This window comes from Marinomonas communis (assembly GCF_004363305.1).
Classification (GTDB): Bacteria; Pseudomonadota; Gammaproteobacteria; order Pseudomonadales; family Marinomonadaceae; genus Marinomonas; species Marinomonas communis.
This window is the reverse complement of the sequence record NZ_SNZA01000007.1, coordinates 57,672-108,738: the sequence shown is the minus strand read 5'-3', so window position 1 is coordinate 108,738 and position 51,067 is coordinate 57,672. Positions and strand designations below refer to the sequence as shown.

49 protein-coding genes and 6 tRNA genes (1 of these 55 running past the window's edge) are annotated in these 51,067 nt (G+C 43.7%); 41 read left to right on the top strand and 14 right to left on the bottom strand.

Features of this window, described 5'->3' with window-relative positions:
* Nucleotides 1-18: 18 nt before the first annotated feature.
* The 5 genes from C8D85_RS17150 (at nt 19) to C8D85_RS17130 (ending at nt 494) form a co-directional block, all read left to right on the top strand.
* Nucleotides 19-95 (top strand) — tRNA-Pro (locus C8D85_RS17150).
* Between the two features lie 27 nt (nt 96-122).
* Nucleotides 123-198 (top strand) — tRNA-Lys (locus C8D85_RS17145).
* Between the two features lie 12 nt (nt 199-210).
* A tRNA-Ser gene (locus C8D85_RS17140) sits at nt 211-301 on the top strand.
* A 29-nt stretch (nt 302-330) separates the two neighbouring features.
* A tRNA-Asn gene (locus C8D85_RS17135) sits at nt 331-406 on the top strand.
* Between the two features lie 12 nt (nt 407-418).
* Nucleotides 419-494 (top strand) — tRNA-His (locus tag C8D85_RS17130).
* A 409-nt stretch (nt 495-903) separates the two neighbouring features.
* Here the strand turns inward: C8D85_RS17130 and C8D85_RS17120 are convergent.
* The 7 genes from C8D85_RS17120 to C8D85_RS17095 all read right to left on the bottom strand — a co-directional run bounded on the left by C8D85_RS17120 (nt 904) and on the right by C8D85_RS17095 (nt 4,751).
* Nucleotides 904-987, bottom strand: a tRNA-Tyr gene (locus C8D85_RS17120).
* Nucleotides 988-1,040: 53 nt separating this feature from the next.
* Nucleotides 1,041-1,985 (bottom strand): ProQ/FINO family protein, encoded by a 945-nt coding sequence (locus C8D85_RS17115; protein WP_133565067.1) that lies wholly within the window; start codon nt 1,983-1,985, stop codon nt 1,041-1,043.
* A gap of 3 nt (nt 1,986-1,988) precedes the next feature.
* Entirely contained in the window at nt 1,989-2,162 is a 174-nt protein-coding gene (locus C8D85_RS18110) for a hypothetical protein (RefSeq protein WP_162847619.1), read from the bottom strand.
* A gap of 4 nt (nt 2,163-2,166) precedes the next feature.
* Entirely contained in the window at nt 2,167-2,634 is a 468-nt protein-coding gene (locus tag C8D85_RS17110) for a hypothetical protein (RefSeq protein WP_133565066.1), read from the bottom strand.
* 10 nt (nt 2,635-2,644) lie between these two features.
* On the bottom strand, nt 2,645-2,866 hold the full coding sequence (locus C8D85_RS17105) for a cell division protein ZapB (protein WP_133565064.1): 222 nt from the start codon (nt 2,864-2,866) through the stop codon (nt 2,645-2,647).
* A gap of 47 nt (nt 2,867-2,913) precedes the next feature.
* Complete coding sequence (locus C8D85_RS17100; protein ID WP_244937048.1) at nt 2,914-4,071, bottom strand: flagellar assembly protein FlgT; 1,158 nt, start codon at nt 4,069-4,071, stop codon at nt 2,914-2,916.
* Between the two features lie 35 nt (nt 4,072-4,106).
* Nucleotides 4,107-4,751, bottom strand: a complete 645-nt coding sequence (locus tag C8D85_RS17095; RefSeq protein WP_133565061.1) for an LPP20 family lipoprotein — start codon at nt 4,749-4,751, stop codon at nt 4,107-4,109.
* Between the two features lie 420 nt (nt 4,752-5,171).
* Between C8D85_RS17095 and C8D85_RS17090 the strand changes: the two genes are divergently transcribed.
* The 9 genes from C8D85_RS17090 (at nt 5,172) to C8D85_RS17050 (ending at nt 11,304) form a co-directional block, all read left to right on the top strand.
* Nucleotides 5,172-6,158, top strand: a complete 987-nt coding sequence (locus C8D85_RS17090; RefSeq protein ID WP_133565059.1) for a hypothetical protein — start codon at nt 5,172-5,174, stop codon at nt 6,156-6,158.
* Between the two features lie 72 nt (nt 6,159-6,230).
* Nucleotides 6,231-6,896 (top strand): alpha/beta hydrolase, encoded by a 666-nt coding sequence (locus tag C8D85_RS17085; RefSeq protein WP_133565058.1) that lies wholly within the window; start codon nt 6,231-6,233, stop codon nt 6,894-6,896.
* Nucleotides 6,897-6,907: 11 nt separating this feature from the next.
* On the top strand, nt 6,908-7,723 hold the full coding sequence (locus tag C8D85_RS17080) for an inositol monophosphatase family protein (RefSeq protein WP_133565056.1): 816 nt from the start codon (nt 6,908-6,910) through the stop codon (nt 7,721-7,723).
* A 76-nt stretch (nt 7,724-7,799) separates the two neighbouring features.
* On the top strand, nt 7,800-7,913 hold the full coding sequence (locus C8D85_RS17075; RefSeq protein WP_133565054.1) for a DUF3149 domain-containing protein: 114 nt from the start codon (nt 7,800-7,802) through the stop codon (nt 7,911-7,913).
* A gap of 124 nt (nt 7,914-8,037) precedes the next feature.
* Nucleotides 8,038-8,499 (top strand): DUF2489 domain-containing protein, encoded by a 462-nt coding sequence (locus C8D85_RS17070; protein WP_133565052.1) that lies wholly within the window; start codon nt 8,038-8,040, stop codon nt 8,497-8,499.
* Nucleotides 8,500-8,501: 2 nt separating this feature from the next.
* Nucleotides 8,502-8,870 (top strand): hypothetical protein, encoded by a 369-nt coding sequence (locus C8D85_RS17065; protein WP_133565050.1) that lies wholly within the window; start codon nt 8,502-8,504, stop codon nt 8,868-8,870.
* Nucleotides 8,871-8,893: 23 nt separating this feature from the next.
* Nucleotides 8,894-9,721: a mechanosensitive ion channel family protein gene (locus C8D85_RS17060; RefSeq protein ID WP_133565048.1), complete on the top strand. Its 828-nt coding sequence runs from the start codon at nt 8,894-8,896 to the stop codon at nt 9,719-9,721.
* Nucleotides 9,722-9,823: 102 nt separating this feature from the next.
* Entirely contained in the window at nt 9,824-10,039 is a 216-nt protein-coding gene (locus tag C8D85_RS17055; RefSeq protein ID WP_133565046.1) for a transcription elongation factor GreB, read from the top strand.
* A 68-nt stretch (nt 10,040-10,107) separates the two neighbouring features.
* A complete protein-coding gene (locus tag C8D85_RS17050; RefSeq protein WP_133565044.1) occupies nt 10,108-11,304 on the top strand; it encodes a hypothetical protein in 1,197 nt (398 codons plus the stop codon).
* Here the strand turns inward: C8D85_RS17050 and gmtX are convergent.
* Genes gmtX through C8D85_RS17035 form a run of 3 tightly spaced genes read right to left on the bottom strand, consistent with a single transcriptional unit; the run spans nt 11,301 to nt 14,956 of the window.
* Nucleotides 11,301-11,903: a gamma-mobile-trio protein GmtX gene (gmtX, locus tag C8D85_RS17045; protein ID WP_133565042.1), complete on the bottom strand. Its 603-nt coding sequence runs from the start codon at nt 11,901-11,903 to the stop codon at nt 11,301-11,303. The genes C8D85_RS17050 and gmtX overlap by 4 nt on opposite strands.
* A gap of 9 nt (nt 11,904-11,912) precedes the next feature.
* Nucleotides 11,913-14,630: a gamma-mobile-trio integrase GmtZ gene (gene gmtZ / locus C8D85_RS17040; RefSeq protein WP_133565040.1), complete on the bottom strand. Its 2,718-nt coding sequence runs from the start codon at nt 14,628-14,630 to the stop codon at nt 11,913-11,915.
* A 14-nt stretch (nt 14,631-14,644) separates the two neighbouring features.
* Entirely contained in the window at nt 14,645-14,956 is a 312-nt protein-coding gene (locus C8D85_RS17035) for a helix-turn-helix domain-containing protein (RefSeq protein WP_133565038.1), read from the bottom strand.
* 178 nt (nt 14,957-15,134) lie between these two features.
* On the opposite strand from C8D85_RS17035, the gene C8D85_RS17030 reads away from it, so the two are divergent.
* From C8D85_RS17030 to C8D85_RS16975, 12 genes are all read left to right on the top strand, one after another.
* On the top strand, nt 15,135-15,569 hold the full coding sequence (locus C8D85_RS17030; protein WP_133565036.1) for a hypothetical protein: 435 nt from the start codon (nt 15,135-15,137) through the stop codon (nt 15,567-15,569).
* Nucleotides 15,570-15,589: 20 nt separating this feature from the next.
* Complete coding sequence (locus C8D85_RS17025) at nt 15,590-16,960, top strand: DEAD/DEAH box helicase (protein WP_162847618.1); 1,371 nt, start codon at nt 15,590-15,592, stop codon at nt 16,958-16,960.
* A gap of 35 nt (nt 16,961-16,995) precedes the next feature.
* Nucleotides 16,996-17,469 carry a transcription elongation factor GreB gene (greB, locus tag C8D85_RS17020; RefSeq protein WP_133565032.1) on the top strand — a complete coding sequence of 158 codons (474 nt, stop codon included), beginning with the start codon at nt 16,996-16,998 and terminating at the stop codon, nt 17,467-17,469.
* Between the two features lie 186 nt (nt 17,470-17,655).
* Nucleotides 17,656-19,179, top strand: a complete 1,524-nt coding sequence (locus C8D85_RS17015) for a type I restriction-modification system subunit M (RefSeq protein ID WP_133565030.1) — start codon at nt 17,656-17,658, stop codon at nt 19,177-19,179.
* Nucleotides 19,169-20,398, top strand: a complete 1,230-nt coding sequence (locus tag C8D85_RS17010) for a restriction endonuclease subunit S (RefSeq protein WP_133565028.1) — start codon at nt 19,169-19,171, stop codon at nt 20,396-20,398. The genes C8D85_RS17015 and C8D85_RS17010 overlap by 11 nt, the downstream gene beginning before the upstream one ends.
* A complete protein-coding gene (locus tag C8D85_RS17005) occupies nt 20,391-20,909 on the top strand; it encodes a hypothetical protein (RefSeq protein WP_133565026.1) in 519 nt (172 codons plus the stop codon). Before C8D85_RS17010 ends, C8D85_RS17005 begins: the two co-directional genes overlap by 8 nt.
* A 1-nt stretch (nt 20,910) precedes the next feature.
* Nucleotides 20,911-21,795, top strand: a complete 885-nt coding sequence (locus tag C8D85_RS17000; RefSeq protein ID WP_133565024.1) for a Kiwa anti-phage protein KwaB-like domain-containing protein — start codon at nt 20,911-20,913, stop codon at nt 21,793-21,795.
* Nucleotides 21,796-21,903: 108 nt separating this feature from the next.
* Entirely contained in the window at nt 21,904-23,676 is a 1,773-nt protein-coding gene (locus tag C8D85_RS16995) for an AAA family ATPase (RefSeq protein ID WP_211342228.1), read from the top strand.
* Nucleotides 23,667-25,133, top strand: a complete 1,467-nt coding sequence (locus C8D85_RS16990; protein WP_133565022.1) for a VWA domain-containing protein — start codon at nt 23,667-23,669, stop codon at nt 25,131-25,133. Before C8D85_RS16995 ends, C8D85_RS16990 begins: the two co-directional genes overlap by 10 nt.
* Before the next feature lie 14 nt (nt 25,134-25,147).
* Nucleotides 25,148-28,447, top strand: coding sequence for a type I restriction endonuclease subunit R (locus C8D85_RS16985; RefSeq protein ID WP_133565020.1), 3,300 nt, complete (start codon nt 25,148-25,150; stop codon nt 28,445-28,447).
* 3 nt (nt 28,448-28,450) lie between these two features.
* Nucleotides 28,451-29,200, top strand: a complete 750-nt coding sequence (locus tag C8D85_RS16980; RefSeq protein WP_133565018.1) for a M48 family metallopeptidase — start codon at nt 28,451-28,453, stop codon at nt 29,198-29,200.
* A 7-nt stretch (nt 29,201-29,207) separates the two neighbouring features.
* A complete protein-coding gene (locus tag C8D85_RS16975) occupies nt 29,208-29,930 on the top strand; it encodes a hypothetical protein (protein WP_133565016.1) in 723 nt (240 codons plus the stop codon).
* Nucleotides 29,931-30,286: 356 nt separating this feature from the next.
* On the opposite strand, the gene C8D85_RS16970 is transcribed toward C8D85_RS16975, so the two are convergent.
* Nucleotides 30,287-32,350 (bottom strand): FAD-dependent oxidoreductase, encoded by a 2,064-nt coding sequence (locus tag C8D85_RS16970; protein WP_133565014.1) that lies wholly within the window; start codon nt 32,348-32,350, stop codon nt 30,287-30,289.
* Between the two features lie 178 nt (nt 32,351-32,528).
* Between C8D85_RS16970 and C8D85_RS16965 the strand changes: the two genes are divergently transcribed.
* The 12 genes from C8D85_RS16965 to C8D85_RS16910 all read left to right on the top strand — a co-directional run bounded on the left by C8D85_RS16965 (nt 32,529) and on the right by C8D85_RS16910 (nt 46,547).
* Nucleotides 32,529-33,494: a sugar kinase gene (locus C8D85_RS16965; protein ID WP_162847617.1), complete on the top strand. Its 966-nt coding sequence runs from the start codon at nt 32,529-32,531 to the stop codon at nt 33,492-33,494.
* Between the two features lie 21 nt (nt 33,495-33,515).
* Nucleotides 33,516-34,544 carry a LacI family DNA-binding transcriptional regulator gene (locus C8D85_RS16960; protein ID WP_133565010.1) on the top strand — a complete coding sequence of 343 codons (1,029 nt, stop codon included), beginning with the start codon at nt 33,516-33,518 and terminating at the stop codon, nt 34,542-34,544.
* Between the two features lie 594 nt (nt 34,545-35,138).
* Nucleotides 35,139-36,728 carry an acyl CoA:acetate/3-ketoacid CoA transferase gene (locus C8D85_RS16955; protein WP_133565008.1) on the top strand — a complete coding sequence of 530 codons (1,590 nt, stop codon included), beginning with the start codon at nt 35,139-35,141 and terminating at the stop codon, nt 36,726-36,728.
* 14 nt (nt 36,729-36,742) lie between these two features.
* Nucleotides 36,743-37,537 carry an enoyl-CoA hydratase/isomerase family protein gene (locus C8D85_RS16950; protein ID WP_133565006.1) on the top strand — a complete coding sequence of 265 codons (795 nt, stop codon included), beginning with the start codon at nt 36,743-36,745 and terminating at the stop codon, nt 37,535-37,537.
* 1 nt (nt 37,538) lies between these two features.
* Entirely contained in the window at nt 37,539-39,080 is a 1,542-nt protein-coding gene (locus tag C8D85_RS16945; protein WP_211342227.1) for an aldehyde dehydrogenase family protein, read from the top strand.
* Between the two features lie 75 nt (nt 39,081-39,155).
* Nucleotides 39,156-40,424 carry an ABC transporter substrate-binding protein gene (locus tag C8D85_RS16940; RefSeq protein WP_133565004.1) on the top strand — a complete coding sequence of 423 codons (1,269 nt, stop codon included), beginning with the start codon at nt 39,156-39,158 and terminating at the stop codon, nt 40,422-40,424.
* A gap of 65 nt (nt 40,425-40,489) precedes the next feature.
* On the top strand, nt 40,490-41,446 hold the full coding sequence (locus C8D85_RS16935; RefSeq protein WP_133565001.1) for a carbohydrate ABC transporter permease: 957 nt from the start codon (nt 40,490-40,492) through the stop codon (nt 41,444-41,446).
* Nucleotides 41,447-41,459: 13 nt separating this feature from the next.
* Nucleotides 41,460-42,329, top strand: a complete 870-nt coding sequence (locus tag C8D85_RS16930) for a carbohydrate ABC transporter permease (RefSeq protein ID WP_133565150.1) — start codon at nt 41,460-41,462, stop codon at nt 42,327-42,329.
* 16 nt (nt 42,330-42,345) lie between these two features.
* A complete protein-coding gene (locus C8D85_RS16925) occupies nt 42,346-43,458 on the top strand; it encodes an ABC transporter ATP-binding protein (RefSeq protein WP_133564999.1) in 1,113 nt (370 codons plus the stop codon).
* Between the two features lie 50 nt (nt 43,459-43,508).
* Entirely contained in the window at nt 43,509-45,143 is a 1,635-nt protein-coding gene (locus C8D85_RS16920; RefSeq protein WP_133564997.1) for a GMC family oxidoreductase, read from the top strand.
* Nucleotides 45,144-45,190: 47 nt separating this feature from the next.
* Nucleotides 45,191-46,207, top strand: coding sequence for a Gfo/Idh/MocA family protein (locus tag C8D85_RS16915; protein ID WP_133564995.1), 1,017 nt, complete (start codon nt 45,191-45,193; stop codon nt 46,205-46,207).
* A gap of 31 nt (nt 46,208-46,238) precedes the next feature.
* Complete coding sequence (locus tag C8D85_RS16910) at nt 46,239-46,547, top strand: Dabb family protein (protein WP_133564993.1); 309 nt, start codon at nt 46,239-46,241, stop codon at nt 46,545-46,547.
* 616 nt (nt 46,548-47,163) lie between these two features.
* Here C8D85_RS16910 and gmtY read toward each other — a convergent pair.
* The gene (gene gmtY, locus C8D85_RS16905) at nt 47,164-48,486 is read right to left on the bottom strand and encodes a gamma-mobile-trio recombinase GmtY (protein WP_133564991.1); all 1,323 of its coding nucleotides are present in this window, start codon (nt 48,484-48,486) and stop codon (nt 47,164-47,166) included.
* A gap of 93 nt (nt 48,487-48,579) precedes the next feature.
* Between gmtY and C8D85_RS16900 the strand changes: the two genes are divergently transcribed.
* The 3 genes from C8D85_RS16900 to C8D85_RS16890 are packed head-to-tail and all read left to right on the top strand — an operon-like array spanning nt 48,580 to nt 50,138.
* Entirely contained in the window at nt 48,580-48,930 is a 351-nt protein-coding gene (locus C8D85_RS16900; RefSeq protein WP_342353334.1) for a GreA/GreB family elongation factor, read from the top strand.
* 1 nt (nt 48,931) lies between these two features.
* Nucleotides 48,932-49,792 carry a DUF72 domain-containing protein gene (locus C8D85_RS16895; protein WP_244937047.1) on the top strand — a complete coding sequence of 287 codons (861 nt, stop codon included), beginning with the start codon at nt 48,932-48,934 and terminating at the stop codon, nt 49,790-49,792.
* A 37-nt stretch (nt 49,793-49,829) separates the two neighbouring features.
* Nucleotides 49,830-50,138 (top strand): YqfO family protein, encoded by a 309-nt coding sequence (locus C8D85_RS16890; protein WP_133564987.1) that lies wholly within the window; start codon nt 49,830-49,832, stop codon nt 50,136-50,138.
* On the opposite strand, the gene C8D85_RS16885 is transcribed toward C8D85_RS16890, so the two are convergent.
* Complete coding sequence (locus C8D85_RS16885) at nt 50,125-50,664, bottom strand: NUDIX hydrolase (RefSeq protein ID WP_133564985.1); 540 nt, start codon at nt 50,662-50,664, stop codon at nt 50,125-50,127. The two genes, C8D85_RS16890 and C8D85_RS16885, sit on opposite strands and share 14 nt — an antisense overlap.
* A gap of 11 nt (nt 50,665-50,675) precedes the next feature.
* Nucleotides 50,676-51,067: the 3' portion of an HlyC/CorC family transporter gene (locus tag C8D85_RS16880; RefSeq protein WP_133564983.1), read on the bottom strand. Its footprint extends 865 nt past the window's final position; 392 of the gene's 1,257 nt are visible here — the last part of the coding sequence; its start codon lies beyond the right edge, outside the window — the gene reads right to left on this strand; it ends in the stop codon at nt 50,676-50,678.

Here is a 51,067-nt window from a genome sequence, read left to right as displayed (position 1 = left end):
CCAGTTCAGGGAGCCATTCGGAGTATAGCGCAGTCTGGTAGCGCGCCTGCTTTGGGAGCAGGATGTCGGGGGTTCGAATCCCTCTACTCCGACCAAGTCAGAGTGAGACAATTCAAATGTGCGGGTCGTTAGCTCAGTTGGTAGAGCAGTTGACTTTTAATCAATTGGTCACTGGTTCGAATCCAGTACGACCCACCACTTTTGATATACGGAGGGGTGGCAGAGCGGTTGAATGCACCGGTCTTGAAAACCGGCGAAGGTTAATAGCCTTCCGAGAGTTCGAATCTCTCCTCCTCCGCCATTTTACCTGCTTCGAGCGGGTTTTGTAGTTCCCTGATAGCTCAGTTGGTAGAGCAAACGACTGTTAATCGTTAGGTCACTGGTTCGAGTCCAGTTCAGGGAGCCAATAATCTTTATGGTGGGCGTAGCTCAGTTGGTAGAGCTATGGATTGTGATTCCATCGGTCGTGGGTTCGAGCCCCATCGTCCACCCCATTAGATTTGTCCCTTCTCTTTTTATTTTCCGTGTTTTAAAATTCTGCTTTCTGCTTTCTGCTTTCTGCTTTCTGCTTTCTGCTTTCTGCTTTCTGCTTTCTGCTTTCTGCTTTCTGCTTTCTGCTTTCTGCTTTCTGCTTTCTGCTTTCTGCTTTCTGCTTTCTGCTTTCTGCTTTCCTTGTGTTTTGGGTGTGTATCCTTAAGCTAATCCTGGATTACGGATTACGGATTACGGATTACGGATTACGGATTACGGATTACGGATTACGGATTACGGATTACGGATTACGGATTACGGATTACGGATTACGGATTACGGATTACGGATTACGGATTAACTGGGTGTAAGTAGAAGTAAAGACAGGGATTTGATTTTTGAATAGATGTGAAATCTAGAAGAAAAGAGAAATGGTGGAGGGAGGTGGATTCGAACCACCGAAACTTTCGTGGCAGATTTACAATCTGCTCCCTTTGGCCACTCGGGAACCCCTCCACAGCAGCGGGGCATATATTATCTATGCCCCAGTGCGTTGTAAAGCCTTTTTTCTATTTTTTATTAAGAAGTTGCGTAAGTTTGGCCTGCATACGCTCTTCTGCTGAAAGGTTATCGAATTGAGGGTCTTGCTTAGGCTGAGTTTTGGCTTTGTTGTTGGTGCGCCCCTTGCCTTTATTTTGAGGTGTCGGGCTACCTTGTGGGCGTTTGCCTTTATTGCTTTTAGGCATAGGCTTTTTGTTTTCAACAGGCTTTTTCGCATTAGGAAGTGCAGGCTCATTGCTAACAGCATTACCTTCTAAGTCGATGCGGGGTTGGCCTGATAGAAGACACTTCTTGTAGCGGTCTGAACGAGTATAGGCTGCCATAGCGCGCTTTTGCTTGCTGGCATTAAATTGTTCATCTAATACCATATCTTTGTCGATGCCGACTTTAAGAGGGCGTGGGTTGTTCCAATCAAAGGCTTTTGGGTAGCGCTCTTCCAATAACTTGATTAGTCGACGGTTATTTTTTTGGTTCTTCTGTCGACGTTTCTCCTCGGCGCTGAGAGTCGCAGTTTCTGGAGAGTTGTCTTGCACAGGAGCTTGCTCAACGTCTGTCGCAGCAGTGTCTTCGATGTCAGCGGTAATCATGGATTGTTGTTCAGTAGTCATAGGAGAGTCTTTAGTTTCTATATGGTCTTCGGTTGGTTGGTCTTCAAAAGCATTATGAAGAAGGTCAAAGTTAAAGTGTGCCTGAGAGTTAGCTACCGTAGAAGTGCTTTCAGTTTCGGGTGAAAGTAAGTCTAAACTGTCTTCTATATACAGTTGTAATTGCTCTTCAGTTGAACGTTTTTGGCTCATGGAAGACAGCAGGTCCAGAGAGGCGTCGCTGGGAGTGTGGCTGACTTGTTCATGAGGGACAGCAGATTTGAGTTGCTCGATTTCCTGCTTTGCATTGTCTAATTGCTCGACAAGGAGTGCTATGCGATCTTCGAGTGCTTTTATTAAGCGGTCCATAAATTAATTTCCTGCATTGGCTACTCGTAAGGGGACTTTTGGTACCCCTTCTCGGCCAACCATTTCATTCAATTGTTGCTGGGTTGGGAGTATGACATCCATATCGATACTGTCTTCAATCCAACGATATACATTCATCAAAACGATTGTGGTGATGATTACGGTAAACCATTTCATGATGCTAGAACGAGAGTCCGATGCCTAATGTTGCATGTTTGTCATAGTCTAAATCATTGCTGTTGTAGGTTTTCACGAAGGCATCTAAGCGAATATTAGGGCTGATGCCGAAGCGAATACCAATTTCAGGATAATAGGCAGCGTGACTTAATAGGTTTGCCCCTAGGCCAATATATGGCCAAACAGGCATCTGGCCATTTATATAAAATAGTGGGGACGGTGTGTAAAAGCGAGCCCCAACTTGAGCTGAAGTCTCTGTGCCATCGGCCTGTAGGAATTGCACACCGCCGTAGACAGAAAGACTTCTTGGAAAAGTGTATTCAATGGCGGCATTGAGCATGCCAGATGTCTCACTAGTTACGGTGCTAGGTTCGCTGTATACCCGTTCGTAGCTGATTAGTGGAGAAAATTGTCCAGCGGCAAAGGCGCTGGTAGCACTTGTTAGGAGTGCCGCTGTAACAAATTTTTTCATAAAGAATATATTAATCCAGTTGGTTCAGTTTGCTTAGCATTTGATTTAGGCTGTTTTCCCAGTTTGTTTGCTGCTCTGTTTGTTGAGAAAGCTGAGATTTCACTTCATCACGCTCTTCAGAAAGCTCATAATTCTGCATCTCAAGCTCGGAAATGCGCTGGCGAAGCGTAGAAATCTCTTCTACTGCTGCGTTGATGCGTTGCTCTAGGTGATGTAGTAGTTCGTTGTTCATGTTACTTCTATCCTAATCATGAATGTTGTATGCCCGATTCTAGGTTTTTACCAAGCAATCACAACATCTTGTTGTTGTACATTTAAAATTCTTGCTTCAACTGCAAGTTCACCAATGGCAAAGTTTGGTTGTACCTGCGTAATTGTAACATTGATGTTTGCATTGTTGAGTTGTGTTTGAGCATTCTGTAGTTGATCAAATATCTCATAACGACGAAAGACTTGAAATTGATCACCTTTCTTGATGCCAGCGAGTGCTCCAGCATTAATATGAATGCGATTGCTTTCAGTTCGGAATATGTTGGCAACAAAGGGTTGGCAGGTGAGGTCATCGCTTGCATCGATAGACATATCTTTGAGTGTTTGGGCGACCACTTTGCCGTAATGCAGTTGCCAGAACTTGGCGCTACCAAAACCAACTTTATTGGTCTCTTTAGTGTTCCATTCGCCTATTTCATCGTAGCGATGTTGAAAAATCAGGGCGCCGCTGAAACCATCATAAAGGTATAGATCGAGCACGAACTTTCTCTGGCCATCTTCTCTATTTGCCCAGCTCAGTAATGAGTTAAGAGGCGTTTTCTGGTTCGGATGTTTTGGATAGAGCTCACCAATGTCCCGGATGACGCCACTGATAACATATTGAACGCCAAGATCTTCACCAATCCTTGCCACGTCAGTGAGAGAGCCATCATTGTTCGCTGAAGTGGGGGCGTTGATTAGATCAGGGTAAACACTGAGATTGGTTGCAGACAGTGCGCGCAAGTAACCTTGCTGATTGATGGCGTCCACTAAGCTCTTTGGTAGCTCCCGGCCGATGTTATGTAGTGCGCCTAAATTGGCCTGCTGTGGCACCTGTAATGCAAATCCTGTGATGCCGACCGATTTTCGGTAAGGGTTAACAGACCCGTTTTTACACATATTTTCGGGTTGAATGCGTGTCGCGATGGTTACGCTAAGAATGTCATCAAAAATTTGCTCAGAAATGATATCTACGTTATTCACCTGGGCGGCGGATTGTATCGACGTACTAGAGCTGACAACGCCATTTTGCATCACCTCATTGCTACGAATGCTCGCACTTGCTTGTAGTGATGCTTGTTTGATCGCCTGCTGCGTTGCTCTGTAGCGTGCATCGTTTATATCTTTGTTATAAATAATTGCTTGGCCTTGCGCTTCGATCTTTTGGCTGAAGAGGTTCGAGCTCAAAAAGAGCGCAAGGCACGAGATGACAACTTTAATCATTATTGAACGTTGTAAAATGACGTAGGAATTTGGTTGCTGCCAGATGCGGACACCTTGTAGCTATTATTACTTAAACAGTTAGGGTTAGATTTAAGTGCTTCGACTGAGCTTACACACTGTCTAAAGTTCTGTTGTAGTGCTAGTTCAACAACCGTTTCAAAGGTGCCGTCTTCTAGCTCTCTTTGTGAAACAACCTTAGCTCCAACTAGATATGCATCAACATAAGCTCGAATTTCATCGGACTGCGCCACCATGTTGCTGACAGAGTTATTGGCATTAATTTCTACACCGTAAACGCGTTCTGCAAGGTTACGTAGAGCGTCGATTTTAGAGCCGCGCATCGTCATTAGTCTATTTTGTGCACGAGTAAATGATTTGCCTGTTGGGGGTGCAGAGTAACCTGTAGATCTTACTATGATAGGCTCTCTAGGCATTACCTCGATGACTTCTGTTTCTTTTACTGTAGCGGGTGCTGGCGCTGGCGCCGCTTGATATTGAGGAGCAGCAATGATGGTGCTTGGTGCGGAGTTAACACAAGGTGAGTTAGCGCTGCACCCTTTTGTCATTGGGTAAGAGGTGTGGGTGCAAGCTGCCAGTAATACCGAAGTGGATGTGAGGACAACTAGTTTGCTAATGACATTCATTAAAGCGGCTCCTTGAGTAATTTAGTAAACCCGATAAATTGTAGTTTTTTCCGTTGTTGACGGTGCTGGCGTGGGTGTTACTGTAATGGTCTGCATCGGCAAAACGTGCACATTCTGCATGGGTAAAACATTATGAGGACTAGGGCATTCATAGTATTGATGGTAAGAGCAGCCCGACAAGAGAGAGCTCAGTGCCATGGTCATGAGGATACTTATCCGTTTTAAGCTCATTGTTTAATCCCTCTTGCAAGTTCTCAATTAAAATCGCTGATTAAAATTTAGTCTGGCCAATCTACAATAAATACGTGATTCGATACAAGTTTGTTGCCCAGTATATGAACATTCTAACTGAAATTTAAAAATCTCGTGCCAATTTTATTTGCGTCTATACTTATTCCGATACAAGACGGGAGGTGGCGTATGATAAATGCCTTAGAATCAAGCTTATTGAGCCAAGCTCATAACTTGCCAGCCTCATTAGCGGAACGTTTGCACTTTGAAGTCGAGCAAACGCTGAAAGGATTGTATGCTGATGAGTCATTAGTGGAAAGAATCGATGATCTTTATTTACCTTTTGCTCGATGGGTTGTACAGCATTCAAGGCCTAAACATGGTCCTCTAATCCTTGGTTTGGGTGGGCCTCAGGGGTGCGGAAAAACCACTTTTAGCGCTGTTGTGAGTCATATATTGTCAAAAGGGTTCGATTTAAATGCAGTCGTCGTTAGCTTGGATGACTTGTATCTAAAGCGCGCGGATCGTTTGGCGTACGCAAATCAAGTACATCCAATGTTCGCTACCAGAGGTGTTCCTGGAACCCACGATGTAGAGCTGGCGCTCAGTATCTTTAACCGTTTGAAGAACCTGCAGTCGGGCGAAGTCATGTACGTGCCGACTTTTGATAAATCCTTGGATGATCGTAAACCGGTTCATCGATGGCAAGAGGTGGCGGGCCCTGTCGATGTCATTTTCTTTGAAGGGTGGTGTGTAGGTGCTCAAGCTATGCCTGAAGAACACCTTGTTGAGCCGATTAATGTTTTGGAAAAAGATAAAGATTCTCAAGCGATATGGCGACGAGAGATTAATCGACATCTTCAGAGTGATTACAAACAGTTGTTTGATTTAATTGATGTCACTATGTGGATGCAGCCCCCAAGTTTTGATGTTGTTTATGATTGGCGCAATAAACAAGAACGTGTTTTAGAGGCGCATCTTCATGATATCCATGGCGGTATTCTTGATACCTTGGACTTAAAGGTAATGTCGCCAGAGGTCCTTAAAGGCTTTATGCAATATTACGAACGCATCACTCGTCATATGATTTGTTCGATGCTCAATAAAGCTGATGTGCAGTTTGTGTTGGATAAAGATCAGACGATTCTAGAGGCAAAACTACCGAACTCTCATTAAGCGTGTTTGGGCATGAAAAAGTTGTGATAGGCTATCGTGATAATCGATAGCCTATTTTTTTTGGAGACTAAGGTGCCACAAACACTTGAATTTATCACTGTTGATACAGCTAAAAATCCAACGTCCGCTGTAATCTGGTTGCATGGGCTTGGAGCCGATTGTCACGATTTTGAAGGATTGGTTCCGCAGTTGGGGCTTTCTAATAAAGCGGTTCGTTTTGTGTTTCCAAACGCGCCAATCCGTCCTGTCACGGTCAACGGTGGAATGAAGATGCGAGCATGGTACGACATTCTGGAAATGTCTCTTGATCGCAAAGTAGACATGGATAACATTCGAGAATCGGCCGAGCAGATTGACGAGATTCTTGATGAGTTGGCTGCTCAAGGTATCCCTAATGAAAACGTAGTTATTGCAGGTTTTTCTCAAGGCGGTGTGATTGCCTATCAAGTCGCTTTGTATGGCAAAAAGAGGCTCGCTGGTGTGATGGCATTGTCAACTTACTTGGCTGATGCGACAACGGTACCAAGCGCAAACGAAAGTGCTAATGGTGAGACGCCATTTCTAATGCACCATGGTTCGTTTGATCCCGTTGTAGCGCCTGAGTTGGCGCTGCGAGCGAAAACACAATTGGAAGAGCTAGGCTATTTGTTGGAATACAACACTTATCAAATGCCGCATTCAGTATGTCCTGAGCAAGTGACAGACATTGCTGCTTGGCTTCAGGCTCGATTCGTTTAAGGAGACAGTTCATGGATGACGTAGCAGTAAATGAATGGCATAGCTATGCGAAAAGTTGGGCTAAGCATGCGGGTTCCATGATGATGGAGGCACGTCAGAAAGCAAGCTTTGATAGGGAGTATAAGACAGGGCATGAGTTAGTGACCTCGACCGATATTGCGATTGATGAATACCTGTGTGAGAACATTCGTCAAACGTTTCCTGATCATTTGATCTTATCGGAAGAGTCCTCACCTGATCTGGCCTTTGCTCAGGGAGCGAGTGTGCCAGTTTGGGTGATTGACCCGATTGATGGCACGATCAATTTTGCGCAAGGTTTATTGCATGTGGCGGTGTCCATTGCGGTGTATTACCAAGGTGAGCGTTGGGTGGGGGTTGTGCATGCTCCCTTCTTACAGGAGACCTACACGGCAGTGAGGGGGCAAGGTGCTTGGTTAAATAGTGAACCTATACAAGTGAGCCAGCGTAATGACCTTCGTAACGCGATTGTTGCAACGGGCTTTCCCTACGATAAAGCAACTTTACCAATCTTGATCAAACAGCTGCAGGCGGTGCTATCCCGATGCCAAGATGTCCGTAGAAATGGTTCAGCTGCTTTGGATTTGTGTGCCGTGGCGCGGGGGCAAATGGATGCTTATTACGAGTCGGTGAAGCCTTGGGATATGGCGGCAGGAGCTTTAATCGCAGAAGAAGCCGGGGCAATAGTGGGGCACTTTCATGAGCAAGGTTCAAAGTGGCCCAACAAAATCAATGGTGAGTTCTTATTGGCAGCGACTCCTGACTTGTATCAGTCTTTATTAGAGCTTTTGCAAGTAGCAGATAAGTAACCTGATGTGTATCAGCCATCATTTAGCATGTAGCGCCTAGTCTAACTCTAGCGCTAATGTTTGAGAGGAGGCTGCTATGTTAATGGATGGTGTGGTAATCGGTAGTATTATTGTGATTGCTTTGTGTACAGTCTTTATGGCTTGGTTTGGTGTGATTGCTTATCGCCATATCATGCAAGATAAGGATTGACTCAATAAGGCATTGGCTGCTCTCCCTAAGGCAGTCAATACCCTAATCACTCCTTCTTTTGCTGATCGTTGCTTTAACCCCGTGTAGAATGTATCTACTAAAGATTTGAAACTTCGGGAGACGTATGTCGATCAGTGCCTTTTTGATTGCCCTAGCAGTGTGCTTTGCTGTGATGGGAATATCTATCTACTTTATAGCCAAACAGTTGAAGCAAAATCGCGCGCGTGATGAGCGAATTAAAGCCGGAGAGCTTCGCTTGCAAGAAGAGCGTGCCAAGCGTATCGAGAGTATCCAAGTGATCATGCAGGCCGTAGAGGCAGATGAAAAGTTGACTTGGCCTGAGGCGGCGATTCGAGTGAAGAACCTTCTCGACCAGCTGAGCATCGACTTGTCTGAGCATGAGCATGTTCAAGCAATTTACGCAATGGAAGAGGGAACTCAGCATATTCCTACTCACGAGCAGTGGAATGAATTGCCATTGAAAGCTCGGCGTAAATATCGTGATGAAATGGAGGCTTTGGAGGCCAAACATATTGATCGGCTACGCCAAGCGAAAGCCTATTTGTTAGCGTATAAGTTTGACTAACGATGGCTCAAACTATTCTCGCGGTACTTGTTAGCTTCGTTTTATTTGTTTCCATTCTTGTGTTTTTTATTAAACACAAACAGCGCATGCCTTACTATCAGATTGATCGAGTAGGATGCGTACAGTTATTGGAGCAAGCAGTTGCTGGCGATTTGTTGGAGCGAGATTGGCATGTCTTTATCGGTATGAGCGTGCGATACGACGTGGAAATTGAGGCCCTACGTTACACTTGCATTGAAGTTGATGATGAACATGTTATAAATACTATCCTGAAGAATGGCCAAAGTTATGTGGTCTTTTCGAAAAAAGGCTTGTTGATTTTGCAAGATCTTCTGGAAGATTGGCGTCATCGGGTTGACTACTTAGCTTAATTAATAAAGAGAGAATGAGGAATATGGACGAATTAACAAACTTGCTAGATGAAGGGAGTCAGTGGCTACCTTGGTTAACCGAGAAAGGGGTGTCGATTATTGTCGGTATTCTGATTTTCTTTATCGGTAAAATGATTGCCGGGCGCATATCAGGCTGGACCGAAAAGCGTCTATTAAAGTCCAAGGTTGATAAAGCAGTGGCTGGTTTTGCATCAAGTATTCTGTATGCCTTGATGTTCGCTGGTATTGTGCTGATGGCATTGGGTCAAATCGGTGTAGAGACGACTTCCTTTATTGCAATTTTGGGTGCTGCTGGTCTAGCGGTAGGTTTGGCCTTACAGGGCTCGCTTTCAAACTTTGCTTCAGGCGTATTGATTATCCTTCTGCGCCCATTTAAAACAGGTGACTTTGTTGAAGTTGGTGGGCAAATGGGAACAGTAGATCGTATCGAACTGTTCCACACTTACCTTAAGACATTGGATAATCGCAGTGTTATCTTGCCGAACTCATCGGTTATGGATGACGCCATTATTAATTTCTCAGCGCATTCAACACGTCGTTTGGATTTAACGATCGGTATTAGTTACGATGCTGATATTCGCCAAGCACGTGACTTAATGAAGGGGATTCTTGATAGTGATGAGCGAGTTCTTAAGGATCCAGCTTATGCAATCTTTGTTTCTGAGTTAGCGGATAGCTCTGTGAATTTCAGTGTTCGTGCTTGGGTAAATTCAAGCGACTTGCTGCAATTTAAGTCTGACTTGCTAGAGAAAGTGAAATACACCTTTGATGAAAATGGTGTTGGCATTCCTTATCCACAAATGGATGTTCATCTATCAAAAGAAGATTAATTCTTTTCTTCGCTTTAAAATGGCGCTACGAACTTTCGTAGCGCCATTTTTGTTTGTAGAGCGTATAAAGATTTATTAGTTGAAAGGTAGTAGAGAGAAATTATGAGTCGATACCGTCCGCCTGGAGCGCCAAAAGGTGCTTACATTACAAAAGAGGGTGCAGACAAACTTTTGGCTGAGCTCAAGTATCTTTGGAAGGAGAAGCGTCCAGAAGTGACTCAAAGTGTGAGTGATGCGGCGAAGCTGGGCGATCGCTCAGAGAACGCGGAATCTAATAAAGAACCCCAACTAAAGTACTTAAGTTTAAAATATCCTTAAAAAACAATTGACTAAGAATAGTATGTGTACTATCAATATTATACTAATTTTATTGTTGAGGGTATCCGGTGCTTTTATTTCTATCTGAGCTTTCTGATGAAGAGATCAATGTAGTTAGTGACTATTGGCAGATCGATGAAGTTAACGGAGATTTTTCCTACCCGATTAGTAATGTCTCAAAAAAGCATATTTACACACCCCTAAAACTATCTAAGCTGTTATCCAGATCCCCAAAAGTCGGGATCTACGAGCTAGATCGTTGCTGCCCCTCTTGTAATGAGCCTATCGCCTTCAGTAGTAGATCAGATTTAAAAAAGTACATTGACCTTGCTCCTAAGTCTCTTTGTAAGTCATGTATTTTAAAAATAGTAAGCTCAGCTAGTAGTGAAGTTAATGACAAAGTTGAGCAGATTTATGATGATCTTAAGGAAGGCTTTGATATTCAGCAGGCCCCTTACCATTTAAAGGTCTGTTTGTATCTTCTCTTTACTAAGTTTAAAGCAAGCGAAGGTTCCTTTTATAATTCAAAAAGACCTGTTTTATCTGGAAGCTCTTGGCTAGAAGATAAAATTTATTCAGACCTTTCTTCTATGATGTTTTTAGTAAATGTGAAGAGCTTAAATGAAAAGAGATTGTCTTTTTATGAAGAGTGTATCCAAAGCAAATTTCAACTAGACAAGAGCTACCTAACTAGTAATGGCTACATTAATAGCAGTCTTGATTTTGATGAAAATGATTTTTTAGATCCATTTAATTCAAAAGATAAAGTATATGATGATATTTTTTCTCAACTTGAACACGCTGTATATGAAAAAAATTTATCTGTTGAAGACTTAAAGGAACTAAGGCTCTTTATTTCAGATATTCTTGTTAGACGACTAAGTTATATTATAAGAAAGCATTTAAATGATCTGAATATTCCTTATGATGATAATAAGAAGCTTGCTTCAAAGGTAGCAGATATGACTGAGAAGTATTCGATTCATAAGTGTAGTTGGTTGGTTTTTAAAACTCTCAAAAAGTTAGAGGAATACTTGGTAGGTAAAGATATTCCTCGTTTTCAATTAAGGCATTATTTTTTAAAGTTTCTCAATAATGTTGAGAGTAAGAGCACTAAGGTGGGTGAAGTTGTGCTCGATAATAAATATGTCTCATACTTTGAAAAGTTTTTTTGTATGCGAGTGTTAGATAAAGAAATATTGAATTTTAACTATATGAGCTTAAAAGATATTATGGCTGTAGTGGCTAATAAAACCATAAGTTAAAGATTCTTTAGGCATTTCTTTATAGCAGTCGCTGTTCCTATCGGGAAGACTATCTTGTTGTTTATGTCTTTAAATTCCCCCATAGAGTCTATGCTGAGAGATAGTTTATTTAAAATTCGTTCACTCAGGAGTGACTCTAGGGCCCTTCTTTCAAAGTCTTCTAATTTTTCTACATTACCATCATCTGATCTATGGTCTCGGATTTCAATTAAACTATTCGGCGGTATTATTTCGTTTAGTTCAGACTTTAACCGCTTGTTCTCATGGATTAGTTGTCGAACTAGTATTTTGGTTGTAGGATCGGTAATTTTTTCAACCCAATCCTCATCAGTTCTATTGAGTTTCTTAGGGTTTTTGTCTTCAGCTTCTTTTTTAAAGTAAGCTATTAACTGTTGATACTTCTCACCTGACTTGTTTCTGATTGATTGCGCTCTAGGAACACCTTTATCTTGACCTATTCTCGATATAGTTGAGTATGAAAAGTCTGTCTCTCCCTTTTTTAATTGAGTTAGGCAGACTTGATAGATAGCGTCTAAACTCTGCTGAGCTCTTTTGCTACTGTCTTTTTTTATTTGATCAAGAAAATCTTTTGCGTTCAAAGTTTTATCCTAATTTGAAATTATTTTATTTGTTTCTTCTAATGAGGTCTTTATAGTTAATTGAATTTCTGATGGTTCAATTTTTTCTGATTCACCAAGATCAATTAGCATTAATTTTCCTGACACGAGCTCACTAACTCTCTTCCATGTACCAAGCCTTGCTTTAAGTAAGCTACATAGCTGGTTTCCAACGTGAAACTGCTGCTCTTCTGACAACATAAATAAGCTTGGGGCGATATTATTTAAAGAGGCCATTCGATCAAGCAGCTGGCTCCTAGGGTAGATGGCTCTTTTTGCATTTGATGATGTATAGATTGTAGCATTCTCACAAATTTCTTGAAGTTGCTCGAATTGGCTTGACTCTTCAATTTGTATGACTGCCTCTGCGTCATCAGATTTAATTAACGTTGGAAACTCACTACCTTCGTTTTTTAGGCTTGTTGTACTCAAGCACTTCTTCACAAGGGAATATGATGACTGTAAATCACATAGGAACATGTCTAGTTTCTTTGCTGCACTCTCGTACTCTGACTCTTTGTGTCTCAAGCTCTGTTCAATTTGTTGTCTATTTGATTGAGGGGCTTTTTCACCTTTTGTGTGAGCAATAAATTCAGCTTCGTCCAAGATGTTTAGCTCATCTTCAATCTTCTCAATGTCTGTTTGAATCCGATTGCAGATGTCTGATTGCTCATTTGCCTCAAGCAATATTTCATTCGTTATTGAAAGTAAGCCACCTATAAAAGCAGGCCCTGTAATGAAGTGTCTACACCGGAGACAGTTTTGGTTGCCAAGATAGCCTTGAGGTGCAGGTGATCTTATTTGACTGCTATTTATTTCCTCTCCACCGTCATGGCATTGAGACGCTGCAAATGGACAAATACCATAGTCTCTAAAAATGAAATTTCCGGCAGGAGTTGTGTTTGTCAGCGATTTTAATAGATCTTCATTATTTGAGATTAGGGTGTTTTTCACTGACTCAATCTGATTTCTTTCAATTACTTTTTGAGTTTCAAATGCTTGAGATTGAAGTGCTATTTTTTCTGCTGCTTCGAGCTTCTTTCGGATATCTGAGTTTGAGATCTTTACATAGTAAATCGACATGACAATGGAACTGTGGCCGACTATCTTCATTACAACTTCGATGGGTAAGCCCTTTTCCATTATGTATGCAGTGATTAAACTGACTCGCATCGAATGGGGAGTGTAAGCGGACTTGTAATGACTTAAGTTTGACTTTACAGACTTGAATTCTGCAAGTTGTAAATCCTTCGGCTGAATATTGTATAGGGTCGCAGCAAGTCGCCACGTTAATGCTGATGATGGGTTTTTAGGTTCTTGATCAGAAAAAGCTCTGAATAAAAAGCAATTCTTTCCTTTTGCTTTTAGCTGAGTTTCATTCAAATTCGTTCTAGTTAGTGAGGACCAGTGTGTTGGTTCATGTATAGGGTTATATTTCTGTTGCCATTTTCGTAATCGGACTAGCCAATAGGCCAAATCATCGGGCATATATGGTATAGAGTATCCCTGTCCATGATTGCTCGTTTTATTGGTGGTAACAAACATTCCAATTTCATCGTTACCATAGTCTTTGATAAAAGACTGATGCTTTGTAGTATTCGCAAGGGGGCCAGTGTTTTCGAGCCATATGACCTTGCCCGTTTTATCTACATCAGCGATCTTTGCGTCACCTTCACCAGAGTCATTGTAGGCAATCTGTCTACCGCGTAATGGCACTCTTAATAGAGCGTATAGGTGAACCCAGTCTGTAGGGCACCAGATATGGTATTTACCTCCAATCATTTTATAGACACAATCAGGGTCAAATTTATCAATCACACTTGAATCTACTTCGATCCAATCCGCATCAAATATTTGAAGATGTTTGAGAGAGCGAAAGTTTTTAGCATTTTCAGGAAAAATCCACTCACCGGCTTTTTTGACAAAATGGTAAGGTAAGCAGGCTTTATTAGACTCTGCACGATTAGGGTTGGTGACGCTTGAATCTGTTAAAAATAGCTTTAGCGGATTTCTTGCACCGGTAATTCTGAGGATCTCACCAGTTTCTTCATCTTCGATTGTGAGGTGGTTGTCTAAAACATAATCTAAGAATTGGTTAATGCTCTTTAGGATTTTTCCTTTCATATCATCACTAAAAGCTTCTAGCTCAGCATTGAGAGGCTTTAGAAACGGCTTTTCTAGCATCATGAAATGCTCAGGGCTTTCAGCAATATCATATTTTTCAATATAAAGACGAACGAAACGACACAGAGCAGTTACTTTACTCTGTCCTCCACGAGCATTCTTCATGAACTCTTCAATATGCTCACGCCACATGTGGTAAGGCTCTGTTATGTAGTGTGGCTGAAAGGGTTGCTCCTTTCCTAAGAAGAGATACCAGTCTTCCCATTGCTTACCGTATGCACCTTGAGGATCATACGGTAATGTTGGATCGTTATGCTCTCTAAGAAATTGTTTGTATGCAGCTTGGCTCTTAAGGCCGATTGGCTTGATCAACTTTTTGAGTGATGCATAGTCGATAAATTCGGGTATATCAAAAAAGTCGTTATAGCTTATCCAATCTTCACGGTAAGTTCGTTCAGGGTGCGCAGGAAAACCAGAGTGCTTTTTGTACTCTGCACGATACTCAACAGAATTGCGTATTCCAAGCTTCTTACATTCTTTCTTGAGTTGTCTAAGTGTGTATGAGTGGTGTTGAACAGCGTGCACAGAATGTCTCCAGCTTAGTCTTTTACTTTTTCTAATATGATTTTAAGGATGCTCTCTCGGTCATCGTTTGAAAGCTTGTTGAGTTGTTTAACAATCTCTGCCGAAGTTTCGTCATCACAGAAGAAGTAGCTCAAAGGAACATCTAGCTCCTTAGCTATAGATCTTAGAATCTCAATATCGGGAGTATGTTTTCCCTTCTCATACTGATTCATACGTGCACTGGCCACGTTTTCATCCATGCCTGTACGAATTCCGAGTTCGCGCTGGCTGAGGCCTTTACGTTTCCTTGCTTCTTTGAGCCGAATAGGTATGGGGTTAGGTTGCACTCTGTTCTCATTGTTCACTGCCAATAGTGACTAAGATTTTCTTAGTTTCTCTCAAGTCTGTATACTAAGCAATCCTTAGTATTTTGAGATTCATGCTGTGCCCTCCAAAATTCATGTGCATCCTACGATGCTAGCGGTCGTACACTCCATCCTTCCTAAACGTCTTCTTAGAGCTGATTTGATTGCAAAATCAATGTCATTTGAAGCTTATGGAGATAAAGAGAAAGCGGAAAAATTTGTTGCCAGACAAGTTCATCGCCTTACGAAATTAGGTTTGCTGGTATCTCACGGATCAAGAAGCTCTCGTTGGTACGAGCCTTCTGAAGATCTTACGAAGCTCGTTTCAGATTTTTCTTTAGAGGAGCCTTTAAATACGAAGGCGGTACTTGATGAATTAGTAATGGATGAGGCTAGGCTTGAGAATGAAATTTCTCTGGCTTTGTCTGAGCTAGAAGAGATGCGAGCATTGTCTGTGCGATTCCCGATTTTATCAGCTGATGCAGACGGAATGATCTCTAATGAACGCAGTCGAATTACTAGCTTGTATGGCAAGTTAAGCGCCGTCAGAAAGTTGAAAGCTTCCGCAGAAAAGTTAGAGGCAAAACAATGCTAAGAAATTGGCAAAGAGATTGTGTGAATAGCGTGATTGATCATTTTAACCATCACAAGCATTATTTCTGCTTGGCTACACCAGGAGCAGGCAAGACAGTGATGGCTGCAACGGTGGGAAAAATGCTTCTTGAATCAGGGAAAATTGACTACATCGTGTGCCTGTCTCCGTCTCGTACAATATGTGAGTCAGTTAGTTCTACGTTCAAAAATCTGCTTGGTAAGCCTTTTTCAGGACGTATTGGCTCGGTAGGAGTTTCCTTAACGTACCAGTCTTTACTTAATGGAGATCATTCAGTATTAGCTGATTTGGTGAATAGTCGAGTTTTTGTTGTTCTTGATGAAATTCATCATTGCTCCGGTTCCGAATTTGTTCAAGGCAATGCTTGGGGGATTCAGTTGTTGCGACAAATTTCGTCTTTAGCAACCTTCACTCTATCGCTTTCTGGCACGCCCTGGAGAACTGATGGAGATCCCATTACATTTGCTTCTTATGATCGCCCAGACTCAGGGCTTGTTTATCACTGGGAGTATGGTTTAAGTGATGCAGTAACTGATAAGGTTTGTCGTTTGCCAAAAGTGATGGCCTTGGATGCCCTTAGGATTACTAAGAATGCTCATGGCTCACACGAATCTTACACATCTATCGCAGAGTTCTTAAAAGACAGTGATAACAGCTATTTGGATCTTCTATCCAATGAATCACTTACATCTGAGGTATTAAGTCGTGGTGTAGAGCGTTTGGCAAAATTACGAGAAACATCCCCAGCTGCCGGTGGTTTGGTTGTGGCGGCTTCTTATTCTCATGCTTTATTTATTAAGCAAATGCTAGAGGGCATTTTCTCTCAGAAAGTTGTTCTCGTGTCCTATAAAGATGAGAACTCAATTAGACAGATCGAGGAGTTTCGGCAAGGAGCAGATCACTGGATAGTGAGTATCGCTATGGTTAGTGAAGGGGTTGATATCCCTCGATTACAGGTTTGTTGTCATTTGTCTGCTACGAAAACAGAGCTTTACTTTCGACAGTTGCTGGGCCGCATCATTCGAGTGACGAAAGATCAAACAGGTGAATGTTTCTTTTACACATTGGCAGAAGAGAATTTAATAAGCTATGCGCAGCGCTTAGAGCAGGAAGTTTCAGGATCTTATATCAAAGAGAGACTAACGGAAGAAAAAGTCGTTTTTTCCCCTTGCACAGGAACACAAGGTAAACCTAATGACCATGATATATCTGTGTTTTTTGGAGATGATTTTGTGAATGATGGAAATGGCTTGTCATCTGCAGATGAAGATCTCGTTGACGCACCCTCTACTCTGGTATCATCGGTACTATCAATCGATGCTATAAGAGAGCGTGTGATTCAAGTACTTATGAATTCGCAGCCTACCTTATAACATCTGCTTCTTGTTGTATTCGTTAGGAATCCCAAATGCGTAGAAAGCTAATTACCCGTGAAGGTCACCAGAAATTAAAGGATGAAGTTGACTACTTGTGGCGAAAAGAACGCCCAGAAATCACGAAAATAGTTACTTGGGCGGCTGCTCTAGGCGATCGTTCTGAGAACGCAGATTATCAATACAACAAGAAAAAACTTCGAGAGATTGACCGCAGAGTTCGATTTCTTCGAAAGCTTCTTGATGGCATTGAAATCGTTGATTATCACCCTCAGCAGGAAGGGAAAGTGTTCTTCGGTGCATGGGTAACGCTAGAAGATGACGACGAAAAAACGCTTACATTTCGTATCGTCGGCTCAGAAGAGATCTATGGTCGAGATGACTATATTTCTATTGATTCTCCTATGGCCCGAGCATGTATAGGTAAAGAAGTCGATGATGAAGTGATCGTTCGTACGCCAAGCGGTGAGAAGAGCTGGTACGTGCTTGAGATACGATACGAGAAATAAGTTATAGTAAGACCCATACAAAAGCACGCCCATGGATGGTCTCGCATGCCTCGATCAAAAATATTTACCAGCAGTGACATTATCTGTCGCTTAGTATCCTTATCATGCAAACCATCCACTAATCCCCTTGGATTGGTTTGCTATTCCTTTTCAGCGTTCTCGTTGACGTAATTTCAGAGCCTATTTATGAACGATAAGATCAATCAAGACACGATTAACAAAGCCCTCTGGAGCGCTTGTGACACCTTCCGTGGCACCATCAGCGCCGATACCTACAAAGACTTTATCCTGACCATGTTGTTCTTAAAATACATCTCAGATGTATGGCAGGATCACTACGATAATTACCAAGCGGAATACGGGGATGAGCCGGAGCTAATCGAGGAAATGATGAAGTCCGAGCGCTTTGTATTACCGAAACAAGCCAGTTTTTATACCCTTTGGGAACGCCGCCACGAGCCCGGCAACGGTGAGCGAATCGACCAAGCGTTACATGCTATCGAAGAAGCCAATGGCACCAAACTCAAAGACGCCGGTAAAAGCGTGTTCCAAGACATTACCTTCAACACGGACAAACTTGGTGACTCGAAGCAGAAAAATGACATCCTGCGTCATCTACTAGAAGACTTCGCCAAACCGGAATTAAGCCTAAAACCCAGCCTCGTCGGTACGCTGGACGTTATCGGTAACGCCTACGAATACCTGATCAAAAACTTCGCCGCCTCCGGTGGTCAGAAAGCCGGTGAATTCTATACTCCGCCAGAGGTGTCTGACTTGATCGCCGAGCTACTTGATCCACAACCGGGGGAAAGCATCTGTGACCCGGCCTGTGGTTCTGGCTCGCTACTAATGAAATGTGGTCGCAAAGTCGTCGCCAACCACGGTAGTAAGCAATATGCCCTGTACGGACAAGAAGCCATTGGCTCTACTTGGTCGTTGGCGAAGATGAACATGTTCCTGCATGGTGAAGACAACCACAAGATCGAATGGGGCGACACCATCCGTAACCCCAAATTGTTGGACAAAAACGGCGATCTCATGCTGTTTGATATTGTGACTGCCAACCCCCCATTTAGTTTGGATAAATGGGGGCACGATAGCGCAGAGAGCGATAAATTCAGCCGTTTCCGCCGCGGCATTCCCCCAAAGACCAAAGGCGACTATGCGTTTATCCTGCATATGATCGAAACTTTAAAACCGGGCACCGGTAGAATGGGCGTGGTAGTGCCCCATGGCGTGTTGTTCCGAGGCTCCAGCGAAGGCAAGATTCGCCAACAATTGATTGAAGAAAACCTGCTCGATGCAGTTATCGGCCTGCCAGAGAAACTGTTCTATGGCACCGGCATTCCGGCAGCTATTTTGATATTTAACAAAGCCAAAACCGAAGACACCGTGCTGTTTATCGACGCCAGCCGCGAGTTTAAATCGGGCAAAAATCAGAACCAGCTTAGCGACGACAATATTCGCAAGATAGTCGAAACCTACCGAGCCAACACCAATGTAGACAAATACGCCTACGTTGCCAGCCTAGAAGAGATCAAAGAGAACGACTGCAACCTCAATATTCCGCGCTACGTGGATACCTTTGAAGAAGAGGAAGAAGTTGACCTGATGGCGGTACGTTCCGAGCGCGAGCAGCTGAAAGCGCAACTGACCGAGCTGGAAACCGAGATGGCTAAGTATCTGGAGGAGCTGGGTTATGGTGCCTAATGGTTGGACGGAAACTCATTTAGGAGAGGTTATTACTCACAAAAAGGGGTTTGCCTTTAACTCCGGGTCATACCGAGATAAAGGTATTCGAATCGTGAGGATTTCGGATACAACCCGAAACTCTGTTCATTCCGAAAATCCAGTTTATTTAGCTGAAGAAGATGCTAATGGGCTGGAGAACTACAAGTTGACTAAAGACGATATCATTCTCTCTACAGTCGGCTCTAGGCCACATCTTCTCGATTCAATGGTAGGCAAGGCTGTAAAGGTTCCATTGGAAGCAGATGGAAGCTTACTTAATCAAAATTTAGTAAAAGTTATTCCAAAAGTATCGAAGATTACCAATGAATACCTTTACGAGATGCTTAAGAATAAGAGGTTTATTTTTTTCATTTCTACGCTCGTGCGTGGGAACGCAAACCAAGTATCTATCACGTTATCTGATTTATTTCAGTACCGTTTTGTTTTACCCCCACTCCCCGAACAAAAGAAAATCGCCCAAATCCTCTCCACCTGGGATAAGGCCATCACTACCACCGAACAACTGCTCGCCAACAGCCAGCAGCAGAAAAAAGCCCTGATGCAACAACTGCTCACCGGCAAACAGCGCCTGCTGGATCAGAATGGGGAAAGGTTTGAGGGGGACTGGGAGGCGACAGCTATTGCTGTTTTCATTAAAGAAAGCCGCGTGCCCGGTTCGACAGGTGATATTGCTAAGAAAATTACTGTGAAGCTTTATGGCAATGGGGTTGTTGCCAAAGATGAAAAAAGAAGCGGAAGTGAATCGACTAAATACTATCGACGTTCAGCAGGTCAGTTCATCTACAGCAAACTGGATTTTTTAAATGGGGCCTTTGGCATCATCCCCAAAGAGCTTGATGGCTATGAGTCCACACTGGATTTACCAGCCTTCGACTTTCTCGGAACCGTGGATGTTGATTGGTTCACCTATTACGTATCCAGAGAGGAGTTCTACTCGTCGAACTTAGGACTTGCAAATGGTGGTAGGAAAGCACGGCGTGTGAACCCCAATGACTTGTTGAAGATTAAAATTCCAGCGCCATCGCTGGAAGAACAACAAAAAATCGCTGCCGTTCTCTCCGCTGCCGATCAGGAAATCACCACCCTGCAACAGCAGCTGGATCACTTGAAACAAGAGAAAAAAGCCCTTATGCAGCAGCTGCTAACGGGCAAACGTCGGGTGGCGCTAGATGCTTAGCTGGTTCGCCAAGCTATTACTGACAGCCACAGCTATTGCCCCCGTGGGGGTTAGCTATGCGTGGGTGGCATACACCGATGGGCGATTGGATGTTGCATTACTCACAGTAGCGGCTTCTTTGGTGTTGGTACTTATCTGCATCTTGATGCTGCGCTACGCCCGTAAAAATCTTGAAAGTAGTAACTTTCAGATCTCCACTGTGGAGGCAGCAGATCGTGAGAATATGACCTTTCTCTTGCTATATCTGCTGCCATTATTTACCGCCAGTTTTACATCTTTGAACTGGCAAGTATGGCTACCAACATTGGTTATATTTGCTGTAATGGTTAGTACCGGTTATAGCTATCACTTCAATCCTTTACTTGGGTTAATGGGATGGCACTTCTACAAGGTTTCAACTCCTGAAGGGGTAACCTATGTACTGATTACAAAAAAAGAACTTCGTCGTGCGCAGGACGGGCTGACCGTGGTGCAGCTGACGGAATATATCGTTTTGGATAAGGAGGTTTAATGTGCCGCAAAATCTTTTTGCGCTGGTTTTAGTTGATGGTGTTCCAGAGATTCGACGTGTTCGCTTGAATGCTCCTCTTCAAAACAAAATCACTCAATTATTTGGCGCCCAACAGCAAGATTTTTTTAATGGTATTGAAGAAGAGCTGCCTTTTAACGGAGACTGGAAGCCCGATGCAAATGAATTGCTGGTACTAGCAGGTCTGACTGAAATTGAGCTTATGAGCTCAGCCATTACCAGCAATGTGACATCATATCCTGCGTTAGATCTGTCCCGATTTAACGATGAGCCCATCAAGGCTTTGTTCAGTGGATATGCGAGCGGTGGCCAAGTGACGGTGCAGGTGCAGCGTTTTACCTCCGCTCAAATGCTGGTTCGAAATCAGATACCTGTGCTGGGACTTCAAACCGGAAATACCTTTACCGAAATAACTGAACCTATGTTTACTCTGGCTCGTAGCTTGGTGGCTGTGATTCAAAATAGGCAGCTGAAATTCAAGAGCTTTTCTAACCTCCGCACTGTATTTGATTTGTCTGATGCATACAGAGAAGCTACAGATTCAGATTTAGAATCTTTTGCAGTCCACACTCTTCTGGCCTGTGCGGATATCGATAATTTCAAATCTAATGCAGATTCGTCAGTTCGCAAAATGGTGCATGTAATTAGTCAGGATGATGTGTTAAATCAACATGGATTGCAGAAAATTACCGATGTCGCGGAGGGTTTCTCTCAGGTAAACATTACAGTGGTCAATGACCAGATTCAGCTCCCAACAGACAAAAAAGAGCTAAAAACGCTTTTGCAGTTCCTGCTAGAAAATATCTTTGTAGGTCCTCTCTCGGGGGAGCAATACCGTACAAATTCTAAGCGGTTAGAGTCCGATTGATCTAAGAGTTTCAACTGTTTCGCTTGATAAATCTTTATCTCAAATTGATAAGATTTTTTGGTTTTAAAAATTGTTTTTATTGAAATTTAAAATATAAGGAATTACTAAATGGACTTTTCTGGAAGTTATGAAGAGTTTAAAGAAAAGCTTTCTTCATTAGGTGGAGTATGGGATGACTCGAAAAATGATCGTAAAGTCTATCGGTTAGATGGCGGTGTGCTGAATTGGCATGAAAGTACCGGAAATATTTCCTTTCAAGGTAAGGCTAAAGGTAAAGCTTTTTTGGAAGAGGAGGTGCCTAAGCTTGTAAGTAGAAAAGCATCACAGAAAACAATGACAGCTAATTTACTAGATCAGTCTCAAAGCGAAATTACTAAACGAATTAAAGGTCTGGTTGATGCTGTTTGTGATGGGATGTTTGAGCGAGAAGAAATCATTTCCGTTGCATTGCTTGGTGCTCTGTGTGGACAGAATACTTTCTTATATGGTCCGCCAGGTACTGCTAAAAGTCTAATCTCACGCCGTATTGCTTGTGCGTTTTCACAGCCGACTTATTTTGAATACCTCATGAACCGCTTCAGTACGCCTGAAGATGTATTTGGGCCAGTTTCAATAAAGGCGCTAAAAGAAGACTTATATACGCGCAAAACTCAAAACTACCTTCCTATGGCTGAGTTTGCCTTTCTAGATGAAATTTGGAAGTCCAGTCCGGCGATTTTGAATACGCTGTTGACCCTAATTAATGAGCATATTTTCCGCAATGGAGAGAAGGTAGAAAAGGCACCACTTAAGGCGCTTATCGCAGCTTCAAACGAAACGCCTGAAGCGAATCAAGGGCTTGAAGCCTTATATGATCGGTTCATTATACGTTTGATGGTTGGGCCAATTGAGCAATCTAAAAATTTTAATCAACTACTTTCGAGTAAGCCGACCGATGCGCAGGTTAAGATTTCTGATGACTTAATTGTGCAAACTGATGAGTGGAGCCAATGGCGATCAGAAATCCATAATGTCGCACTGTCGAAAGAAGTGTTAACTATCGTCCACCTGATACGAGAGGCACTAACCAGTCGTTTTGATGAGCTGAATGTATATGTGTCCGATAGACGCTGGCAGAGAGCAGCTATGCTGATGAAGGCCTCGGCTTTTTTTAATGGTCGTACCCAAACCAATCATAGTGACGCACTATTGTTAGAGCATTGTCTATGGACCAAAGAGGATAATAGGCTCGAAGTAAAAGAAATTGTTCAAAAAGCGGTAAAAGAGACAGGGTTTGATAGCGGTATAAGTTTAGCTGAGATTGACCTCCAGAAAGAGCAACTAGATAAAGAAATTAACAGTGAACTCTTTTATTCTTCTGATGTGTATGATGTCGAAAACATAGATGGGAAACCATTTTTCAAGGTCAGGTTTGAAAGTAATAGTCATTATAATTCCAGTGCAAAGATCATTTATATTGCATTATCTAATTTAAAGACTAAAAAGGAGTTTCATCCAGTAGATCAACGTGGTAATGAATTTGATGAAATAACATGTTCGTTTGATGGGCAAGGGACATGTATCTTAAAAGAAAGATACAGCTACTCAAATTATAGCCAGAAATTCCAGCCTAAGGTTTTGTTTCATAAAGGTGATAAGAAAGAGAAAGTAAATACTAGGCTAGTCGATTCATTAGCGTTATCTGTATCAGATATTAGAAATAGTCTTTCTGCTATATTGAATACTGTCGAAGAACAGCGTGAGAGGTTTGAATTCGATCTCAAGTCTATTTTTGTGTCAGAAGAGAAGACAAATATAGCTATATCCGGTGTTGTTGAGCAGATTGAAAGCTTGAGGTTGCGCATCAAAGATTGTGAACGGTTGGAATATCTATGCAAATAGATCATGTTGAGCTGTCTGTAAAAAACATCAAAGAAGATATAAATGAGAAGTACGGCTATTTGCTTGATAGTTCCAGTATTTTAAAAGAAAAGGTAGAAGAGAGATGTGATCAGTGGCGGGAGGATGCTAATAATTCATTAATAAAAAATTTTCCATATTACGAATCTCAAAATAGATTATCTAAATGGAGTTCTAATAGTGAAGAACGAGACATTACAAAGGAAAAATTTAAATGTGCTATTGATGAATTCCATCAGATGTGCCACCAATCACGTTCTCCTGTCGATAAAGATTTTTGGTACAAGCAACTTGAAATTGATGATCAGATAGCCGGTGAATCATCTAATAACCCTTATAAAATTGGCTGTCGTCTCTTGAGTAGAGAATGGCAAAAAGTGATCGATAAAGCTAGAAACGATTGGGAGTTTGAGCAACTTTATCATTATCGTAATAGCTTATTGAAAGAGCTAATGGATTTATTAAAAGTGCTTCAACAACTAAAACCTGTTGCTGATAGCCTAGGGTTAGATCCTGGTTTACTTGTGGATCTATCAAAAGGAAGCCTCACAGCTCAAGATTTAAAGCAGTTTAAAAGATGGGCTCAATACTTGTCAGAAGATAAGGGGCTAAAATCTCTTTGTGAATTGTTGGGAAAGATCAGGCAGATAGAGTTCTCAGAAAAGATTGAACGAGTTCAGATAGCGCAAAATATCGAAGTACTGCAACCTGATATCAACTCAAGGGAAGAGATTGTTGGTGTCCGGATGGGAAGAGATTTAGAGAACGTCTTACCAAGTGAAAAAGCTTTACTGGCTGATGTGCAGACTTCAATCCTTTTCGACCTCAAATATGTTGAATCTAGGCTGATGTGTTTTGATATGAATGGTATGCAAACCATTCAGGAAGAAAAGCAAATTGAACAAGATCAGCTTATTAAGGAAGAAGAAAAAAAAGGGCCAATGATCATTTGTGTTGATACGAGTGGATCAATGATGGGGATGCCAGAAACAATAGCTAAAGCAGTCAGTTTGTTTATTGCAAATAAAGCTCGTAACGATAAAAGATCATGTTATTTAATTAATTTCTCTACAGGTATTAATACCTTGGATCTGTCTGGTGAAATAGGAATCTCATCAATCATTGATTTCTTGAGTATGTCATTTCATGGTGGTACTGATGCTGCGCCAGCCCTAGATCATGCTCTCCATATTATGAAAAAAGATGAGTATAAAAAAGCAGATTTACTCGTTATTTCTGATTTTATCATGGCTGGTTTGCCGAACGTTGTTTTGAAAAAGATCGAAGCTCAGCGTAAAAGTGGAAGTCGATTTTATTCTTTGATTATTGATCAGGCGTATATGAATCTAAGGCAGAAAAGTCTTTTTGATCAAGAATGGATCTATGATCCTCAAAAAAGTACGGTTCATGAACTAATTAACTTCCAAAGTAAGATGTAAAAACAGACAAAAATATGATCGATATAGCAAAATTTCAGGAAGAATACAGTGCTAAGTTACCTGCTCTTACGTTATTGACGAGCTTGGGCTGGTCATTTCTTAATCCTGAACAGGCATTAGCTGAGCGTGGTGGCAAGTTTGATCAGACGGTGCTGAGGGAAGTGCTGAAGGGGGAGCTCCAAAAGCGTCGTTTTGTGTTTGGTGGTAAAAGTTATCCCCTGTCACCAAAGTCGATTGATAACTTGATCACGGAAATCTGTTCCCCTGCTTTAAATGAAGGTTTGCTGACGGCCAATGAAAAACTATACAACCACTTGATGTATGGGATTTCGGTAACGGAGTTTGTGGATGGTAAGCGAGCGACACCTACCGTAGCGCTCATCGACTGGGCTGATCCTAAAAACAACAGCTTTATCTTTACCGAAGAGTTTTCTGTAACCCGCTCTGGCGGTACTCAGGATAAACGACGTCCTGATATTGTTTGCTTTGTGAATGGTATTCCTTTGGTAGTGATCGAGGCAAAGCGCCCCGATGGGAAGAAAGGCCCAACGGTAGACGAAGGTATTTCCCAGAGTCTTCGAAATCAGCGCCCCGATGAAATCCCTCATCTGTTTGCCTACAGCCAGCTTTTACTATCTATCAATGGCTCAGAGGGGCGTTACGCTACTTGCAATACGCCAGCGAAGTTCTGGGCTGCTTGGCGAGAAGAAGAACTTACCGATACTGAGATGTATGCTATCCGCAATAAAAAGCTCTCACCCGAACAGATAGCAGCGATCTTTGACTATCGTAAAGCGGGAGACTTAGATTGGTATCAAGCATGGTCCGCAAATGAACTGAATGTCTCTGGGCAAGATCAGTTGCTGATTTGTCTATTACGTCCAGAAAGATTATTGGAAATGGTTCGCTACTTCACTTTGTTTGATCAAAAAGCAGGGAAGATCGTTGCTCGGTACCAACAAGTGTTCGGCATTAAAAAATTGATTTCAAAGATCAGTTCTACGGATGTTTCTGGTGGACGTGAAGGTGGTGTGGTTTGGCATACCACCGGTTCTGGTAAATCTTTCACTATGGTGTTTTTAAGTAAAGCGCTTATCTTGCATGACAGCCTAAAGCAGTGCCGTATTTTAGTGGTGACAGATAGGATAGACTTGGAGAAACAGTTAAGCAATACCTTTGCTTCCGGAGGGGAGTTATCAGGTAAAAAAGATAAACAGGCAGCTATGGCTACTTCTGGAAAGCGCTTAGCTGAGCAGATCAGTCAAGGCACCGAACGGATTCTGTTCTCTCTGATACAAAAGTTTAACTCAGCTACAAAATATCCCAATTGTCGTAATACCAGTGAAAACATTATTGTTTTGATTGATGAGGGGCACCGCAGCCAAGGTGGGGAAAATGGTATTCGTATGCGACAAGCTTTACCCAAAGCCTCTTTTGTCGCTTTCACTGGTACGCCCTTATTGAAAGATGATGAGACGGAAAGTAAGTTCGGAGGCATTGTCCATGCTTACACCATGCAGAGAGCAGTTGAGGATGGAACTGTCACGCCTTTGCTATACGAGGAACGTAAGCCTGAGTTAAACGTCAATGAAAAAGCCATAGATACATGGTTTGAGCGTGTAACTGAGGGGCTCTCAGATCAACAAAAAGCCGATCTTAAGCGTAAGTTTGCCAAAAAAGGTGAAATCTATGCGGTCGATGATCGTATAGAGTTGATAGCTTTAGATGTGGTAAGTCATTTCATCAACAATATCCCGGATGGATTACAGGGACAATTGGCCTGTGACAGCAAGACTTCTGCTATTAAGTACAAGAAATACTTAGATCAAGCCATGCTAGAGTGGCCTGAGAAAGATCGTTTTGAAACAGCAGTTGTGATGAGTCCACCTGACAGCCGTGAAGGTAATCAAGCCGTTGACAGCACGGCTATGCCAGAAGTCACCAAATGGTGGAATGACAACGTTGGTAAACAAGATGAGCAAATCTATACCGACAATATCATTCGTCGTTTCGCCGATGAGAAAGACCCTCTTAAAATGATCATTGTCGTTGATAAACTTCTGACAGGCTTTGATGAACCTAAGAACGCTGTGCTTTATATCGACAAGCAGCTCAAATCTCACAATCTGATTCAGGCGATTGCACGGGTAAACCGACTTCATCCGAAAAAGCAATTTGGTTATCTGATTGATTACCGTGGTATTCTGCGTGAACTAGATACTACCATCCAAGATTACCAGGACCTAGCTAACCGTACCCAGGGAGGGTATAACGTCGATGATATTGCGGGCCTTTATAATCAGATGAGTACAGAATATAAACGTCTGCCTCATTTGTATAAGGCTTTGTGGGCTATCTTTGATGGGGTGAAAAACAAATCTGATATCGAGCAATTAAAAGCCCCACTGATTCCTAAGATTGAAAATCAGAATGGGGATTTAGTAGATGTTAACCAAGAGCGTCGAGATGATTTCTTTGAAGCTTTAACTAACTTCGCCAGTTGTCTGAAGGTGGCTCTGCAATCCGCCACCTTCTTTGAAGACACCAGCTTTAGTGATCAGGATCGGAAACACTACAAAGAGACTGTGAAGCAGCTGTCGTCACTACGTCAGTTAGTTAAGCAGGCCTGTGGCGAGCAGGTGGATTACGACGATTATGCGGATAGAGTGAAAAAATTGCTCGATAAGCATGTGGTTGGTGTTGCGATTAATGAATCCAATGCCAAATATGAAGTTGGTAAGATGGGGCAAAGTACTGATCCAGAAAGCTGGTCAGAGGAAAAGACTCGAAACGAAACGGATATTATTAAAACCCGTGTTACCAAGATGATCGAGCAGGACTTGGCAGATGATCCTTATGCGCAAGAGTCTTTTTCTGCTCTGTTGTTAAAGGTGATTCAGGAGGCCGAGGAGCTATTTGATCACCCCAATAAGCAATACTTGCTGTTTAGCGAGTTCAAAGAGCAAGTAGAAGCGCGTCGATTAGATGGTGTTCCTAATGTCTTTGCTGGTAACCATCATGCTCAAGCCTATTTCGGGGTATTTAAAAAGGTATTGCCAGAAGTGTTTGCTGTTACTGATGAACAGGTTATGGATAAGTGGACAAAACTGGCGTTTGAAATTGATGAGTTGGTGTCCGCTGCCGTATCTGAAAACTCAATTAATCCTGACAATATTGAGGCTGATATCCGTAAAAAGCTGCTGCCTAAATTGTTCCAAGAGTGTAAAGCGATTGGTGGTGGTATGGATCAAGCTAAGAAAGCTGTGGAGTTGGTCGTTCAAATTACTCGAACTGGTTTGGCGAAAGAATCGTAAGCTATGTCTGTCTCCATTATTCCAGAGCATAAAAAATTGTCCTTTCGCTACGGTGAGCATCGCTATGACTGTGCACTCTTGAAAGGACAATTTTCCGCTAGGAAGATCGTTATCAAAGTTCATCCGGATTGTCGTGTTGTTGTGGCGGCACCGGAAGACGCTGAACTCAAGGATATTCAGATTGCTTTAACCAAGCGTGGCCGTTGGATTTATGAGCAAGTTCGTGAGTTTAGAAAGCTCCAAGAGCACGCTTTACCACGGCAGTATGTGAGCGGTGAAAGCCATCATTATTTAGGTAAGCAATACCTATTGAAAGTGGAAGAGCAACCGGAAGCTACTCAGATAGTAAAAATGACTCGTGGAAGATTGGAGGTTTCCGTAAGACAGAAGTCGCCAGAGAAAATCCGAGCTTTGCTAGACGAATGGTACAAAGCCAGAGCCAAAGAAACCTTCGCCAAACGCCTGACAGCCATGCTTGAACAAGCCCTATGGGTATCAGAGCGTCCATCTATTCGGGTGCTAACCATGAAAACCCAATGGGGGAGCTGCTCTCCTAAAGGGCTTATTACTCTTAATCCTCATCTAGTCAAAGCTTCTCGTGAGTGCATCGACTACGTTATCTTGCATGAGCTTTGCCATATCGCAGAACACAACCACAGTGAACGCTTTTACCGATTAATGGGGCAAGTGATGCCAAACTGGGAAAAGACAAAAGAAAAGCTGGATGAGATGGCATTTGAAATCATAAGTTGAAATGAAAATGATGGAACAAAACAACACTTTAATTGAAATATTGAGGCCGGAAGTTGAGTCAGGATACCTTCTGATTAAGAAAACATATTCAGACGAAGTTTCGTTTAAGCTGTTGAAGCCTAAGATGGGCATTGATAATGCGAAGATATTTATTTCTCCAAAAGGAGTTATTGATCTTAAAATTCAATCTTTCCGTAATTGGAGAGAAATAGAATGGGATGGAATCAGTATTCAGTCTTCTATCAGAACTTCTGAGGTTCTGGCTGAAAATGTAAGATATGTTTGCTCTCCAGATTTCTTTAATAGATATGCCCGTAATTACATAAGCCTAGGTGTTAGGACTGTTTGTGGTTGTAAAAACTCAAGAACTATCAACGACCGAATTGTTGCAGTAGACGTTAGTTATCCTGATATTCCTCGTCTAAGAGGGTGTGTAGTTGTAAGGGAGTGCGAGGATATAGATTGTGCTTGCTGGAAGATTTCTAGCCATACGCTATCAACTAGTTCACTTTTAAGTGAGGACGCTATTTGGGATTACGTAAGAAAGTGGGCAGTTGAGAATAGAGTTAAAATCCCTAATATTGATAATCTTCTATTAGATTTTGATATTGGTGCTTCAGGAAATGAACAGATTTATACATCCCGAGCTGCTATTGAAAGAAAGAAGAATAAGATTTCTAGTCTTAAAGGGATGACGCTAGAGCAAATTAAAAAAGTTTATTATAAGTAAACTTAGATAGGCTTTATTAAGTTTGAGAGTTTGTTACTTGAATTGGTATTTACTAATTTGATGGTATTGAGGGAGCATCTCATATCTTTTTGTGAATGGTTTTTTTCTAAAGCTGGTGTTTCTTATAAATATGGCCCATAGACCTGCCGCAATAAGTAATATGAAGATATGCGATGGCATATAATTACCTTTGTTCTTTTTTCAATTGATAACGATAGGTTTATATATCTACGCACTTACTCTGCAGTTAGCTGATAGAATTATCCACCCTAGAGTGGATTTTTAGTCAGGTTTAGGCTGTAAAGAAATGATATCCTATACAGCCAGTTTCTGGTGGTTTAAATTGGGAGAAGTCGCTACTCTGCTTTATAAATGGTGCTGTTTAGAAAGTCTGGCCAGTTTTTTTCAAAGTAGATGTTAGAAACGTCTTCCAGTGCTGAAACAGATCGCCATCGAACTGTGAAATTCTCGTCCGTATATTGAATAAGCTGTTTGTATTTACCCAACGGGTCATGCCCGCCCTGATGACGGAATTGCTCTAATGGCTGATTCGCTGCCATCGGGACCTGTTGACCTGATTTATCACAAATCAGTCGAGCACCACGACTGATACCACCTTTTTTCATATAGTCGGCTAATGCTGTCGCGATAGCAGCAGCAGCCAATGTGTTTTGTTTCCAGTGAAAGTAGGCGGGAATCTGGGCTGGGTTATCAATATACATGGGTTGTTGGCTAAGACGATGTAAAGTGCTTTGTGCGTCGAGTGTGGCTTGGTAATGACAGATAAAACCTATGTGATCGGACATCAGTCCCTGCACCTGCATGCGCCTGTCGGTTAAAGTTTGCTTATGCAGTGAATGAGTAAGTGCCTGAGTCAACTCAGATACTATCTCCGTCAATGTCTCGTCTAAAGATGCGCCAAGAGGGACTTGCTTAGACTGGCTTGTGTGACTGATATGATCTGCTACTCGTACTGCGAATACCTGACCAGCATTCAGTGCGGCGCCTCCTGGACGAGTTACTCCATGAGTGGAGGCTAATTCCCCTATGGCATAGCAGGCTTTCAGGCTAGTTTGTCCCCAAAGGTCTACTTCCACTCCGCCATTCATATGTTGATTGTTCATGGCAAAACGCAAAGGTTCTTGGCGTAAATCTGTACCATTCTGTCGGTACAGTTCAATTGCTAGCGGGTTTAGTTTCTCCAGACGATGGATTGGGAGATCCCCCAACGCCTGATTATTATCTAGGTAATCTTTGGCGTCCCCACTTAAACGGTTGATATCAAACACTCTGCCCTTAAAGGGTTCAGGGTTTCGCTGGAAATCCATATAGACACTGCGCCCTAACTGCTGTTGCTCGTAAATGGCTAGATCCACTAGGCTTGATTGATGGTGTAGTGTACGCTCAGCATGAAACGGCCATTGATATCCTTTTTTGAATACTGCATCGCAGAGCATGTCCATATCGGCAAAATAGTTTGCCAAAAAGTGATGTTCTTTCCCTTGATTGTCTACAGAATAGATATGTGGAACCACTTGCACATAGGAGCCAGATAGGTTCCAAGGAAAGTTGTCTCTAGAAGTACCGATACCGAACTGGCTTTCCGTCAGATTGCTAAGTGTCAGTCCCGTTTCCAGCGCTAGGCCCAATGAGCCGTGGCATTTTCCTGGGTATACACTGTCTCGATAGAGCTCACCTGGTCCGCCTGTGGCTAGCACTATGGCATCAAATTCTACATAGGACAGGCCGTAATCATTGTGCGATTGATCGTTGGTTGCCAGAAAAAGTCCTACGGCCTTCTCTTGATCATCAAGGCGTTGTGTTTGAAGTTTCACTGCGCTGGCTCGTGATAAAACGGGAATGCTCAACCGTTTACATTCTTCAGCCAGCACTTTGACCATTAAGCGCGAGGTTCTTGGTCCGCAACTGGTAGCTCGTCCATATTCGTCATGATCGGTTTGATATCGCAATGCGGCTCCATATCTATCTTGAGGAATGGGTAGTCCCATAAACTGCAATCCAGCCAAAGCTTGATTGGAGCCCACGGATTCGACGTACGCAACGTCATGATCCATAGCGCCGCCAGCGGCGATGGCAGTAGCCATATTAAGGTAGTCGTCACCGTGACCTCGAGTTGAAGCTGTGTGTAGGGTTTGCTTGTCTGAACCAGAGCAAGCGGACGTTCCCATCCCAACTCCTGATGTAGCCAATATTACATTTTGACCTCTACGCTTTAGCTCCACGGCAGCACGTAATCCTGCTGCACCAGACCCTACAACTAGCACTTGACTGCGATACACTGGCAGGGATAAACCAGCTACGGTTGGGATATCTTCCGGTATGGCCTTAGGAAATTCTCTAGGCATTTTAATTCGGGTTAGGTGATAGAGAAGGTCATCAGAAAGTGATAGCTGAGGCATATTTAAACCCTAGTAAAGGAAATTATTTTTTTTTGGAACGTTCCAAAAACTCTACAGAAATTATATATTGCTTGTCAATAACGATCGTGATCGGTTTGTTTCCATCACGAATTGCTTCGAAAAATATACTTGCCGCGCTATATGTTTAGGTTAGTAAATGTCTCGCAGGAGGGCTGTAATGAAAATTGCTTTTGTAGGGGAGTGTATGGTTGAGTTTTCATCTCATCGAGGTGGGACTCAGCAAAGCTACGGGGGGGATACCCTGAATACTGCTGTGTACTTCAGTCGATTAAATCGCCATTTTCAAGGGGGACATCAGGTACAGTTTTTCTCCGCCCTAGGTCAGGATTACCTGAGTGACTGGTTATTGAGAGAATGGCAAGATGAAGGATTGAATACCCAATATGTCTATCGTGATCCAGTGCGCTTGCCTGGCTTGTATATGATTGAAAATGAGGAAAACGGCGAACGCAATTTCTTATTTTGGCGCTCCGAATCGGCTGCTCGAGCAATGTTTATCCAGCCACAGTCTGAGCAGTGGCAAAGAGCACTCACTTCGGCGAGTTGTCTGTTCGTCAGTGGCATTACACTGGCGATTTTAGATACGTCTGCTAGAGCTCGTTTAATAACGTGTCTTCACGAAGCGAAAGCAGATGGTGCATACGTTATATTCGATAACAATTATCGTGCTAGGCTCTGGCGCGATTTGGCAGAGTGCCGACGTGCATTCGAAACCCTGTACCATTTGAGCGACGTCGCTTTGATTTCACTGGAAGATGAGCAAAATGTGTTTGGTGAGACTGATCATGAGTCGGTAGCACAGAGGTTTCAGCGAGAGTATCCACAAAAACTAATTATCAAAGACGGTGGTCGGAGGTGTTGGATTCAAGATCATCATAATCCTTTACAAACAGTGATGCTCGATTTGATCCCTAAGGTCGTAGATACTACCGCGGCAGGTGACTCCTTTAATGCTGGTTTTCTGTTTGCCTGGCTGAATGGTGAGACGATAGAATCCGGGATAAAGGCCGGACATGAACTAGCCAAACAGGTTATACAGCAGCAAGGTGCTATTATCGACGAGGCCAGGATGCAGTACAATTTGCTAAAACAGAAGCATCAACCAGATACACAAAGTGTATAAACAATCAGACAAGGGTCGGGTGTGAAAAAAAACAGCAGTGTTACCATCAACGATGTGGCTTCAGAGGCTGGTGTATCCAAATCCACTGTGTCTCTGGTTATTCGTAACAGTTCATTGGTCAAACCCGCAACACGTAAGGTGGTGGTAGAGGCTATGCAGCGTATCGGTTATGTTTATAATCGAGATGCTGCCAATTTTCGTAGCCGCAGCTCCAATATAGTTGGTCTTATCATACACGATCTCACAAATCCCTTTTTCGCTGAAATGTATGTTGGTCTGGAAAAGCGATTGGCCAACTCGGGCTATATCGCTTTGCTGTCTAACACATCGGAAGATGCTGAGGTACAGCTGCGCAATTTCAATATTATGAAAGAGCATCGGATTGCTGGTTTTATTGTTTGTCCTGCTCAGGGCACTGACCAGCAGTTCATTGAGGCATTGAAACAGCAGAATACACCTGTGGTTTCCGTGATTCGACGACTGCCGGACCCAGATAAGAGCTTTGATTATATTTCAGCGGATGTTCGACAAGGTACTTATCTCGCCACTCGCCACCTATTGGAACAGGGGTATCGACATGTGGGTTATATTGGCGGGTTGGATACACCCATACGCAAGGATCGATTGAAGGGCTATAAACAGGCTTTGTCGGAGTTTGATTTGAGGGTGGATGAAAAATATATCTATACCTGTCAGCCTACTCGTGCCAACGGCGAAAAAGCGATTCGTGAGTTGATGCTGAGCCCGAATGTGGAGTTGGATGCTTGTGTCTGCTACAACGATCTGGTTGCGCTCGGCACGCTTTGGGGGCTGCATGATTTGGGGGTGGCTGTGGGGAAAGAATTTGGTGTTGTCGGATTTGATAATGTGGCCGCAGCAGCACATACCACGCCGCCATTAACGAGCGTAGCCTCTAATTCCGATGATATTGGTCGTGCTGCCGCCGAGCGTTTGTTGCATCGTATTGAAAATAACACTGAACAGCCTGTGCATATCGTCAAACCAGTGGAACTGGTGGTGCGAAACAGTAGTGGTCGTCAACCTGATTAACAATTTACTAGTAGGGTTTTTGGCGGGCTATGGGAGATCCAACTGAATCATCTTGAGTTGGGCGTTTCATGCCAATTCCTGGTTTTATGGCTGGCGGAGTTGCATTAGATGAACACGCCATGCTTGATTCGAGTTATCTAGCCAAACTCAGCCTCTCGCCCCAAAATGGCGCGCTACTTCGTGTAGTCGCAGGTGTAATAAACTTTTCTTTATATCGATTAGTATCCTACTAAAACCTCTCCTAGGATATATAACAAGTCGTAGGCTTTAATCGCTGAATAATCTTGACTGTTTCAATCTTGCAACGTTACTCATCACTCCAAATGTCGCTTTAGAAGATCCTAGCAACATTCGGCTCTAATCCATCTTCCTGTTTATTAATTTGTGCACTGTTAACTGGCTCTAGCGGTATTATCAATAAATATTTTTAGAACGTTCCAATTTTTTGTTTGACTTGTTTGTAGGTTCGCGTGTAGTTTATTTGGAACGTTCCAAATAACAATAAATCATCGTAATGCTGAGCTGTTAAACCAATTTTGATACGTAGAGTAGAAACGGTTATGCAGCACAGCGGTACTAAAAATGGTATTTGCTATGACCAACAAATTTTACTCTTTTGACGAGGCTGCAGCCCTGATACCGGATGGTGCTTGCATAACTGTCAGCTCTTCTAGCGGTCTGAACTGCCCTGACCGTATGCTTAAAGCCGTTGCTGAGCGCTTTAAAAAATGTGGCTCGCCTAGTTCACTAACTTCCATTCATCCTATAGCTGCTGGTGATCTGTACGGTATTGACGGTATTGATCATATGGCGATAGACGGACTTCTTACCTGTGTGATTGCCGGTTCCTTTCCTAGTGGCCCCTCCAGCAAACCCATGCCAAGAATTTGGAAAGCTATCATCGACAATAAAATTAGTGCTTACAACCTACCTTCTGGTGTGATCTTTGATATGCATAGAGATGCAGCAGTATTTAAGCCAGGAGTGCTTACTCAGGTCGGGATAGGCACTTATGTGGATCCAGATCAGGAAGGCGGTGCCATGAATGAACTGGCTAAGTCACAGCCAATTGTAAAAAAGGTTTCGTTTGCTGGTGAAACCTGGCTGCACTTCAATAGCATTGCCCCGGATGTGGCTATATTGCGTGGTAGTAGTGCTGATGAAAATGGCAATATCCGCTTCGAACTGGAAGGAGCTTTTTTAGGCGCTCTGGATCAGGCGTTGTGCGTTAAAAACCGTGGTGGCAAAGTCATTATTCAGGTTAAGCGTGTTGTGGCGGCGGGTACTATGAAGGCTCAGGAGGTACATATTCCTGGCCATCTGGTGGACTGTGTAGTGGTGGACCCTAATCAGATTCAAACTACACAAACACCTTATGACCCGGCAATTTCAGGTGAAATTCGTGTGCCAGAAACGGATTTAGAAACTGTTCCAATGTCTGTAGAGAAAGTAATTGCTCGACGTGCGGCCAAAGAGCTGAAAGAAGGCGACACTGCTAATTTGGGGTTCGGTATTTCCGCAAATGTGCCTCGAATTCTTTTAGAGCAGGGGAGGAACAGCGAAGTAACCTGGGTAATTGAGCAGGGCGCCGTTGGAGGTATGCCTATGCTTGGATTTGCCTTTGGCTGCGCGGCCAATGCTAATGCCATCATGCGCTCATCCGATCAGTTTGTATATTTTCAAGGGGGAGGCTTTGATGTGACCTTTCTTTCTTTTTTACAGATTGATGAGCAAGGCAACGTGAATGTGTCCAAGCTGGTAGGTCGCCCATATCTGACAGCAGGGTGTGGTGGCTTCATTGACATTGTGAACCGCGCTAAGCGTATTGTTTTTTGTGGTCAGTTTGCCGCAGGAGCGAAACTCTCTCTCAATCCTAACGGGCTTTCTTTGGAAGCAGAAGGTAAAGCGAAAAAGCTAGTTCGTCAGGTCGAGCAAATTACTTTTAACGGACAGCGCGCCTTGCAGCAAGGGCAGGATGTGACCTATATCACCGAGCGTTGTGTTATGAAACTTACCACAAAAGGAATTGAAGTCGTTGAGGTGGCACCAGGCTTTGATTTGCAACGCGATATTCTGGATCAAGCTGACTTTCCTTTGTTGGTAGCGGATGAGACGAAAAAAATGTCATTGGATCTTTACATGGACTCGGATTTTGAATGCTCGAATCCAGATGTTACAGAATAAATAGGGAGAACCTCATGACACAAGCAAGTGAAGCCGGCGTTATTTCTCTGTCAATTGACAATGGTATTGCTCAGCTGAGAATTCAACGAGCTGCTAAATTGAACTGCCTGACACTGAGCATGTTACAGCAACTGGAGTCACACCTAGACCAAATTGAATTGGATTCTTCCATCAGAGCAGTAGTCTTGCTGGCAGACGAAGGTAAAGCTTTTTGCGCAGGGGCGGACATCCAGGCTTGGAAAGATTTGTCTCCGCTGGATATGTGGCGGCTTTGGGTTCAACAAGGGCACCGAATATTCGACCGTCTTGAAAGGCTGAGGCAACCAGTGGTAGCCGTGATTTCAGGTCTTGCATTGGGTGGAGGGTTAGAGCTAGCTGCTGCGGCCGATGTTCGTATAGCCACTAAGAACGCACGCTTTGCCTTACCAGAAGCCAGTATTGCCACCTGCCCAGGCTGGTCTGGTAGCCAGCGTCTAGTAAAGGAAATGGGGGCTGGCTGGGTGAAGGCCATGGCGCTGTTTGGAAAATGGTGGAGCGCTGAGGAGGCTTTGCAAGCTGGTTTTATTCAATCTTTGGCAGCCGACTATCAAAGCGCTTGTGACGATGCTCAGTTCTGGGCCGAGAGCGCCGCCCGATCCGCTCCAATATCGATTCAACTTAATAAACAACTTGTGAACGCTGCTATGGGGGTAGGTCTTGCTTCCACATTGGAAGCCATGGCCAGCGCCGTTGCTGGTGGCACTCAAGATGCGCTGGAAGGCAAGCACAGCTTTTTCGAAAAACGTACACCGAATTTTGAAGGTAAATAGTATGATGAATCCAAATGATGTGAACTTTGTATCTCACAATGCGCTGACCGAAGCGCAGTCAACTCCATTTCAATCGAAACTCTATATCAACGGTTGCTTTTGTGAAGGCTCTTCTGGAGAACTGTCGTCCCGCTACAGTCCTGCTTTTGGCCATCTAGTTGGTCAATATGCGCAGGCCAATGAAGCGGATGCTCTCACTGCTATTGATGCGGCCAGAAAAGCTTTTGACTCGGGTGTCTGGTCGGACAAAACTGGCGCTGAGCGCTCCAATATACTGCTAAAAATTGCTGATGGGATTGAGTCGCAATTGGAGGAATTTGCTCTACTTGAGTCTATGGAAACGGGTAAGCCTTTGCAGCAGGCCCAAGATGAAATAGTGGGCTCTATAGATATCTGGCGTTACGCCGCTACGCTGGCCCGTAATCTCCATGGCGACACATACCATAATCTTGGGTCAAACAAAGTTGGTATGACTGTGCGCGAGCCTTTGGGTGTAGTGTCTTGCATTACCCCTTGGAATTTCCCATTCCTTATTCTTTCTCAGAAACTACCTTTTGCGCTGGCAGCTGGATGTACTGCTATTGTGAAACCAGCCGAGCTGACATCCGGTACTACCATCAAATTGGCTATGATTCTTGAGAGCGCAGGTGTACCGGCTGGTGTAGTCAATATTTTGATTGGTTCTGGCCGCACATTGGGTGCACCTATGGCGACCGATCCGCGTGTCGATATGGTGACCTTCACTGGCTCTACCTCTGTTGGCCAACGGGTTGCAGCTCAAGCTTCCCAAAGTATGAAAAAAATCTCGATGGAACTGGGGGGGAAAAACCCTCAGATCATTATGCCAGACTGTGATTGGGAAGCAGCTGTCGATGCAGTTGTCTTCGGTGTGTATTTCAATGCGGGAGAATGCTGTAACTCCGGTTCGCGAGTATTAGTGCACGAAAGTATTGCTGACGACTTTTTGGCCGCAGTGGTAGAAAAAAGCAAACTGGTAAAAGTCGGTAATCCTCTGGCAGATGGGGTGCGTGTTGGGCCGATGATCCATGAAGGGCATCTTGATGAAGTGCTTGGTTACATCGCCAAAGCAGAAGAGCAAGGCGACAACCTATTGCTGGGGGGGCAACGCATTGAACATGATACTGGTTTGTATCTGGCGCCCACCATAATTCGTTCTGCCAATTCAGGCAATGTTATTTGTCATGAAGAAATCTTTGGCCCCGTGCTGACTGCGCTGACCTTTACCGATTTGGACGAAGCAATTGCCATTGCAAACTCCACCGAGTTTGGCTTGTCGGCCTCTATCTGGTCGAAAGACATTGACAATTGTTTGACTGCGTCGAAAAAGATCCAGGCTGGAACGGTTTGGATTAACACATTTATGGACGGTTTTCCCGAATTACCATTTGGCGGCTACAAGCAGAGCGGACTGGGCCGTGAGCTAGGGCGTCTTAGCGTAGAAGAGTACACCGAAATTAAAACGATTCAGATGCATATCGGTGAACGCACCGCTATGTGGGTTAGCTCAGCCGATCCGAGTTGAGCAAAGGATTTTTCGGGCAGGGATGCCCAAAGCTTTAACCGCGCAATATCAAATAATAATAACGAGGATATAAAAATGAGCAGTTTATATGCAAAGCCACGCTTTTCTGTCAAAGCACTAACCGCTGCTATAGCTCTGTCTACGTTCACTCTGCCTGCGTTTGCTGAAGACGTGGAAGTGCTGCACTGGTGGACATCGGGTGGTGAGGCCAAAGCCTTACAGATACTAAAAGCCGACCTAGAAAAGCAAGGGTACGGATGGCAGGATCTTGCTATTGCTGGTGGCGGCGGTGATAACGCCAAAACTACATTGAGAGCAAGAGTACTTTCTGGCGAGCCGCCTACCGCTGTACAAATGCTTGGATTTTCCATTCAGGAGTGGGCGGAGCAGGGAACTCTGGCGAATTTGAACGAATTGGCGGCAAAAAATGATTGGGACCGACTTGTCCCCCCCGACCTTCAGCGCTTCTCTAAATATGATGGAAAGTGGGTATCAGTCCCAGTGAACATCCATCGCACTAACTGGATCTGGGCTAATAAAAAGATATTTGATGACCTGGATCTTGCCGTTCCGACCACTTTTGATGAACTGCTCGCCATTTCTGACATTATTCGCAAAGCTGGCTACATACCTCTAGCGCATGGCGGTCAGGCTTGGCAGGAAGCCACTATTTTTGACAGTGTAGTCATGAGTGTGGGTGGCCCTGAATTCTATCAAAAAGCTTTTGTAGATCTGGACTTAGACGCTTTGTCAAGCCCGACCATGGTGAAGGTATTCGATCAGATGAAAGCAGTGCGTGGACTGGTAGATGACAATTTCTCAGGGCGTGACTGGAACATTGCAACTGCCATGGTCATTCGTGGTGATGCTGCTATGCAAATCATGGGCGATTGGGCTAAGGGAGAATTCATCAATGCCGGAAAGCTACCTAACAAGGACTTCCTGTGTTTTGAGTACCCAGGTACGAGCGGCACTTTTATTTATAACTCCGACCAGTTCGCCATGTTCGAAGTGGAAGATGCGCGTAAAAAGGCTCAACTTGCTATGGCGCAATCCGTCATGGATGAAAACTTTCAGGAAAAGTTCAACATAGTCAAAGGCTCAATTCCGGCCAACTTGGCGGTGTCCCCCACCAATTTTGATGCCTGTGGTCAAAAATCTATGGCCGACCTAAAAGATGCGGTGAAGAAAGGTACTATGTTTGGCTCTATCGCCCACGGGCATGCTAACCAGGCTGCCATTCAAGGTGCTATCGTCGATGCGGTGACCGATCACTTTAATAGTAGTGCATCATCTGAAACCGCAGCGAAGACCCTGGTGTCATTAGTTCAGGGCGCCATGTAAGGCGTCGTCTAGAACGGGCACTAAGCTGCCCGTTTGAGCTCACTTTGCAGATCACGAGAACAATTATGAATGTAAAACCTTATTCGCGGGATAGACTTCTGTCGAAGCGCTCAAAAACCAAACGTGAAGCTGTTCGAGGAGGCGGATTACAGGCGTTCTTTCAGGAATGGCTACCTAAATTAGTTCTTTCTCCTACGTTGGCTGTAACTGCGGTTTTTGTATATGGATTTATTCTCTGGACCGGCTATGTCTCGGTATCCAAGTCAAGAATGATTCCGAACTATGAGTTTGCCGGGCTGGATCAGTACGAGCGATTGTTTAATAGTCCACGATGGGCACAGGCGTTAGATAATCTCGCCGTATTTGGCATTTTGTATATTTTAGTTTGCATCCTAGTGGGGTTGGCTTTGGCCGTTCTGCTGGACCAGAAAATTCGTGGGGAAAGGATACTGCGCCCTATTTTCCTGTATCCCATGGCTCTGAGTTTTATCGTCACCGGAACGGCTTGGAAATGGATGCTGAATCCCGGTCTTGGTATCGAAAAACTAATGCACGACTTGGGGTTCGAGAATTTTCAATTTGATTGGATCATCGATAGTGATATGGCCATTTATACCATTATCCTGGCTGGGGTCTGGCAGGCTTCTGGGTTCGTCATGGCGATGTTTCTTGCGGGATTGCGAGGTATCGATCAGGATCAGGTTAAAGCAGCAAGCATCGATGGGGCCTCCATGCCTCGTATCTACTGGAACATTATTCTGCCTCAGTTGCGCCCTATGTTTATGACTGCCTTCGTTATTTTGGCGCACATGGCCATCAAGAGTTATGACTTGGTTATTGCTATGACAGGTGGCGGGCCGGGTTTCGCAACAGAGTTACCTGCGACATTTATGTATACACATACCTTTACCCGAAACCAACTTGGCGTAGGTGCTGCGAGTGCCATGATCATGCTCTTTACCGTAGCTGCAGTGATTGTTCCTTACCTGTATTCAGAATTAAAAGGAGAAAAACGTGTCTAGTCATGATTACTCCATGGCGAATGCCGGTACCTTCGGTGCCCGATTTGCCCGCTGCATTATTTATGGACTACTGATATTTTTTGCGATGGTTTATCTAATGCCTCTGTTTGTGGCTTTGGTTACCTCGTTTAAAACGCTGGATGAAATTCGTCTTGGCAACTTGATGACTCTACCTTCAAATTGGACGCTAGACTCTTGGAAAGCTGCTTGGGGTACTGCATGTATTGGTATTGAGTGCAACGGTATTTCACCCTATTTTTTCAATTCGCTGAAAATGACAGTGCCAGCGGTCATTCTCTCCACAGTGATTGGCGCATTGAACGGATATGTCCTGACCAAATGGCGTTTTAAAGGCGACAACTGGCTTTACGGCATTATTCTGTTTGGCTGCTTTGTACCTTATCAAGTGGTGCTTTATCCCATGGCCACCGTACTAGGGCAGATGGGGCTGGCGGCCTCTACTACGGGGTTGATTCTGGTTCATACGGTCTACGGTGTGTGTTTCTCGACTATGTACTTCCGTAATTATTACATCGCTTTTCCGAATGAACTTATTAGCGCTGCAAAAATTGATGGTGCGCGTTTTTTTAGGATTTTCTGGAGTGTGCTGTTGCCCTGCTCTGGCCCCATTATTGTCGTATCTATTATTTGGCAGTTTACTAATATCTGGAACGACTTCCTGTTCGGTGCTTCGTTCAACTCAGGTGATGCTGCGCCGATTACCGTGGCGCTAAACAATCTAGTGAACTCTTCTACTGGTGTAAAAGAATACAACATCCATATGGCAGCTGCGGTGCTGGCAGCATTACCAACACTGCTGGTGTACATCGTTGCCGGTCGTTATTTTGTTCGCGGTCTGATGGCCGGGTCTGTTAAAGGTTAATTACGGGAAGGTCATTATGTCTTCATTAAAAATACAAAATATCTGTAAATCCTACGAATCACTGAGCATTCTGAAGAATATCAATATTGAGATTGAAAGTGGTGATTTTCTAGTACTAGTTGGCCCTTCCGGATGTGGTAAGTCTACATTGTTGAATATGATCGCCGGACTGGATGAAATTTCCTCCGGGGACATTGTGATTGACGAAGCAGTGGTGAATCGTTTTCATCCTAGTGAACGGGATATTGCCATGGTGTTTCAATCCTACGCCCTATATCCGAATATGACGGTTCGTGACAACATTGCCTTTGGCATGAAAATTCGTAAAGTGCCAAAAGACCAGCAAGACAAAGCTGTTGCCGAAGTAGCGGATATGCTGCAAATCGCTCATCTATTGAACCGCAAACCAGGGCACCTTTCTGGTGGACAGCGTCAACGTGTGGCCATGGGGCGTGCTTTGGTTCGCGATCCCAAGATTTTTCTCTTTGATGAACCTCTGTCTAACTTGGATGCAAAGTTACGGGTCGATATGCGCACCGAAATTAAAAAACTGCACCAGCGATTACAGGCTACTATTGTATACGTCACACACGACCAAATTGAGGCCATGACCTTGGCAACGAAAATTGCTGTCATGAAAGACGGTGTATTGCAGCAGCTAGGAGCGCCTCGCGACATTTACTACGAACCAGCAAATACCTTTGTGGCAACTTTTATGGGGTCGCCTTCCATGAATCTAGTCAGTGCACGCATTGCCAGTAACGACGGGCAACTGTATGCGCAAGTTAATTCTGGATCGGGACAATACGCCTTGCCTATTGCTCAAAAGTTGGCTCCTCGTCTTACCCCTTATATAGGGGAGAATGTAACTCTGGGAATTCGCCCGGAAGACATTGTTGAAAAAGATGACACTACGCGTTTGTCGGAAACAGTTGTGGAAGTGAGTTGCCGGGTTGAAGTCGTTGAGCCAACAGGCCCAGACACCATCGCCGTGGTGCAGTTCAATGATCAGGAAGTGAGCGCCCGCTGCAAAGCAGTTAGTGCGGTCGAGTCGAATACTACGGCTGAATTTGCCATAAATATGTCTCATGTACACTTCTTTGATTCGACGACACAAGCGCGGATCTAACGGCGGTAGCAAGGCTCTGTATTAAAGGTATTATTCTTAAAGGCTCAATCATGTTTTTTCGTTCATCAGCAAAAAAAGTTCATTCGCTCAAACCTCAATACGATTACGTGATTGCTGGTGGTGGTCCAGCTGGATGCGTGCTGGCCAATCGTCTCTCGGAAGACCCCGATGTGTCTGTATTGCTCATTGAAGTTGGAGGACCGGATTCACATCCATACATTCACATGCCTGTGGGTTTTGCCAAATTGACAGGCAACTCCCATTCCTGGGGTTACAAAACGGTCCCACAACGGAACTTAAATAATCGCGAAGTCTGGTTTACTCAAGCGCGTGTACTCGGAGGAGGTAGCTCCATAAATGCTCAAGTATATACACGAGGGCATCGCTATGATTACGACGCTTGGGAAAAGGATGGTGGAGCTACTGGCTGGAATTATCAGTCGGTGCTGCCGTACTTTCTGCGAGCGGAAGAGAATCAACGTTACGTCAACGAGTACCATAGTCAGGACGGACCTCTGAAAGTGTCTGATCCAGTACCTCAAAGTCTGAGTACTGTTTACGTGCGAGCAGCCCAACAGGCGGGGATTCCTTATAACCACGATTTTAATGGTCATACACAGGAAGGAATTGGGTATTACCAGCTGACTAACCGAAATGGTTATCGTAGTAGTGCACCTGTTTGCTATTTGAAGCCGGTGTTGTCACGCGCGAACTTGGACATTCTGACATCGACTCTGGTGACAGAGGTGATATTAGAAGGAAATGTTGCCAAAGGAGTACGCTTTGCGCAAAAGGGAGAGTCGCGACCACAATCGGTCTTGGCTGCAAAAGAAGTGTTGGTCACCGCAGGTGCGATCGGCTCCCCCAAACTTTTACAACTCTCAGGCATAGGTCAAGCAGATGCGCTTCGCAAACTGGGTATTGAATGCAAAGTCGATTTGCCAGGTGTAGGGGAAAACTTACAAGACCATTTGGATTTGTTTGTTGTGGGTGAGTGTAAAGGGGATTTCAGCGCCGACAAATATAAGAGTCCGTTGCATTCGGCCTGGGCTGGTTTGCAATATGCTCTTTTTAAAACCGGTCCGGTTGCTTCCAACCTGTGCGATGCTGGTGGTTTCTGGTACGCAGACAAAAACGCTATGTCACCGGATATACAGTTCCACTTTCTAGCCGGCTCAGGCCTTGAACACGGATTGAGGCCATTGCGGAACGGGGTGACGTTGAACTCCGCATTCCTAAGGCCACGAAGCCGTGGTACGGTAAAACTGAAGAGTTCAGATGTGCGTCAGGCGCCTTTGATTGACCCCAATTATTGGGCCGATCCTTATGATCGAAAAATGTCTATTGCAGGCTTTCGACTGGCGCGAGAGATCCTGCATCAGGACGCTTTTAAACCTTACATAAAGGGGGAGGCGGATCCTGGTCTTCATGTCAAGACAGATGATGAAATTGCCAAATACGCCATGAGATTCTGCAAAACCGATTATCATCCTGTCGGAACCTGCAAAATAGGTGCTGATAGTGATCCCATGGCGGTGGTTAGTCCGGATCTCAAGGTTCGGGGAGTTGAAGGGCTTCGTGTGGTGGATAGCTCGGTTATGCCTTATGTGGTGTCTAGCAACACCAACGCACCGACCATCATGATTGCAGAAAAAGGCGCAGACCATATTCTAGGTCGTGTATAGGGTTTGCGGTGCGCCGGCAAACCATTTGAATTTAGGAGAAGATAAGTATGACAACTATAACCGGTTGGGGGCTTATTGGCGCCAGTAACATTGCCAGTAGCTATATGATAGATGCCATTCGCGCGCAGGAAGGCCATGAGGTAGTGTCTGTATTAAGCAGTGATGCTTTACGCGGACAGGCCTTTGCTGCAGAGCATTCTATAGAGCATGCAGCTGAGAGTTTGGCAGACCTGTTGAACAATCCGCAGGTGCATGCTGTGTATATCAGTACTACCAATGAACTGCACTTTAAACAGGCCATTCAGGCTGCTCAGGCAGGCAAACACGTGCTCTGTGAGAAACCGCTGGCACTAGATATTCAACAAGCGAAAGATATGGTAGCTGAGTGTGAGAAGCATGGTGTTGTGCTGGCAACCAATCATCATTTGCGTAACTCCGCCTTGTTAGCCACTGCAAAATCCTGTCTTCAGTCAGGGATTATTGGAAAGGTACAAAACGTGCGAGTGTTTCATGCGGTTGCGTTACCTGCCAAACTGAAAACTTGGCGCTTGACCTCTAACAATGGTGGAGGAGTGGTGTTGGACATTACAGTACATGACGCAGACACTCTGGCTTATCTGTTGGATGAGTACCCCAGTGAAGTGACCGCGTTAACAGATCAGGCCTCTCGAGCTGCAGGTGTAGAAGACGCGGTTATGATGATTTGGAATTACAATAGTGGGATTATGGCTCAGGTACATGAAGGCTTCAAAACTGGGCACTCGCAAACAGGGATCGAGATTCTAGGAGAGAAGGGTACTCTAATTGGTACTAACTGTCTGACCCAAGAGCCTATTGGTGAACTAGTTCTGCAGCAGCGTAATGATGACGGTGAGCTTACTCGCAAGACGTTGGATATTCCACATCGAAACTTGTACATAGAGGGTACGCGGCGCTTTGTCGAAGCCATGAACGGTGAAGGCACGCCTGCTGCTACAGGAGAGGATGGTGTTCGTTCGCTGACTGTTGCTTTGAGCGTTAAACAGGCGTTGGAATCCCGTTGTGTCGAACGCGTTATTTTATGAACGAATAGAAACGAATAAACAGGGCAATATCATGAAAAAGCTGAATCATATTGTACTATTCCAATTTAAGGACAGTGTTACTGAAGAACAGATTAAGCATGCCAACCTAGAATTTGCTGCTTTAAAAGATAAAATTTCGGCCATTCACTCTTTTGAAATGGGGACTAATAATTCACCAGAAGGTATTGCTCACGGGTATACACATGGATATGTCCTGACCTTCCTTAGTGAAGCTGACCGTGATGTCTATTTAATGCACCCGGAGCACAAAGCCTTTCAAGGTATTGTCGATCCACTACTAGCGATGCCATTAGCTTTTGATTTTTGGGCAAACCTATAAACCATTCCGCCCAGCGTGTCTTCATACCCGCTGGGTTCAGTTTCATCCTGAAACGCTGGTATATATTTTGGGTAAGTCCTAACATTCTTAAAATAATGTTCAGGGGTGTAATAGGATAATAACTTTGAAAAATACTTGCTCTTTTTCCCCTTGAGATGGCTTCTTTTCTTATGCGCAAACGCCAATGTGCCTCACAGTATTGCAAATACATAATCCGTACGCTGTTTTATGATAACAAGTAAAGCGACGATGCAAACTTAAAAAGAATGACAGAGGAGTAAGTTCGATTAAAGAAAGTTGAACTTAGTAACTGAAGTATTTCTTTCATTTCTCACATGTGCGTGTGGCAATGATCGGTTGTCACTCTCGTTTGGCAGGCCTGTAGGTCTGCTTTTTTTTCTTGTATCATCGAAAATTTTATCTATCTATAGTATTACTAGAAGTTTCCTCAGCGCTGCTTATATAAAATAATATGTGCTTATTTTTTACTGTCTTTATAAAGAAACTGCTTGGGAAGTCACAATAAATAAGAGATCAGTTTATTCATATTTTATAAAGGTAATAGTTATTTAATTTGCCGGTTTTCCTATATTGCCTATTCTTATCTAGGTAACCTTTAATTTTCGTTTCGCCTCATTATTTCTCTTATCTCTTCATTTGTTGGCTTGATATAAACTAAACACGAAGTGTGAGACTTGTGATGCATCACTTTTTGAATCTCAATAGGCTCTAGACCAGATTTTCTGCATCGATATCCATACGCGTGTCTATGGCCATGAGGTGTCGTTCCGTGCTCTTTTCTTGCTTCTAGCCCAATTTTTTCAACGGCATTTTTATGCTGCCTTTGGAAATTTTTTTCAGTTTCAGGTTCGCCTTTGCTGTTTGTAAATGCATAAGGGTGTGATGAGTTTCCTTCCGGTTCAACCCGCTGATACTTAAGATATAAAATCCAGAGATCTAAGAACTCTTTTGCTTTAGAAGCTGGGTTAAAGACAACTTCAAAAAAATTTCGATTATCTGTTAAGAGCGCACCCTTCCAACCAGCATGAAGCCGTTTTGTTCTAGGGATTTTATTTCTTGGTTGTTGCTTGAATTCTAGATTTAGGTATTCTTTTCGGTTTTTATACCTTGGATCAGGAGCGCTACCATATTCAGGGTGATAAATTCTTACCAAGGCTTCATCAGGCCTAGTCGGGTGCAAAATTATATCTGAAGTATAAATGTGAAATACTTCACTGGTTCTAACTCCGCCGTAGTGCAGTAAGGTGGTCATTGCCTGCATTTTATAATCAGGAGTTCCTTTATTTTCAAACCCTTTATACATCAGGTCATCAATATGCTCTTCAGGGAACCTGACAACCTTGTCATTATCTATTTTTAGATTAGGCAGAGATGTTACCCACCTAGCTCTTTGGGCTTTTAATTTTGCATCGCTATAATCACTTAAATGATTTAAAAAGACATTCTTTTGTTTATTGTAGTATGCACACCAGTTGAGTCTCTCTTCATAGTTTGAGGCTTTTCTAAACGGATTCACACGAAGGTCATTGTAATCATCTTGCAGGGCCAGAAAGTCTGTATAGTGGTTGAGGTGATGCAAAATATTGTTAATGTCATTTGTACTTCGAGGTCGCCAGAAAAGCCCTAGAGCATCATCGCAAGTTTCGTAGTCTATTGTTCCGGTAGCTAGAGAGTCTCTAAAAGCTTTAAGAAGTTCATATCCTTTCTCATGGTTAGGGGTTGCATTTATATATTCTACAAGCAGTTTTAAAGAAAATATTGCACGCTCTTTCCATGAGTCACTTTTAGTGTTGAACCACGCTAAGTACCTAAGATGAGATATAATTACTCCCTTTTCTGTGATCAATGCAGGTAGCTCAAAGGTTAGACTGCTGAAGCTGTCGGTGTATCTTGTGTTGATTTTTCTAACATACGCCATATCGGTGTTCTCTTAACCTGAGCAATTTATAGAGATTAGAGTCCAATGATACGAGATCCTATCCACCTCAACAATGAAATAGTATGTTTTTATATGGGGTTCTTATATATCTATGGCAAGAAGCAGCTGCGTGAGATTGACCGTCGTGTGCGTTACCTGGAGAAGCGTTTAGATCAGTGCACAGTAGTTGATCGATTGCCGCTAGATCGCTCAATTGTATTTTTTGGTGCTTGGGTCACTCTAGAAGATGAAGAGGGGAACCAGGAGCGCTTTCGTATTGTTGGCCCGGACGAAATTGATCATAACGACGACTACATCAGTATGGACTCCCCTGTGGCTAAATCCTTGTTAAAGCGCCGAGAAGGAGATGAGGTGCTATTGCGCCGTGCAGGCGGTGAGAAGACGTATTTTATTGAGCTGATAGAGTACGTGGAGCCAGTATAACGTGATTCGTTTTGGTATGGCTCAATGGCAGCATCCTGCTTGGGTGGATTATTTGTACCCGCGTTCAGAGGTAACGGGGGCCAGATTAGGGCATTACGCGAAATACTTTAACAGTGTCGAAGTAGGAAGCACGTTTTATACGGATGTGGCACCTGAGCAAATTGAACGTTGGGCGTCACAGGTCGGCGAAAGCTTTCGCTTTGTGTTTAAAGTGCCGCGGCATATCTCGCATCAGTTTGAAGAGGTGGGGGAAGCGGATTGTTATAAGGCTTGGGCGGAGTTTCAGGAGTTGCTGAGGCCGATAGAGCATTTGTTAGGCCCCACTATGCTGCAGTTTCCTGCGGCAGTTGAGCCACGACATCTGCCGATTATCTTTAATCTTTGTCAAAGCTGGACACTGGCTACACCTTTAAGTGTAGAGGTGCGTAGTTTGGCGTTTTTTGATAAAGCAGAAAACGAAAGCGCGTTATTGCGCCTGTTGGCAAACGCCCAGTGCGATAAAGTTGTAATGGATTCGCGACCTGTGTTTTCAACAGAAGCATATTGTGAAAGCTTGATTGATGCTCAACGTAAAAAGCCTAGAGTGCCATGTCATGCTATCGCGACGGCCACGCATCCTGTGGTGCGATTTATTGGCCACCCTGATTTGGAGCGCAATCATACTTGGCTTGATCAATGGGTAGCTAAGCTTTCCCAATGGCTAGAAGAGGGACGTGAGCCCACGGTGTTTGTGCATTCCTCTGACAACATAGCTGCGCCAACTCTGGCAAGCTGGCTAGATGAAAAGCTACTGGCCTCGCTAGCAGGCTATTCGCCACAGGTCGCTTTACCTGTTCAGAGTGAGCAAATGGGGTTGCTTTAGAGTAGTAGGTTGCGAGTGGTAGAAAAAAGAGGTTGTGATGTATTCATTGGTGTTTTACGTGCCAGAAACGCACTTGGAAATCGTTAAAGAGGCGGTGTTTGCCGCTGGTGCTGGCAAGATAGGTGAATATGAAGCCTGTTGTTGGCAAGTAAAAGGACAAGGGCAGTTTCGGCCATCTGATATGGCTAATCCCTTTATTGGTCAGTCTGGTCTGTTAGAAGCTGTAGACGAATATCGCGTAGAGATGGTGTTGTTGAAGGAATTCAAAGATGCGGTGGTAAGGGCACTGAAACTAAGCCACCCCTACGAAGAAGTGGCTTATCATTTTATTGCTATTGAGAGTTAACGAGGATTTTATCTTCGTGGAAGCCATACTGGCCAGTTTTATGATCTTCTAGGAAGTATTCCAGCGTTTTGGTGACGCTGCTGAAAGCAAGTTCTTCCCATGGGATATTATCCAGCTCGAATAACTCCACCTCTGAGCTTTCAGATGTGGGGTGGAAGTCCGCTTGTGCAAGCTCTGCTAGGTAATACAGATGAACCTGGTTAACATGCGGAATACTGATCATAGAGAAGGGTTGCTTAGCAATGGCTTGCGAGCCACTTTCTTCAAGGGTCTCACGCAACGCCCCTTCTAATGTTGTTTCACCATTTTCCATAAAGCCGGCAGGAAGAGTCCAGTAGCCTAGGCGCGGCTCAATGCTGCGCTTACAAAGTAAGATTTTACCCTTGTATAATGGGATCGTGCCTGTGATCATTCTAGGGTTGTCATAGTCAATGAACTCACAGCTAGGGCATACAGGGCGCTCGCGGTTATCTCCAGCGGGGATTTCCATGTTCACCTGATGACCACATTTCGGGCAAAATCTCATAATGTCACCTGTTAGCGTTTGTGTTCTAAGCGCGCGAATTTAACCACTTTATCTTCGATTTCTTGAATCTCAATCATGTAATTGTCGACCCAAAGGCTGATCGGATGCTCCGGAATAAACTCTAATGTCTCAATAATAAGACCATTAAGTGTTTTTGGGCCATCAGTCGGTAGATGCCAGCTTAGCGCTTTGTTGATGTCACGAATGTGTGTGGAGCCTTCGATGCGGAAAGAGCCATCATCTAGTAGAGTGATCTCTTCCTCTTCATCCTCTTGTGGCGGTGTGAACTCACCCACAATTTCTTCTAGGATGTCTTCAAGCGCAGCAATACCTTGAACGTCACCATATTCATCCACAACGATCCCCATTTGTTGGTGATCTTTCTGGAAGTTTAGTAGCACTG

What these genes read in the sequence shown, in the direction of transcription:
- C8D85_RS17115 (WP_133565067.1), bottom strand. Translation starts at nt 1,985, where the DNA reads ATGGACCGCTTAATAAAAGCACTCGAAGATCGCATAGCACTCCTTGTC.
- C8D85_RS18110 (WP_162847619.1), bottom strand. Translation starts at nt 2,162, where the DNA reads ATGAAATGGTTTACCGTAATCATCACCACAATCGTTTTGATGAATGTA.
- C8D85_RS17110 (WP_133565066.1), bottom strand. Translation starts at nt 2,634, where the DNA reads ATGAAAAAATTTGTTACAGCGGCACTCCTAACAAGTGCTACCAGCGCC.
- C8D85_RS17105 (WP_133565064.1), bottom strand. Translation starts at nt 2,866, where the DNA reads ATGAACAACGAACTACTACATCACCTAGAGCAACGCATCAACGCAGCA.
- C8D85_RS17095 (WP_133565061.1), bottom strand. Translation starts at nt 4,751, where the DNA reads ATGAATGTCATTAGCAAACTAGTTGTCCTCACATCCACTTCGGTATTA.
- C8D85_RS17090 (WP_133565059.1), top strand. Translation starts at nt 5,172, where the DNA reads ATGATAAATGCCTTAGAATCAAGCTTATTGAGCCAAGCTCATAACTTG.
- C8D85_RS17080 (WP_133565056.1), top strand. Translation starts at nt 6,908, where the DNA reads ATGGATGACGTAGCAGTAAATGAATGGCATAGCTATGCGAAAAGTTGG.
- C8D85_RS17075 (WP_133565054.1), top strand. Translation starts at nt 7,800, where the DNA reads ATGTTAATGGATGGTGTGGTAATCGGTAGTATTATTGTGATTGCTTTG.
- C8D85_RS17070 (WP_133565052.1), top strand. Translation starts at nt 8,038, where the DNA reads ATGTCGATCAGTGCCTTTTTGATTGCCCTAGCAGTGTGCTTTGCTGTG.
- C8D85_RS17065 (WP_133565050.1), top strand. Translation starts at nt 8,502, where the DNA reads ATGGCTCAAACTATTCTCGCGGTACTTGTTAGCTTCGTTTTATTTGTT.
- C8D85_RS17060 (WP_133565048.1), top strand. Translation starts at nt 8,894, where the DNA reads ATGGACGAATTAACAAACTTGCTAGATGAAGGGAGTCAGTGGCTACCT.
- C8D85_RS17055 (WP_133565046.1), top strand. Translation starts at nt 9,824, where the DNA reads ATGAGTCGATACCGTCCGCCTGGAGCGCCAAAAGGTGCTTACATTACA.
- greB (WP_133565032.1), top strand. Translation starts at nt 16,996, where the DNA reads ATGCGTAGAAAGCTAATTACCCGTGAAGGTCACCAGAAATTAAAGGAT.
- C8D85_RS17015 (WP_133565030.1), top strand. Translation starts at nt 17,656, where the DNA reads ATGAACGATAAGATCAATCAAGACACGATTAACAAAGCCCTCTGGAGC.
- C8D85_RS17010 (WP_133565028.1), top strand. Translation starts at nt 19,169, where the DNA reads ATGGTGCCTAATGGTTGGACGGAAACTCATTTAGGAGAGGTTATTACT.
- C8D85_RS17005 (WP_133565026.1), top strand. Translation starts at nt 20,391, where the DNA reads ATGCTTAGCTGGTTCGCCAAGCTATTACTGACAGCCACAGCTATTGCC.
- C8D85_RS16995 (WP_211342228.1), top strand. Translation starts at nt 21,904, where the DNA reads ATGGACTTTTCTGGAAGTTATGAAGAGTTTAAAGAAAAGCTTTCTTCA.
- C8D85_RS16990 (WP_133565022.1), top strand. Translation starts at nt 23,667, where the DNA reads ATGCAAATAGATCATGTTGAGCTGTCTGTAAAAAACATCAAAGAAGAT.
- C8D85_RS16985 (WP_133565020.1), top strand. Translation starts at nt 25,148, where the DNA reads ATGATCGATATAGCAAAATTTCAGGAAGAATACAGTGCTAAGTTACCT.
- C8D85_RS16980 (WP_133565018.1), top strand. Translation starts at nt 28,451, where the DNA reads ATGTCTGTCTCCATTATTCCAGAGCATAAAAAATTGTCCTTTCGCTAC.
- C8D85_RS16975 (WP_133565016.1), top strand. Translation starts at nt 29,208, where the DNA reads ATGATGGAACAAAACAACACTTTAATTGAAATATTGAGGCCGGAAGTT.
- C8D85_RS16970 (WP_133565014.1), bottom strand. Translation starts at nt 32,350, where the DNA reads ATGCCTCAGCTATCACTTTCTGATGACCTTCTCTATCACCTAACCCGA.
- C8D85_RS16965 (WP_162847617.1), top strand. Translation starts at nt 32,529, where the DNA reads ATGAAAATTGCTTTTGTAGGGGAGTGTATGGTTGAGTTTTCATCTCAT.
- C8D85_RS16955 (WP_133565008.1), top strand. Translation starts at nt 35,139, where the DNA reads ATGACCAACAAATTTTACTCTTTTGACGAGGCTGCAGCCCTGATACCG.
- C8D85_RS16950 (WP_133565006.1), top strand. Translation starts at nt 36,743, where the DNA reads ATGACACAAGCAAGTGAAGCCGGCGTTATTTCTCTGTCAATTGACAAT.
- C8D85_RS16945 (WP_211342227.1), top strand. Translation starts at nt 37,539, where the DNA reads ATGATGAATCCAAATGATGTGAACTTTGTATCTCACAATGCGCTGACC.
- C8D85_RS16940 (WP_133565004.1), top strand. Translation starts at nt 39,156, where the DNA reads ATGAGCAGTTTATATGCAAAGCCACGCTTTTCTGTCAAAGCACTAACC.
- C8D85_RS16935 (WP_133565001.1), top strand. Translation starts at nt 40,490, where the DNA reads ATGAATGTAAAACCTTATTCGCGGGATAGACTTCTGTCGAAGCGCTCA.
- C8D85_RS16930 (WP_133565150.1), top strand. Translation starts at nt 41,460, where the DNA reads ATGGCGAATGCCGGTACCTTCGGTGCCCGATTTGCCCGCTGCATTATT.
- C8D85_RS16925 (WP_133564999.1), top strand. Translation starts at nt 42,346, where the DNA reads ATGTCTTCATTAAAAATACAAAATATCTGTAAATCCTACGAATCACTG.
- C8D85_RS16920 (WP_133564997.1), top strand. Translation starts at nt 43,509, where the DNA reads ATGTTTTTTCGTTCATCAGCAAAAAAAGTTCATTCGCTCAAACCTCAA.
- C8D85_RS16915 (WP_133564995.1), top strand. Translation starts at nt 45,191, where the DNA reads ATGACAACTATAACCGGTTGGGGGCTTATTGGCGCCAGTAACATTGCC.
- C8D85_RS16910 (WP_133564993.1), top strand. Translation starts at nt 46,239, where the DNA reads ATGAAAAAGCTGAATCATATTGTACTATTCCAATTTAAGGACAGTGTT.
- gmtY (WP_133564991.1), bottom strand. Translation starts at nt 48,486, where the DNA reads ATGGCGTATGTTAGAAAAATCAACACAAGATACACCGACAGCTTCAGC.
- C8D85_RS16900 (WP_342353334.1), top strand. Translation starts at nt 48,580, where the DNA reads ATGGGGTTCTTATATATCTATGGCAAGAAGCAGCTGCGTGAGATTGAC.
- C8D85_RS16890 (WP_133564987.1), top strand. Translation starts at nt 49,830, where the DNA reads ATGTATTCATTGGTGTTTTACGTGCCAGAAACGCACTTGGAAATCGTT.
- C8D85_RS16885 (WP_133564985.1), bottom strand. Translation starts at nt 50,664, where the DNA reads ATGAGATTTTGCCCGAAATGTGGTCATCAGGTGAACATGGAAATCCCC.